We start from the raw sequence: 56,487 nt of genomic DNA on the forward strand, positions 1-56,487 counted from the left end.
AGCTGGTCTCCATCGCAGATGCCAGCTTGAATCATACCCTACGCACGAGCGGAATCCCTTTTGTCAACACGACCTAGTCCGCGCTGAGTTGAAAGTCAGGCGGGCGGCTCGCGCGGGCTCTTCGAGCGCTATGCCCAACCCCGCATCGCGTGAGAAAAGGTCACGGCTCCCCCTGGCCAGCCGCCTTGCGACGTTGATTGATTCGAAAGATGCGACGCGCTCTCTGGACTGAAGGCGCAGATTCGCCTCGTTGAACGTCCCAAGTTTGCGAAAAACTCCGAAATCCAGCCTTCAGAGCGTTTGCGAATAATATTTCTGAATCCCGATTACGGCCAGCAGCTCTTGGCCTCTAGTGGGACCGCGACCTTTGCGAAAAAATTGTGAGCGCTGCGAGGGGCTTGCACACACGACAAGGCTGCGACAGACCAAGCGAAAATGCTGATGGATCAGGCCCCTAAATAGCCCATCAGACGTGTTAGTTCCCGCTTTCCTTTGCGGGGCTATGTAGGTCGTTCAGGAGTCCAAGTTGCCGAGCCCCACTGTTATCGAAATCCCGGACAATGGCGGACCGGTCGCAGTAATAGCCGATCTGCATCTCCGGTCCTATTTCTGGCTGGGCAGCAACCCACTCCAATTCCACGGCCTCGAAGATCGGCTGCTCCAGGAACACGTCGATGCATTGATCGTCCCAGGTGACCTGTCCGACACCTTCGGCCCGTCTCTGGAGGACGCGCTCGCATACCTGACCCGCTATGTGTCCGCCGATCGTATCTACGTCGTTCCCGGCAACCACGACTACTATTCTGGGCGGCTCGACGGCGAGAACCGGCTGCGTGACCTGGTTCACGCAAGCGGGAGTTGGTTCGCGCAGAAGACCGAACTCCGCCACCGCAGCGACCGGTTTCTCTGCGCCACGTTGTGGACGGACTTTGACCTACTGGGGGATCAGGAGGCTGCCAAGAACTTCGCCCGCCGATTCATGCGCGATTTCGACATGATCTCCATCGAAGTGCTCGGTCATGTGTGGCTTGACCCGGACCAGGTGCTGCCGCGCCGCATAGTCCCGGTTACGCCTGAGGACATAATCGCCGTGCATCGGGAACACCGCGCTTGGCTGGAAGAAAAACTGGCGACCCCACATTTCGCCGGCAATGGCAGGACCTTTGTCGTCACGCACCACGGCCCGCACCCGTCCGCCGCAGGCCCAATCGATGGCCTCACGCCAGCCTTCCACTCGGACCTGACAGAAGTCCTCGAGCGGAGCGACATCGAAACCTGGTTCTTCGGACATTCGCACCGGCGGCTGTCCTGCACCCTCGCGGGGACCCGCATTCAGAATATCTCGATCGGTTATCCGGACGAAGATCATGGCGACGACGAGGATGACCTGGCGGAGGTCTGCTTCATTGCGGCGGCGCCGAACACACAGTCCTCGAATGAGATGAGGGAACTGCCGGCCGACCGACAGGCACTCGAGCAGGACTTCGAGTACGCGCTTCGGTGCAGCGAAACCGGCGTTCCTGTCCTGGTGAACAAGCTCGCACCCGAAACGCGCGCCTTTCTGCGCCACGTTTTGAGGGGATGCGCCAGCCCTATCGTGCCGGAAGGTGACGCGTACTACGCGACCGATGTCATCGTCGCGCTCGGCCAGCCACGGCCAGGTTCTGAATGATGCCGTTTGATGCAGTCATCTCGATCTCGGGGATGTTGGTCTGCCTGGTTGGGCTTGTCCATGTCGTCATCGCCTACCGGGGTACGACGCACTCGGCTGAACCTGATCCGGAGCGCGTAAAACGCTTTGTCGAAAGCGCTCCGCCGATCCCCGACCACCTGCTTTACGCTCATCAGGATCGATGCCCCGAAGCGAGGCTTTCTCGCATGGAAGAGGCCGAGCCTGGCAAGGAAGGCCAAAAAGACCACGAGGCGCCGCGTTGACCACACCACTCCCCCTCGCGCCCGATCTCCAGGATCGGGAAACGGCCTTTTCCTTCGTATCTCGCCTCGCCGCGATGAACGGCGTTGATACTACGGGCTTCTGTACCGACATGGGGCTGCCCTTCAGCAAGGTGATCGACGGCAGTCCTGAGGCCTTGGCGCGTCTGGCAGATCTCAGCGCGACTGACGTCGAGGACCTACGGCGTTGGTCGCCGCGCTACCTGGGCAACCGGGAGCATGAATTCCGCGGCAATCGCCTTCATGCGAAGGCCATCAAGGAAAGCACCGTCCGGGGCTGCCCTGCCTGTCTGCGGGAGGATGCGGAAGCCGCCCCAGACCGTTTTGAAGGCGACATGTACATCAGGGGCCACTGGCTCTTCCGGCCTGTGACACTCTGCCTGAAGCATCACCATCCTCTCGTTCCGCTATGGGCCGAGGCCAATGTCAGCCGGCGCTACGACGCTGCCGCTCGCTTGGCAGAGATCGCGCCCGGCGTATGGGCCGGAAAACTGGACAAGGAGCTTCGCGCCCCCAACCCGTTCGATGAATGGATCGAGGCGCGCCTTGCTGGCACCCCCACGGAGAGCTGGCTGGATCAGTTCGACCTCTACGCCGCAGCACATTTCTGCGAGTTGCTCGGCCGCGCCATCTGGGCGGTCAGATACCCAAAGTGGAAGAAGTTCGGCCCGGAGCGTGCCTGGATGTCCTTCGAGATGGGCTTCCGTTTCGCGACCGAAGGGGAAGCGACGGTCCGCGATACCCTGATGCAGCTGCAGGAGACCATTGGCGAGCCGACCGACGGCCCCAAGAAGAAGTACGGCGCGCTGTACGACAGGCTCGCGTTCGACCTCCTGGGCGAGGCCTACGCCCCCTTCCGGGAGCTTCTCCGCGACCACATCGCGAGCACCTGGCCACTAGGTCCAGGGGACGACCTCATGGGGGAGCCCGTGCTGGAGCGAAAGGTTCACTCGGTCCGGACCGCCGCGCGCGAGCTTGGCATGGATCCCCGGCGCCTGCGCAAGCTGCTGGTCGATGTCGATCTCGTCCGGCCCGCCGAGACCGGCCGCGATGACCAGTGGGAGCTGTTCGATGCCACGGCGGCGCAGCCGCATCTCGACCGGATCAACACCCTGGTGTCCGCAAAGGACTTCCAGGAAGCATTGAGCATGTCCCGCTCACAGTTCGAGCTTTTGAGGAACGAGGGCCATTTTCCGCCCGCGATCGACGGCGGAGATCACAAGCCGCTATGGGACGTCCGTGCCGCGCACCTGCATCTGGAAAGCCTTTTGACCGGAGCCGAGCCGATCTACGTGACCATGCACGGCTGGGATGACATCCCGACGACCGCGCAAAGCCTCAAGGTCTCGCCCGGCACGGTCCTGAAGCTTCTCGAGGGTGGCAGGGTTCAGCGGATCGGTCGGCACACCAACCGCGATGGCTACGCCAGCATCGTGGTCACGAAAGGCGAGATCGAACGCCTCCTGGATCGCCCCGAGGCCCCCGGCCTCAGTATCGATGTCTTCGCCCGCCAGTGCGGTCTGACACGCTCCGCCGCCATGCGGCTGGTGCGGGAGGGACATGTCCCGTCCACGGAAGGCCGACACCCCAAGACCAAGGCACGGCAGCGCTTCCTGGCGCCAGGCGACCTGGCAGCATTCCATGACCGCTTCGTGACCCTGCGCGGCATGGCCGTCGAGCTTGGCATGCCCTGGCAGGCGCTCCGGCCCAAGCTGGCGGCTGCGGGTATCGAGCCCTTCAGTCCAGACGGGCAGGACTACGGCGCGGTTTTCGAGCGCAATGTCGCTACCGCAGCTGACCTTGCTTCCACAAAACCAAGAACCCATCAAAACAAGGGGAAAGACGGGGAATGAAATACCTCATCACGACGTATGACCGCCATGATGTGACGGATCATGCCAACTACTGCGAGGCGCATCAAATCCCATGCATCTACGCGCTGGTTCTGGGCGAAAAATGCACTGTCTTCGTTCACTGCGAAAAACTTACTGGCCCCCGGAGCCAAGCCATCAAAGCCCATGAGGCCGAGTTTGCGGAATTTATCGCTCGTCTCGACAACACCTACGCGAAGCCCGCTTGGATTCAGCCAACCCTGCCAATGTCGTTCTGGTATCACGACCTGCCTGCTTCAGCTGCGGAGGACGTGGCGGAAGAGACATATGAATTCTTGAGAACGATCCTGGCTCCGTTCGACGACAAGTAGGTGACGAGCGGCTTCGCCACGCGAGGCATACCACTTGCGAGACAGACCAGGCCACTTGGCCAGCATTGCGATCGAGCTGAAACGGGATCCCCCGAAGCCCTCGGTCACCCCGCTTCACGGCATGACGAGCGCAAACCCCTATGCAGTCTTTGCATCGGGCTTCATCCCTGGCCGGCGGTGTCACGCCCACCACATATTGCACTCCCGACAACGAACTAAGGAGAAGACTCACATGGACTATTCACCTGACGACTGGGTGATCCTGAACGTTTCGTTTGCGACGCGGGACAGAGCTTTCACTCAGCTCAGGGTGTTGGGCGGCTGGCGCGGCGGGTATCTCAGTGGGGATGCATGGCGCATAAACTCAGGCATCCAGGCCATTCATGCGGATGACCTCGAATACCGCTTCCTTGGTCGATCAGGCTCCGTCTACCTATGCCGTCGCGGCGGATATCGTATGTCACGCATCATGGCCTCTGGCCTGGAAGAGCTGAAGCGTCAACCGACCGTTGTCGACGCAGAGGTTCTGGAAGACCGGAATTGGTTTGAACCAGGGCTCCTTGAAGCACTTCTCTCGACGGCGGCTGACGATACAGCGGCGAAGTGACTTCGCCTCGAGACCTTCGTGAGTCAGCTAGGGACCGCATGATGCGCAGGTGTAAGACCTCAGCCGGAAGCGCCGCTGCTCCCGACCCACAACTGCCGTTCATGGATCGCGCAGCTGATGACTGCTCCCACCCAAAGCAGACATCCGTGCTATGACTGCACTCTCGCGCATCACCAGTCGATGGCATATCATAGCTCACTAACATGCTCGCCAAGCGGGCAGTCTAATTGCCTGCAGCTTCGCAGAAGAGCCTATCAACATCGGCAAAGGAGATCAGATGTACGTTGAAGAGGGTCTGAATAAGCAGGTGTTCGAGTTATTTCTTACATTTTCACGACTAGAGTACGCACTTACCAGAGTAAGCGGCTTCGCGCGCGGCGCAGATGGCGGTCCAGTTTACGGAGACTGGCAAAAGCTTGCCGAGCGCCTTGGGCAGGAATTCTTCGACGTACAGAAAGCTGATCCTGCGAAGACAATACTATGGAACGCCCCACCAGGGCGATGGACAGTCACATTCGATGCTTTGGGAAACCTGGTGCCCGAATGGCGGGCGCGTCAGGCCCCGGCCGAGCTTCGGCTCTCATTTGAACCGGTCTCGTGGGTTAGAAACTGCGTAATCCACGGCGAGAGCCAAGATATGGTTCCGCGCTACGAGCAGCTTGTGACGGCGGCGGTGGCCGTTCTTGGGTCGTCCGTCGAGGCGTGCATGGAACGAGCTGACTTAGAGGAAATAGCCGCCCGCTACACGGAAGCCAGAATTCAAGAGCCATCCCATTGAACTTGAAGCTGCATAAAGTCCAAGGCGACTGTCGTGTTCGTTCTGCAACGGTGACCGCAACCCGGGTTGGCCTTTTTTAAGACAAGCCGCTACGTTCCAACTTCTCCAAAACGGTAATTCCTGACAAGGTTCCGCAAATTTCTGGGCTTGAATGAAAGCTATGCGGGATGCATCGGATACCGCGCCGCGTTTATGGCTACGCTCTAAGGACACAAAGATGACACTCATCAACCGTCGCCACCAGCGCGCCGTCGGCCAAGGCTTCTTCCATACTGCAGAATTGGAAGCTGAGGATGGTCAGAAGTTCCGGTACGTCTACGACTGCGGAGCGATGAAGAAATATGAGATTGAACGCAATGCCAGTATTGACGAGTATCTGAGTGCCGTTGGCGCGAATGCCGAACTGGACGTGCTGTTCATTTCCCATATCCACTTCGACCACATCAGTGGAATCGAACGTCTGTTGGACAGAACGAAGGGATTGAAGGTCGATACCATCGTGATGCCGCTCATCAACGTCGCAGACCGCCTGTTTGCGTATGCCAGAGCAGTCAACGAGGACCCGGCCACGATCAACAATACGTTCTTCCGCGAACTAATCGTGGATCCAGCGAATGCACTGGGACGATTGGGACCGCGGCAGCTTCTCTTTGTTAGGCGTGGTTCACCAGATGGTGGCGCTCCGGGCTCAACAGGGGAAGATGACGACGGTCCGGAGGGCGCGCCGGACATTCCTCGCGTGTGGGGAGGCGAACGCGCTGGGGGCCTGTACTGGAAACTGATCGGTCAAGGTACAGGATACGAGTATGAGCAGCGATTCACCGAGTCCGATGGGACTGAGGCGGTTACAAATGTTGCAGAGGTTGACGACACTCTGGCAATCGCGACTGCCGGTGGGGAAAGCTGCTTTGAATGGATCCTGTCGCCATTCATTGACCCCACCATTCAGTCTAAGAAAGATCTTTTCCTAGGTGAACTAGCTTCAGCTCGTGGAATGCCCGTTTCAGATTTGAAGTCTTGGCTTGCGGACACACAGAATATCGCAGACCTTCTGCTAAACGGCGTACCCGACCTCACGGCAGCATATGAAGTCGTCGCGAACGATTTTAATCTGACCTCACTATGTCTCTACTCGGGCCCGAAGGCTAGAGATGGCTCAACGGAAAGCGTGTACCAAGCTAGTCTCGGCTCGTATTGTTTTGGACCAACACCGCTCCAAGAAATCGGCTGGCTCGCCACGGGCGATGCCGCGCTAAAAGCCAAGATACGTGCTGCGGCTTTTGCAAAGCACTACGGTATATATATGGGAAAGACCGTTACCTTGACCGTTCCTCACCACGGGTCGGACCGTAATCACAATCCAGAATTAGTAAAGAACATCGACGCATCTTTTTATATCGTGGCTGCCGACGCCTTTTCCAAGTGGAAGCATCCAGGGAGCAAGATGGTGCAATGTGTGGCATCAATGGGCCGCTTCCTCTCGGTTGTAACTGGCAACTCGAAATCGGAAGTGGAGGAAACCATTTCTGTCCGCTGCTTGCCGAACTGGAAACCATGAGAAATTAGATTTTCTCCATTGAGAGTTCTTTACTCCACGCAGAGCCCGGATGCAGTAGAAATGCTTTATGCGGTAATGCCCCTTTTCTGCACCGTCCCGCATCATCAGGGCGGCGCGCCGTCCATCAGCTTCATCCGCCTGACGGCCGTCTGGGTCGTCAGCGCGACTGTCCGTTTCCTGCGCACTACAGTCATTCGTGGTCGGCGCAGCGAATGGCAGGTCACCGCCCTTCGAGGACAGATCATGATGCAGCGCCGGACGTGAGCGGGGACTACGCCCCCTTGAAGCCACCAGTCCCTTTCCAGAGCTGCGACGCTCAGTGTCTTCGTAGGTAGCGTTGAGCCCATTAGCCCAGGAAGCCATCGCGACGCGTCACTCAGGTCTGATCTCACGCTGGTGGCGGACAAGAAAGGTGACCAGTCTTCGGCCGGAAATCACCTTCTGGCGCTTGAGGCCCCGTTCGACCGGGTCCAGGTCAACGTCGTCTCCAAAGACGCCCATGGTGTCGGCGTAGACATCTTTTGCTGTGACGGGCACCTGACAATCTCTCCGACGCTGATATCGACTCAGGACCGTAGCGACAGCTTGCGTCGGCTTCACGGTCTACACCTGAGTTCCCACCGCTTCTAGGCGACCTCGTGTCCGGAGTCTCTCCATTGCGAGCGCCGCAGTGCCATGCTCAGGCGCGTATAGCGGCGGCACGACGGCCCTTCGCCGGATCCGCAGCTTCATGCCACGAGCCGCACATCCCCTCCATACGCGAAAGGCGCCGGAGCGTCTGCCCCAGCGCCTCTATCACCGTTTGTCAGAGAGCAGACCAAGGGCACGAGGCGGTACGTTTCGCCCTTGACACCCCTTGCGCAGACTTATGCTTCCGTTTGCGCATTCATCTGCTTTCTCTGACTCAACGCGGGATGTGACCGCTAGCCGCATTTGGAATACCCGCAGCTCACGCAGGTCATGCAGCCCTCGACCATGTGCATTCCGAACGTCCCGCAACTGGGGCAGGCAGGGCCGCGGGCGGTGTCACCGACGGCCATCGCCTGATACTTCGGATCGGCCTTCAGCCCCTTGCCTTCAGCTTCGATAAAACCAATGGCGACGAGGTGCCGCTCGATGACGCCGCCGATCGCCGCCAGGATCGAGGGGATGTACTTGCCCTGCATCCAGGCCCCGCCGCGCGGGTCGAAGACGGCCTTCAGTTCCTCGACCACGAAACTCACATCGCCACCGCGCCGGAACACCGCCGAAATCATCCGCGTCAGCGCCACGGTCCAGGCGAAATGCTCCATGTTCTTCGAGTTGATGAAGACCTCGAAGGGACGGCGGCGGCCCGCGATGACGATATCGTTGATGGTGATGTAGATGGCGTGTTCGCTGTCAGGCCATTTCAGCTTGTAGGTGTTGCCCTCCAGCGCATGCGGCCGGTCCAGCGGGTCGGACAGATAGACCACATCGGCGCCGGTTTCGGCCTCGGGCGTCTCGTCCGAGCTTTCCGAGACCGTCAGGACCGACCCGGTGACATCGTTCGGCCGGTAGGTGGTGCAGCCCTTGCAGCCGGTTTCGTAGGCCTGCATGTAGACGTCCTTGAAGGCGTCGAAGGCGATATCCTCGGGGCAGTTGATGGTCTTCGAAATCGAGGAATCGACCCAGGTCTGGGCCGCCGCCTGCATCCGCACATGTTCCGAAGGCGACAGCGTCTGGGCATTCACGAAATAGTCGGGCAGATCGGCCTGGCCGAACTTGTCGCGCCAAAGCTGGACGGCGTAATCCACGACCTCTTCCTCGGTCCGGCTGCCGTCGCGCTGCAGCACCTTGCGCTTGTAGCTGTAGGCAAAGACCGGCTCGATCCCCGAGGACACATTGCCCGCATAAAGGCTGATGGTGCCGGTCGGCGCGATCGAGGTCAGCAGGGCGTTGCGGATGCCGTGCTCTGCAATGGCAGCACGGACATCGGCATCCATATGCGCCAAGGCCCCGCTTTCCAGATACTTCTCGGCGTCAAAGAGCGGGAAGGCCCCCTTCTCCTTCGCCAATTGCACCGAGGCCAGATACGCGGCGCGGGCGATCCGGTGCAACCAGCGCGAGGTCTGACGCGCCGCCTCCTCGGACCCGTAACGCAGGCCCACCATCAGCAGCGCATCGGCAAGCCCGGTCACGCCCAGCCCGATCCGCCGCTTGGCCTGCGCCTCGTGGCGCTGCGCGTCGAGCGCAAAGCGCGAGATGTCGACCACGTTGTCCATCATCCGGACCGCGGTCGCGACCAGCGTCTCAAGCGCCGCCTCGTCCAGCGCGGCCCCCGCCTCGAAGGGCTCCGCCACCAGCCGCGCGAGGTTGATCGACCCCAGCAGACAGGCGCCATAGGGCGGCAGGGGCTGCTCGCCGCAGGGGTTCGTCGCCGCGATGGTCTCGCAATAGGCGAGGTTGTTCATCTGGTTGATGCGGTCGATGAAGATCACGCCCGGCTCGGCGTAATCGTAAGTCGCGCGCATGATCCGGTTCCACAGATCGCGCGCCTCGACGGTGTGATAGACCTTGCCGTCGAATTGCAGCTCCCAGGTGCCGCCCGCCTTCACCGCCTCCATGAAGGCGTCGGTCACCAGCACAGAGAGGTTGAAGTTTCTCAGCCGCGCCGGGTCCTGCTTGGCGATGATGAACTGCTCGATATCGGGGTGGTCGCAGCGCATGGTGGCCATCATCGCACCCCGGCGCGAGCCTGCCGACATGATCGTGCGGCACATCGCGTCCCAGACATCCATGAAGGACAGCGGCCCCGAGGCGTCCGCCGCCACGCCCTTCACATCCGCGCCCTTGGGCCGGATGGTCGAGAAATCATAGCCGATGCCGCCGCCCTGCTGCATGGTCAGCGCGGCCTCTTTCAGCATGTCGAAGATGCCGGCCATGCTGTCGGGGATCGTGCCCATCACGAAGCAGTTGAACAGCGTCACCGCCCGGCCGGTCCCGGCGCCCGCGGTGATCCGGCCCGCGGGCAGGAACTTGAAATCCTCCAGCGCCCCGAAGAACACCTCTTCCCATTTCGCGGGGTCGGCTTCGGCCTGGGCCAGGGCGCGGGCGATCCGGCGCCAGGTGTCTTCGACCGTCCCATCGGCTGGTGCGCCCTCGGCGTCCTTCAGGCGGTACTTCATGTCCCAGATCTGCTCGGCGATGGGGGCTGCGAAACGGCTCATGCGGGGAATCCTCGGGTGCGCGGAGAGGTAGACCAGCATAGGGGCTGAGCCCCGGCAGTGCAACCGCTCCACTGCCCGTATATGCGCCGGAACTGCTTGAACTCCGCTACGGCTAGCTTAGGTTGGGTTTTCGTTAACAGAATCTGGTGGGAACAGGATGGCCGGGGGCCATGTCAATCTGGTGAAGCTCTGCGTCGGTGCGGACCGGGTCGAGGACCTGATCGACTGGCAGACCGCACGCCGTGCCGCCCTGCCCGACGGCCTGCCCCGGCATGTCACCCGGATGTGGCCGAAACGCGCGGCCGACCTGCTCGACGGCGGCTCGCTTTACTGGGTCTTCAAGGGCGCGATCCTCGCGCGCCAGCGCGTTCTCAGGCTCGACGAGCTCACCGGCGAGGACGGGATTGCGCGCTGCGCCATCGTGCTCGACCCCGAGGTGATCCGCACCGAGGCGGTGCCACGCCGCCCGTTCCAGGGCTGGCGCTATCTCGAGGCCGGCGACGCGCCGCGCGATCTGCCCGCCACCCGCCCGGACGAGGATGACCTGCCGCCGCAACTGATGGCAGCGCTGGCCGAAATCGGCGTGCGGTAAAGCCATGCCCCCGGGCTCGTCGGATGCGACGGGACCGGGTCCGGCGCGATCAGTGCCCCAGCAGCGCATCGGTGTCGCGGGCCTCGGGCAGGCTCGACTGGCTGCCGATCCGGGTACAGGCGATGGCGGCGGCGGCGGCGGCACGGCGCAGCGCCGCCCCGGCCGTCTCGCCCCGGTCGAGCGCGGCGGCGAAGACTCCGACGAAACAGTCCCCGGCAGCAGTCGTGTCCTTCGGTGTGCAGGGCACTGCGGGGATCGCGATCTCCTGCCCCTGCCAGCACAGTTCGGCCCCCTCGCCGCCGAGGGTCCGCAGGATGCCCGCGCCCGTGACGTCGGCCAGCGACCGGGGATCGGGCGCGCAGCCAAGCCAGCCCGCCATCGCCGCCGCCTCGTCCTCGTTGACCACGATCAGATCGCAAAGCCCCAGCACCTCGGGATCGAGCCGATAGGCCGGGGCGAGGTTCAGGATCGACAGCGCCCGCGCCGGGCGACAGCGCCGGATCAGCCGGGCGATTTCGGCCGGATCGTTCTCCATCTGCAAAAGCAGGACCGAGGCGCGGTCCAGCAGAGCATCCTCGACGCTGCCCGACGAGGCTGCCAGATTGGCCCCGCCCGCGACCACGATCTCGTTCCGGCCCTCGGGATCGCGATGGATCGCGGCACAGCCGGTGGGCGCCTCCAGCCGGGCCACGCGCGTCAGATCGACCCGGCCCGCCAGCCCGGCCAGCGCGACCTCGGCCAACGCGTCCTGCCCGACCGCCCCCGCCAGCGCCACCTCGGCACCGTCCAGCGCCGCGGCCAGCGCCTGATTGGCGCCCTTGCCGCCTGCCTCGGTGGTGAAGCCCTGCGCCATCAGGGTCTGGCCCGGCTGCGGCAGCGTCTCGACCGAAAAGATCAGGTCGGCGTTCAGCGATCCGAAGGTGACGATCATGCGGCGGCCTCGCTTTCGTGGATCTGCACGAAATGCCCCTCTCCGACTTCGCGGTAAAGCCGTTTCGGGGCGACATAATCGGCCGGGCGATAGGGGCTGCGGATCTCGTCGCCCGCCACCACCCGGCGGCGGCGGCGCGACGGGTCGGCCACCGGAACGGCCGCGATCAGCTTGCGGGTATAGGGGTGCCGGGGGGTCTCGAACACGGCCGCGCGCGGGCCGATCTCGACGATCTCACCCAGATACATCACCGCGACCCGGTGGCTGATCCGTTCCACGACCGCCATGTCATGGCTGATGAACAGGTATCCCAGCCCGTAGCGTTCCTGCAGATCGAGCATCAGGTTGATGACCTGCGCCTTCACCGACACGTCCAGCGCCGAGACGGATTCATCGGCGACGATCAGTTTCGGCTCCAGCGCCAGCGCCCGGGCAATGCAGATCCGCTGACGCTGGCCGCCCGAGAATTCATGCGGAAACCGCTGCATCATCTCGCCCGACAGCCCGACCCGCTCCAGCAGGTCGGCCACCCGCGCGGGCGCCTCGCGATGCGAGACGAGCCCGTGCACGATCATCGGTTCGGCAATGGCCTCGCCGATACGGATGCGGGGATTGAGGCTTTCAAACGGGTCCTGAAAGATCATCTGCACGTCGCGGCGGATCTTCGTCAGCTCCGAATGCCCGGCCCCGCGCACGTCATGCCCGTCCATCCCGACAGTGCCACCCGACGGCTCTTCCAGCCGGATCAGCGACCGGCCGGTGGTCGACTTGCCGCAGCCGCTTTCGCCCACCAGCGACAGGGTCTCGCCCTGGCGCAGCTCGAACGAGATGTCCTCGACCGCATGGATCCGGCCCACGACCCGGCGCAGCAGCCCCTTGCGGACCGGAAAGCGCGTGACGAGGTTCTCGACCTTCAGCACCGGCGGCGCATCGGCACGCACGGTATCGGCGGTGGGCGGCGGCGGCGCGATCTCGCCCGTCGCCATGTCGACCCGTGGAAAGCGCAGCGGCCGGTCCTGGCCCGCCATCGCGCCCAGCTGCGGCACCGCGGACAGGAGCGCGCGGGAATAGGGGTGTCTGGCCTCGCGGAAGATCGCCTCGGTCGTGGCCTTCTCGACCACCTCTCCGCGATACATGACAACGGTCCGGTCCGAGATCTCGGCCACCACGCCCATGTCATGGGTGATGAAGAGGACCGACATGCCCTCTTCTTCCTGCAGCGTCTTGATCAGTTCGAGGATCTGCGCCTGGATCGTCACGTCAAGCGCGGTGGTCGGCTCGTCCGCGATCAGCAGCTTCGGCGAACAGGCCAGCGCGATGGCGATCACCACCCGCTGACGCATGCCGCCCGAGAAGTTCATCGGATACTCGCCCAGCCGCTGTTTCACCGAAGGGATGCGCACCCGGTCCAGAAGCCGCACCGCCTCGGCCTCGGCTTCGGCGCCGTCCAGCCCGCGATGCTGGCGCAGCACCTCGGTGATCTGGCTGCCGATCTTCAGCACTGGGTTCAGCGAGGTCATCGGCTCCTGGAAGATCATGCCGATCCGGTTGCCGCGGATCGCCTGCATCCGGTCGAGCGGCCCGGCCAGAAGGTCCTCGCCCTCGAACGCGATCCGGCCGGTGCAGCGCGCATTGCCGGGCGGCAGCAGGCGCATGATCGACATCGCGGTCACGCTTTTGCCAGAGCCCGACTCGCCCACCACAGCCACGGTTTCCTTCGGACCGATGTCGAAGCTTGCATTGCGCACGACGCTTCGCCACTGGCCGTCGACGCGGAAGGAGGTGGTCAGGTCCTGAACCGAAAGAACGGGGTCCGCCAAGGGTCAGCCCTCCCTGCGGGGATTGAGGATGTCGCGCAGCGAGTCGCCGATGAGGTTGATCGAGACGATCAGGATGAGAAGCGCGAGGCCGGGATAGAAGCTGATCCAGTAATCGCCCGACAGCAGGTATTCGTAGCCGTTCGAGACCAGCAGCCCCAGCGAGGGCTCGGTCACCGGCAGCCCGATGCCCAGAAAGCTCAGCGTGGCTTCCAGCATGATCGCATAGGCCACGCGCATGGTGGCCACGACGATCAGCGGCGGCAGGCAGTTCGGCAGGATATGGCGAAAGAGGATCCGCCGGTCGGGCAGCGCCATCGAGCGGGCGGCATCGACATAGGCGCGCTTGCGTTCCACCAGCGCCGAGCCGCGGACGGTGCGCGCGTAATAGGCCCATTGGGTGACGACGAGCGCGAGGATGATCTTGTCGACGCCCTGCCCGAGGATCGCGAGGAAGATCAGCGCGATCAGGATCGCCGGAAAGCTGAGCTGGATGTCGACGATCCGCATCAGGAAGGCGTCGGTCCGCCCGCCCGCATAGGCGCTGAACAGCCCCACCGAGGCGCCGATGGCCAGCGCGATGGCGGCACTCGCGATCCCCACCAGAAGGCTGGTCCTCAGCCCGAACAGGATCGCGCTGAACAGGTCGCGGCCCTGATCGTCGGTCCCCAGCAGGTAGACCATGCCGGTCATGCTTTGCGATCCAGGCGCGAGCCGCCCATCCATGATGTCGAGCTGGGCGAGATCATAGGGGTCCTGCGGCGCGATCTGCGGCGCGGCGACCGCGCCGATCACCAGAAGGGCGACGATGACGATGCCGATCAGCGCCAGCGGGTCGCGCAGAAGCGCGCCCAGTGTCTGCCGGAAGGGCGACGCCGACGGCGGCGCTGCCTCGGCGCCGCGACGGGCCCAAGATGCGGGTTCGGATGCCTCGGTCATGTCAGTTGCCCTCCAGCCGGACGCGCGGATCGACGATGGAATACAGGATGTCGACGGCGAGGTTGATGACGCTGAACATCACGACCGTGATCATCAGGTAGGCCAGGATCACCGGCCGGTCGAGCACGGCGATCGAATCGATGATCAGCTTGCCCATGCCGGGCCAGGCAAAGATCGTTTCCGTCACCACCGCGAAGGCGATCAGCGATCCAAGCTCCAGCCCGATCACCGTGATCAGCGGAATAAGCGTGTTCTTCAGCACATGGACAAGCACGATGCGTGCTTCGGGCAGGCCCTTGGCGCGGGCGAAGCGCACGAAATCGAGCTGCAGGGTCTCGAGCACGCCCGCCCGGGTGATGCGGATCACCAGCGAGATCTTGAACAGCGCGAGATTGAAGGCAGGCAGTGCGATATGGGCCAGCCCGTCGAGGGTGAACAGGCTCAGCGGCACACCGAACACGTCGACCGTGTCGCCGCGTCCTGACGAGGGCAGCCAGCCCAGCTGGACCGCGAAGACCATGATCATCACCAGCCCGATCCAGAAGGTCGGCAGCGAGAAGCCGAGGATCGAGAAGGCCATGATCGCCTTCGCAAGTCCCCCGTTCGGCCTGAGCCCGGCATAGATCCCCAGCGGCAGCCCGAGCGCCAGCGCCATGACCAGGGCCGCTGCCGCCAGTTCCAGCGTCGCGGGCATCCGTTGCAGGATCAGATGCAGCGCGGGCTGGTTGTAGACGAAGGAATTGCCCAGATCGCCCGACAGCGCGTTCCTGAGGAAAATCCCGTACTGCACCCAGACCGGCTGATCGAGCCCGAAGGACCGGATCACCTCCAGCCGCTCGGCGGGGGTCGCCGTGGGGCTCAGCAGCACGTCGACCGGGTTGCCCACCATGTGCAGACCGCCGAAGACCAGCACCGACATGACGAACAGCGTCACCAGCGTCTGCAGCAGCCGGCTGAAGAGATATCCGCTCATTCCGCCTTCCCTTTCTGCGTCCCCGCGCCCGGCCCGCGATGTCCGGCCCGGCCCGCCGCGGCGATCCTCTCGGATACCAGCGCGATATAGCCCGGCTCGTCCACCCCGGTCATGACCGCCACACGCGGCGACGGCGCGGCGAAATCTGCGAAGGTCTGACCGTTGGCCGGGCCGGTCAGCTGAACCTCGACCCGGGCCGGACGCCCGGTGAACAGCCCCGGCCGCAGCAGCCAGGCCACGGTCATCGCGTCGTGCAGCGGCCCGCCCAGACGGCCATACCGGGCCGGGTCGCTGCGGTCGTATTCGGTCAAGAGATTGGCCAGCGCCCGCCCGCCCTCGCTGCCGCTGGCGCGGAAGGCCGCGACATGGCGTTCGGTGAAAAGGGCCTTGGTGGTCACGTCCAGCGGGAACAGCACCAGCGGCACGCCCGAGTCGAAGACGATTGCGGCCGCATGCGGGTCGGCCAGCATGTTGAACTCGGCCCAGCGGCTGGCATGGCCCGGCGCCTGGAAGGTTCCCCCCATGCAGACGATCCGGCGGATGCCCCGCGCCACTTCCGGATGCAGCCGCAGCGCCAGCGCGATATTGGTCAGCGGCCCGATGGCACAGATCGTCAGCGGGGACTGGGTCCGCGCCGCCGCCCGGGCCATGCGCGCAATGAAGCGCACGGCATTCTCGGCCGCGGGCTCGACCCGGCCCATCCCGACCAGGTGGGCCGGAAAGGCGCCTATCTCGGCATACTTGCCGAAGATCTGATCGCGCAGAAGCGGCGCCCGCGCCCCGGCCATCACCGGCACATCCGGGCGCCTCGCCAGCCCGACGATCCGGCAGGCATTGGTCAGCGTCGCCGACAGCGTGACATTGCCCGCAACCGTCGTGACCCCAAGCACATCGAGCTCGGGCGAGCCCAGCGCCATCAGGATCGCCGCTGCGTCATCGACACCCGGATCGCAGTCGATGATGATCCGGGTGGGGCTCATGCGGCGCCACGCATCTCGTACTGTGTCAGAAGCCCCAGATAGAGATCGATGACGCCCTCGGCATCCACCTTGAGGACGATATCTGCATTGGCGGGCGCGCCCGACTGGCCGTACCAGTCGGCCACGGTCTGGCCGAGGCAAAGCGGGCTTTCGGTTTCGACGAAGATCCGGGCGGGACGGGTCTCGAACAGGTCGGGACGCAGCAGGAAGGCGGTGACCAGCGGGTCGTGCAGCGGCCCCCCGCGCGTGCCGTAACGCTTCGGGTCGTTGCGGTCCCAGGACGCCATCAGCCCCGCCATCGCCGCCGAAATCCGTCCGCTGGCCCCCACGAACCGGGCCACATGCTCTGGGCGCAGGATCACCTGATGGGTGGCATCCAGCCCAAGCACGGTCATCGGCAGCCCGGCGGCAAACACGACCGCGGCCGCATGCGGATCGGCCAGCATGTTGAATTCGGAGGTCAGCGACCGGTTGCCGGGCGCATGGAACGCCCCGCCCATCATCACGACCCGCTCGATGCCTCCGGCGATGTCGGGCGCGATCCGCAGCGCCAGTGCCAGGTTGGTCAGCGGCCCCAGACAGCACAGCGTGATCCTGGGCCCCTCCTCCCGCACCGCGCGGCCCAGATGATCGATCAGCGCCTCGACCGCGCCGGTCGGCTCGGGCCGCTTCTGCGGCTCGGGCAGCCGCGCCGCGCCAAGCCCGGTCTCGCCATGAAAAAGCCCGTGGATCGGCTCTCGGCACAGCGGCCTTGGGGCGCCCGGATGCACCGGAATACCGTCCCGTCCCGCCAGTTCGCAGATCTGCAGCGCATTGCGCAGCGTCCGCTCCAGCGGCTGGTTGCCGCAGACGGTCAGGATCGCGCGAATATCGAGCTCGGGCGCGACGAAGGCACCCAAAAGCGCGATGCTGTCGTCGATTCCGGGATCGCAGTCGAAGATGACTGGAAGAGAAGCCGTCATGGTCGTGTCGTCCATTGGAAAGTGCGTCCCGGCCGGGCCGGTCTACAGCGCGCCGATGGCGCCAAGCGCCTCGGCCAGATCGTCGCGGGCCGCCGCGTCGAGCGGCGCCTGCGGGGCAACCGGGTCGCCCACGTCGAACCCCTGCAACTGCAGCGCGGCCTTGATGCAGGCCGCCAGCGAATGGCGGGCGAAAAGCTCGTTGATGCGCCAGAGCGGGCGCTGCAGGTCCATCGCCCGCGCCCAGTCGCCCGCGCGGGCCGCGTCGTACAGCGCGATGCTCTGCTCGGGCACGATGCAGGCCGGACCCGCCATCCAGCCGACGCCGCCAATCAGCATCACGCAGGCCGGGATATGGGCCGAGGCGGCGAAGACCTCGATCCGGTCGCCGCAGCGGTTCAGGATCGACAGAAGCCGCCCGGTATTGGACGAGGCATCCTTGATGTAGCGGATGTTCGGCACCCGGCTCAGGCGGTCGATCACCGGCAACGTCAGATCGGAACGCTGGAAGTTCGGATTGGTGTAAAGCACCACCGGCAGGCCCCCGGCGGCTTCGGCGATGGCTGTGAAATAGGCCTCGACGCCCGCCTCGCCGACCGGGAAATAGGCCTCGAGGATCGCCAGGATGCCATCGGCCCCGGCGGCGACCATGGCCCGGGTCTGCGCCACCGCATCTGCCGTCGAGGTGGACGCCACGCCCGGCACCACCGGCACCCGGCCCTTCGCCGCGCGGATCGTGGCCGTCGCGACGGCAAGCCGCTGATCGTTCGAGAGATAGGCGAACTCGCCGGTGCTGCCGAGCGGCGCGAGCCCGTGAACGCCCGCCGCGATCAGCCGCTCGACAAGCGCGGCCAGAACGTCCTCCCGGATCCCGCCCGAGGCGTCGAGCGGGGAGACCAGATAGGGAAAGACGCCGCGAAAGGCCCGGCCCGCATCCGCGCTCATTCCGGACGGACCTCATAGGCCAGCGTATAGCCGTCGGAGCGGCCAGGATAGCTCAGCCCGTTTTCCAGCGCCCAGGTATTGGCGAGGTAGAAGACCGGGATCACCCCGAGATCGGTCATCGCGATGCGGGTCGCCTTCTGCAGCAGCTCGCGGCGGGCGTCATCGTCGAGGGTCTGGCGCGCCTGCTGCAGGGTCGCGTCGAACTCGGGGTTCGAATAGCGGCCGCGATTGCCGCGCCCGGCGCTGTCGCCATAGCTTTCCAGAAGCGGCCCCAGCACGCCCGAGGCCTCGCCGGTCTCGACCGCGGCCCCGCCCATGATGAAGCTGAATTCGAGGTTCGAGGCGCGCGAGAAATAGACGCTGGCGGGGAGCGTCTCGACCGAGGTGTCGATGCCGATCCGGCTGAAGAACTGGCCGATGGCCTGGGCCACGCGGCTGTCATTGGGATAGCGGTCGTTCGAGGCGTGGAAGGTCAGCTTGAAGCCGTCCGGATAGCCGGCCTCGGCCAGCAGCTCCTTCGCCTTTGCCGGATCGTAGGGATCGACCGCGATCGACGGATCGTAGCCGAAATAGCCCTCGGGCACGAGCTGGCCCGCGGGCACGCCCTGGCCGTCCATGATCCGGTCGACGATGGCCTCTCGGTTCAGCGACAGCGACAGCGCGCGGCGGACCCGTTCGTCGCGAAGGGGGTTCTTGCCGTCGGGCCCCGTGGCAAAGGGCGAGACCTCGCGGCCCTGATCCATGTGCAGATACATCACCCGGTTGCCCGCGACCGAGACCACCCTGAGATCGTCGGAAGTTTTCAGGCGGCGGGTATCGGCGGTCGGGATGCTCTCGATCATGTCGACATCGCCCGACAGCATCGCCGCGACCCGGGCGCTGTTGTTCTTGAAGATCTTGAAGGTCACGTCTTCCCAGGCGGCGGGACCGGCCCAGTACGCGTCGTTGCGGGCGACCTTCACCTCGCTGTCCGGCACCCAGGACACGAACTTGAACGGCCCGGTGCCGATCACGCCCTTGCCCGCGTTCATCTCTTCGGTCGTGACCTCGGCATCCTCGGCGGGCAGCATCGCGATCCGGCTGAGATCGTTCGGCAAGAGCGGGGTCGGTTCGGCCGTGGTGATGCGCACGGTCAGCGGGTCGACCGCCGCGACCGAGGTGATCGCCTTGACATAGGGCATGAAGGAACTCGGGCTGTTCCTCGAGGCCATGGGCACCCGGTTGAGGCTGGCCACCACGTCCTCGGCGGTGAAAGCGCTGCCATCGTGGAAGGTCACGCCCTCGCGCAGGCTGAATTCCCAGGTGGTGTCGTCGATCACCCGCCAGGACACCGCCAGCGCGGGCTGGATCTGCTGCTTGTCGTCCTGGTTCACCAGCCCGTCGAAGATGTTCCGCGCCATCGCGCTGTTCGGGCCGACGACATAGAATTGCGGGTCCATCGAAGTGGTCGAAGCCGCCAGACCGATGGTCAGCGCCTGCGCCGAAACGAGGCTGGGCGCGAGGGTGGCGCAGGCCGCGAGGATGGCCGCCGAGGCAACGCGTTTCATCCGGGAACTCCTCCGATTCACAAGGGCGCCCTGCATCCTCCACGCCGGGCCGACCAAAAATTAGCGATTTCGTGAATCGGCATGAAATTGTATTTAGTGTCTTCATCATGCCCTAATGTTATACAGGAGCAAGATCATGCGATTGCGGCACAGGCAGATCGAGGCCTTCCGAAGCGTGATGATGACCGGCGGCATCACCTCGGCCGCCACGGCGATGCACGTCACCCAACCCGCGGTGAGTCGGCTGATCCGCGACCTCGAGGACACCATCGGGCTTTCGCTCTTTCAGCGGCGCGGCGCCCGGCTCGACCCGACGCCCGAGGCGACGCTGCTGTATCGCGAGGTCGAACGGCTTTACCTCGGGCTCGACCAGATCGCCCAGGCCGCCGAGGACATCCGCGACCACAAGAACGTCGTGATCCGGATCGGCACCGTCACCTCGCTGGTGCGTCCCTACCTGCAGCGCGCCATCCGCGAGGTGATCGGCGACCGCCGCGACGTGCCGCTGGTGATCGATGTCGAGAACAGCCGCCACATCTGGGACATGGTCGAGAATGCGCAATACGATATCGGCTTCGTCTATCGCCGCCAGCGCATGGATCCCCGCGCCCAGCGCCTGCGCCAGATGACGGCGGTCGCGGCGGTGCCGCCCGGCCATGCGCTGGCCGGACGCGCAGTCTGCGTCCCCGACGATCTCGCGGGCGAGAGGCTGCTGATTCCGGGACGGAACTCGCCGGTCAGGCTTGCACTCGACACCGCGCTGGCCCAGGCCACCGCCGCGCCGGCAAGTCTCGTCGAAAGCTCGATGCTGAACTGCTGCCATTTCGCGGCCGACGGAATGGGCATCGCGATCGTCGACGAAATCTCGATTCGCGCGGCCGGAGTCGCCCTGGTCGGCATTCCTTTCCTGCCGGAAATCGGCGTCGGCTATTACGCGATCCGTCCGCCGGGGGCGCATCGCATTGCCATTCTCGACGCCATCGTGCGGCATGTGCAGGGCCAGCTGGCCGCGCCCGCCAATGACTGACGGCACAGATTGACGGCACAGACTGGGGGCACAGACTGGGGCGCTGGGTCGCGCGAAACCGGTTCCCTCCGCCGTCCGACATCACTAGGCTGCAAGCACATGATTTGCGTCAAGGATCGCGGGCCAGAGCGCTGCGATGCTCGGCGTCAGGCGGAGAGGTGCCGAAGCGATGTATGCCAATATTCTTGTTCCCGTGGCGGTGGACCATGCGCCCGATCTGGCCGATGTGCTGGAGATTGCGCGGCGGCTGCGTGCCACGGACGGGACGATCACGGTCTTGACCGTGGCCGAGGCGATCCCGCCCTACATGGCGCAATATCTGCCCGAAGGGCAGGAAGAAGAGACCCGCGCGGCGATCAGGACGGAACTGACCGGCGCGCTGGCGGGCGTCGGCGATGTCGAGATCCGGGTGGTGACCGGCCATGCCGGGATGACCATCGTCGACTATGCCGAACGCCATGGCGTCGATTGCATCGTGATGCATTCGCACCGGCCCGAACTGAAGGACTATTTCCTCGGCTCGACCGCCGCCCGCGTGGTGCGCCACGCGCACTGCGCCGTTCACGTCGTGCGCTGAGCGCCCCCAGACCCAGGAAGATCGGAGACGACCATGCCCCAGATCACCCCCCAGGCAGACCTGCAGACCATCATCACCACCTTCGACGTGACGCCCGGCACCTGTCAGGACCTGCTGGACGAGTTGCAGGCGGCGCTGGCCGAGTTCATCTCGAAGCAGCCGGGCTTCATCGGCGCGGCGCTGCATGTGAACGACGCCCAGACCCGGATCGCGAATTATTCGCAATGGCGGCGGCGCGAGGATTTCCAGGCGATGCTGCGCAGCGCCGAGATGCGGGTGCGCACCCGGCGCTTTGCCGACCTGTGCAAGAGCTTCGAGCCGGTGATGTACGAGGTCGCCGCCAGCTACGACTGACGCCGCAGCGCCAGCGGCGGTCAACCTTCCGCTAACGCTTTGGGGTCAAGCCTGAGGCCTGAGACGCGCATCACCGTGTGAGGCAAAAGGGGATGTTGCCATGACACCCGTCCTTCCCGCCGCTGCGGCGGCTCTGGCGCTGTGCCTGTCGCCGGGCGCGACCTGGGCTCAGGATCTTCTGGAAGAATACGTGGCCATTATCGGCCCTCAGGATCTTTACAATTCCAAGGGGGCGCGGCTGACCGCGCCCTGGCAGGTGCTGCGACAGGACCGCGCCAATTTCCACCGTTTCGGGCGACGCGACCCCGGCGACCGGGGCGACCGCTTCTTCGCCAGCGCCGAGAACCGCGGTGCCATGGAACAGATGGTGATGCGCGGCAGCATCGACCCGGCCGCCGCACGCGATCTGATGGCCGGGGGCGCCACCGTGGTGGTGCGCATCTGGGGCCAGAACGGGCGCGGCGATCGCGTCACGGTCGGCGTGTCGCGCTGAGCGCCAGCGCCTTGGCGACCGCCGCCGCCTCGCGCAGCAGCCGCATGGCGTGACGGCCGGGTGGCCCCGCCGGGCGCGCGGGGCTGTCGGCCTCGGCCTCGATCCCGGCCCGCCGCGCCAGAAACAGCGCCCGGGGCGCGTGGTAGCCATCGGTGACCAGCGTCACCCGCGCGATGCCCCGCGCCGCGAGGATCGGGCGGCAGAAAGCCAGGTTCTCGGCGGTGGTCCGCGCCCGGCTCTCGCAGATCAGCCGGTCGGGCGGCACCCCCGCCGCCCGGCAGATCGCCACGATCGCCTCGGCCTCGCCGCCCGCGCCCGAGGCCAGGATCAACGCCTCGGGGGCCGCGCGCCACAGGGCCGCCGCATGCTCGGCCCGGCGGATCAGCGCCGGACCCGGCTGGCCGGGCGCCCGCATCGCCGCCCCGAGAACGAGAAAGGCTCTGGTCATGCCCCGAGCCTGCCGCGCCCGGGCGGCGCCGTCAATTCGCGCGCCGGTCCCGGGCCGGGCCAGACGGCTTGCGGCCCCGGCGCGCCGGGCTATTTGCCAACCATGGTCCTGCTGCCCGAGGATGTCCGCGCCTATCCCCGTCCGCCCGCGCTCGAACCCGTTGGCGAGACGCTTGAGGTCGTGTTCGGCGGCGCGCTTGTCGCGCGGACCCGGCGCGGTCTGCGGGTGCTCGAAACCCATCACGCGCCGACCTATTACTTTCCGCCCGAAGACGTGGCGCCCGGGGTGCTGCGGCCAGGTGCGGGGCGCAGCTTTTGCGAATGGAAGGGCCGCGCCGCCTATTTCGACCTGACGGCAGGCGGTTCCACCGCGCCGGGTGCGGCCTGGGGCTATCCCGACCCGACGCCCGCCTTCGCGGCACTCAGGGACCATGTCGCCTTCTATGCCGGGCGGGTCGAGGCCTGCCGGGTCGGCGGAGTGGTCGCAACCCCGCAGCCGGGCGGGTTCTATGGCGGCTGGGTGACGCCGAACCTGTCGGGCATCGTCAAGGGCGGGCCCGGCACCGAGGGCTGGTAGCCCTCAGTCGGCCAGCGCGGCCAGAACTTCCAGGGCCAGCGCGTCGATCTCGTCCGAGGCGGGGCCCTTGCGGGCGGCCTCCTGCACCCCGAGGCCCCGGCCCAGCGTTTCGGCATAGGTCACGCGGTTGGCCAGCCGCACGGCCGCCAGCCCCGCATCCATGCCGCCCGCTGTCTCGGCCACCTCGGCGGCAAGCCGGGTATTGGCCTTCAGCCGGTTCAGCACCACGATCGCAGGCTTGTCCTCGCGCCGGGCCAGATCCAGCACGCCCTCGGTCGCCCACAGATCGACATGCGAGGCCGCGACCGGCACCAGCACCAGATCGGCGGCACGGAGCGCCGGGCGCAGATCGCTGTCGGCCTTGGGCGGCGTGTCGATCAGCACCACGTCATGGCCGCGCGCGAGCTTCGCGGTCTCGTAGCCGACGCCCCAGGCCGAGGCGGTCGAGAATTCCATGTCGGGCGCCTCGCGCCCTTCCAGCCGGGCCATGAACCACCGGCCAAGGCTGCCCTGCGGATCGGTGTCGATCAGCGCAACGGCCATGCCCCGGCGCCGGAACGCCACGGCGAGATTGGCCGCAAGCGTGGTCTTGCCCGACCCGCCCTTCTGCTGGGCGATGGTGATGATCGTGCCCGCCATGTGCTCCCCCCGTCTGCCATGCCGCGGCGCAGAATACCGCAGCGCGCAAGGATGCACAGCCCCAATCCGCGCGGAGCAGGTCCACCCGAAAGGGCCTTTCTGTGCCGCCCCGGCCACAACGGCGGACACGCCGCATGCCCCTGCGTCAGGCCGGGCGCGGGGTCGGCCGCCCCGTGCTAGGCTCGCGCCAGGCTCGCGCTTAACCCAGGGTTAACCATGTTTGACCGAAGCTTGCGGCGAAAGGAGCCCGCGATGTGCCCCGGCCTCCCCCCTGCGTCCCGCCCGCAGCACGGCGCCCGGATCGCCCCGGCGGCCCTTGCGGCAGCCGTCGTCCTCACTCTTGCCGACCCGCAACCGGCCTCGGCCGGGGCCTGGCTGAAGGAGAAGGGTGCGGGGCTTCTGTCCTTTTCCTACGAGGCGGATCGCGACCGGACCTATGGCAGCCAATGGGGCTATGGATCGCTTTATGGCGAATACGGGCTGACGCCCAAGCTGACGCTGGGGCTCGACGCGGGCCAGGGCGATGACGCCGACGACTGGAAAGCCATCCTGTTCCTGCGGTTCCGGTCCGGGATCGGCTGGCTGCCGGGGCGGCTCGCGACCGAATTCGGCGCCGGGGCGGCGGGCGCGCCGGGCGGGCTGACCGAACCGGTGATCCGGACGGGCCTGAGCTGGGGCACCGGCTTCACGACCGCCGATGGCAGCGGCTGGATCAATCTGGACGCCCGCACCGATACCCGCCCGCAAAGCGCGCTGGTCGATTACAAGCTCGACATCACGCTGGGCGTCATGCCCAACCCGCGCACCCAGCTGACGCTGGAACTGTGGGGCGAGGATACCGCCACCGAACCACGGACGGTGAAGCTGTCGCCCGCCATCTCGCGCCGGATCGGCAAGGGCACCTGGCTGCGGCTGGGGGGAATCGTCGGGATCCATAACGACCCGTCGATCGGCATGGTGATCGGCAGCCGGATCGAATTCTAACCGCTTCTGGCAACAGTGCGCGCCCTTCGGCGGTCGCTGTCTCCGGCATCAAGGGCAATCGCGCGAGGGCTTTGACGCCCCTCCGGCGCTCTGGCAAACTGACCTTGTCTATCTGCGTCTTGGTGGGGGCCATGGCAGATGTGACCGGACCGAAAGGAACGATCGCATGGGAACCCACTACGGTGGAACCTCCAGCTTTGTCCCGCCGCAGGCCCTGGCCGCGTCTTTTGCCGCCGCGCCGCAACCGGCGATGCGCCGCTACGAAGTGCGGGGGATGACCCCGGACGGGACCCCGCAGGACTTTGCCCGCGCCATGCCCGCCGACCCGCATGTCGACGAGGCATTCTGCGCCTTTGCACACGGCACGCTGATCGCCACCCCGCAAGGCCCGGTCGCGGTCGAGGATCTGGCGCCCGGCATGACCGTCGAGACCGCCGGGGCGGGGCCGCAACCCCTGCTTTGGGTCGGGTCGACCATGCTGGCCCCGCCGACCGACCGGCGCGGCGAGATCCCGGTTCTGACCCGGATCACCGCCGACAGCCTGGGGTTGGGGCGGCCGATGCCCGATCTGGTGCTGGGGCCCCGGGCGCGGATGCTGGTGCGCCATCCGGGCTGCCGCGCCCTGACCGGGGCCGAGGCGGCCTTCGCCCCCGCCACCGGCTTTGTCGACGGCATGGCGCTGATCGCGCTGCGCGTCGTGCGGCCGACCCGCGTCTTCCATCTTGCGCTGAGCGGCCAGCAGGTGCTGCTGGCCAACGGGGTCGAGGTGGAAAGCTATCACCCCGGCGAGAACGCCAGCCTCCTGATCGACAATGGCAACCGGATGCGGTTCCTGTCGCTCTTTCCCCATGTCAGCGGATTCTCGGGATTCGGCGCGATGCCGGTGCCGCGCCTGAACGCCTTCGAACTGGACGGGCTGAACGCCGCCTGAGCCTTGCCGCCGCAGGAACGGGCCGACCGTCGGCCCGGGACCCCTTGTTAAAGCGACCTTGCTCAGGCGCTATTGCTCAGGCGCTCTTGCTAAGCCGTGCCTCGAGCACGTCGAAGGGCACGCCCGGTTCATCCTTGGCGCAGCGGATCACCAGCGAGGTCTTGACGCTGGCCACGTTCTCGGCGGCGGTCAGTTCCTCGGTCAGGAAGCTCTGGAAGGTCGAGAGGTCGGGCGCCACGCATTTCAGGATGAAATCGACCTCGCCGTTCAGCATGTGACATTCGCGGACCAGCGGCCAGGCACGGCAGCGCGCCTCGAATCGGGACAGATCGGCCTCGGCCTGGCTTTGCAGACCGACCATGGCGAAGACCTGAACCTCGAAGCCAAGCTCACGGGTGTTGATATCGGCATGATAGCCGCGAATGAACCCGGCCTCTTCCAAGGTGCGCACACGGCGCAGGCAGGGCGGCGCCGAAATCCCGACCCGTCGGGCCAGTTCGACATTGGTCATCCGCCCGTCGGCCTGCAGCTCGGCAAGAATCTTGCGGTCGATGGCGTCAAGTCGGCTGCCGGGCATGGCTGCTCCTTCGGTTCTTTTTTCGCGGATCATATGCCTGCACGCCACTCCGCGCAATAATATTTCCCGGCCGCGCAAGATTTCTAAACTTCCCGGGCCTGACCCGCAACGCAGATCGCGATCCGCGGGCCGGCAGGGCCGACGGGACCGCATCGGCACCCGTAGCGCCAGCCGGACCGGGCGGCAATACCGAAAACCGGTCGAACAGGCTCGAATCGCTTGCCGCAACGAGATCATTCGGCAAAGCTTGCCGTAGGGGTATGCTAGGGGGTACATCCCGTTTCGGGAAAATTTTTATCTTTGCAGCCCCTTCCATTTTTGTAGGAAGGAACATCATTATGAGCACGAAAAGCGCCCTCAAGGGGGCAACCACGGCCATCTGCATTCTGTTTGGCGCCGGCGCCTCCAGCGCTGCCGTCATCGACCTCGGCTTTGTGCTGGACGGGTCGGGCAGCGTGAGCTCCTCGGACTTCAGCAGCGCGGCTTCGGCCCTGTCGGCCGCTCTGTCGCAAATCCCGACCAGCGGCGAGAACCAGTACCGCGTGGCGGTGACCTCTTACGGCTACGGGTCCTATACGGCTGTGCCGCCGACGATCGTGACCGCCTCCAACATCGGCTCGATCCAGGCCCAGGTGCTGACGGCCTACAAGGACAGCGGCGGCACCGACACCGCCGGGGCCATCACCTACATCACCAATCTCTTCACCAACGACGGCGGGCTGGGCGCCACCAGCCTGATCAACATTACCACGGACGGGTCTCCGAACTCGCAATCCGCCACCGAAGCCGCCGCGCTGGCCGCGAATGTGGCGGGCATCGACGGGATCAGCTTCGAGGCGGTCGGCAGCGGCGTCAGCAGTTCGTCCGCGCAAGGGGACATGGCGCGGATCGCGGGGCTTGGCACCAGCGGTGACGCGGATGCCGGGGTGATCGCGACCGATCTCGACAACCTGCCGAACGCGACGACGACGGGCTTCGTGATCCCGGTCGCCAATTTCACCGCCTATGGCGCGGCGATCGAGGCGAAGATCGGTCAGGTGATCGACGATACCGGCGGCAATACCGGCGTGGTTCCGCTGCCGGCGGCGATGCCGATGCTGCTGGCCGGACTCGGCGCCTTCGGCTTCCTCCGCCGCCGCGGCGCCGCGGCCTGAGACAGCCGTCGGCCCGTCCCGCAACCGGGGCGGGGCCGAACGGCCTGAACGCAACATCGGAAGGCCCGCGTCACCGCGCGGGCCTTTCCTTTCTTCGGTCCGGTCCGCAGGCGACCGTCACTCGGCCCGTTCGATCCGGACGAAAAGCTCGCGCTCGGCGACCCAGACGCCTTGGGACGACACCACCTCGGCCTGGGTCAGCCCGTCATGGTTGGCTGGCGCCGTTGCCGGAGCGACATCGCGCGAGGGCCAGATCCAGGCCCCGCAGGGCCGCCGCGCGCCGCAGGCTGCCCGGCCCGCCTCGGCAAAGGTGGCCTCGTCGCGCGGACCGTCGCAGACCACCACCGAGATGATCCGGGAACTGTCCAGAACCGCGCAATGCTCGGGCATCGTCACGGAAACGGTCTGTTGAGCGGTATCCCCGGTATCCCCGCCCGCGGCGTCCTGAGCCCGTGCCGCAGGTGCCGCGGCCAATGCCAGGGCGATCGCCATAATAACTCGATCCATCGAAAATCCTTCCCCCACTTGCGCAAAGCCCGGCCCGAAGCCACGTTTGCCATCCCCCATGGCCCCATTTATAAACGTCCGGGCATCAGAAAGGTATCTGCAAGTGACCAAGCAAAGACATGTCCGCGTGCTGATCATCGGGTCGGGCCCGGCGGGCTATACCGCCGCCGTCTATGCCTCGCGCGCAATGCTGGACCCGGTGCTGATCCAGGGCATCCAGCCCGGCGGCCAACTGACCATCACCACCGAGGTCGAGAACTGGCCCGGCGAGACCGAGATCCAGGGCCCCGATCTGATGGTCAAGATGGAAGCCCATGCCCGCGCCATGGGCGCCGAGATCGTGTCCGACTACATCTCGCGGCTCGATCTGTCGAAACGGCCCTTCACCGCCTTTGCCGACAGCGGCACCACCTACACCTGCGACGCGGTGATCCTCGCGACCGGCGCCCAGGCGAAATGGCTGGGCCTGCCCTCCGAAGAGAAATTCAAGGGCTTCGGCGTCTCGGCCTGCGCCACCTGCGACGGTTTCTTCTATCGCGGCCAGGAGGTTGCGGTGATCGGCGGCGGCAATGCGGCCGTGGAAGAAGCGCTGTTCCTGACCAATTTCGCCTCGAAAGTCACGCTGATCCACCGCCGCGACTCGCTGCGCGCCGAAAAGGTTCTGCAGAAACGGCTGTTCAACAATCCCAAGGTCGAGGTCCTGTGGGACCACAATCTCGACGAGGTTCTGGGCAGCGAGACGCCGCTGGGCGTCGAGGGCATCCGGGTCAGACATGTCGAGACCGGCGAGACCCGCGAGATCGCCTGCAAGGGCGTCTTCATCGCCATCGGCCACGCCCCTGCCTCCGAGCTGGTGAAGGATCAGCTTGAAACCCACATGGGCGGCTATGTGGTGACCAGGCCCGACTCGACCGCCACCTCGATCCCGGGCGTCTTCGCCGCGGGCGATCTGACCGACCACAAGTACCGTCAGGCGGTGACCTCGGCTGGCATGGGCTGCATGGCGGCGCTGGAGGCCGAACGCTTCCTTGCCGAAGCCGGGCTCGACGAGGGCAAGGACATGACCCTGCCGCTTGGCCATGGCGCGGAGGTTCCGCAGGAGGCGTGATCGCGTTCAAGGGTATCGTCTGGCGGATCCTGCCCGCCGAGCGGGCGGCCGCGCCCTGCGCCCCGGTCCAGAGCCCCGAGGGGCGGTTCCACCATTCGGGTCAGGCCGTGCTTTACGCCTCGCTTACGCCCGAGGGCGCGGGCGTGGCCATCGCCCGCTATCTTGGGCCCGGTGCCGCCGCGCGGATGATCCAGCCGCTTTCGGTCTCGGCCGAGCGGCTGGTCGATTTGCGCGCCCTGCCCGATCCGACCCGGGCCTCGGTCGTGTGGCAGGATATCCGCGCCCTTGGCAGCCCCTCGCCCACCTGGGCCTTTTCCGACGCCGCGCGCGCCCGCAACGCTCAGGGCATGCTGTACCCGTCGCGCAGCCGACCCGAGCTGACCCATCTGGTGCTGTTCGACCCGGCGCCCCCTCTGGTGGCGCCCGCAGGAGAGGCCCGCCCCTGGCCCGAACGGATGCCCGAACTGTCGACCGAGCCCTGAACCGCCACGCCGTCCCGGCACGACTGTTCCGCGATGGACGGCGCCGACAAGACCCTGTTTCCCGGGCACTGCCAATCTGCGGAAAAAAACGCATATACTGTCGAAAATGCGGCGTGCCTAACCTTTTTGGGAGATTCCCGGGGCAATGGCTTGCAACGCGCGCGGGTTGCGGGATAAGCCGCACCCGACCCGGGCCACGGCCCGCCCTGCCGCGCATTCCGCATGATTCTCCAGGTCCAGTTATGTCGATTTCAAATCTCGCTCCGATCCCCGAACTTTATGTCTCGTATGAAAGCGCCCAGAAGCTGAAGGTCGAAGCGGGCGACCTGCCCAGCTGGGATCTGACGCCGCGCCAGATCTGCGATCTGGAACTTCTGATGAATGGCGGGTTCAACCCGCTGAAGGGCTTTCTCGATCAGGCCGATTACGACAGCGTGGTCGAACGGATGCGGCTCGAGGACGGCACGCTCTGGCCGATGCCGATCACGCTCGACGTCTCGACCGAGTTCGCCGACAAGATCGAGATCGGGCAGGACATCGCGCTGCGCGACCAGGAAGGCGTGATCCTCGGCACCATGACCGTGACCTCGCGCTGGGAACCCGACAAGCATCGCGAAGCGGAAAAGGTCTTCGGCGCCGACGATCTGGCGCATCCGGCGGTCTATTACCTGCACCATACCGCGGGCCGGATCTATCTGGGCGGCCCGGTCACCGGCATCCAGCCCCCCGTGCATTACGATTTCCGCGCCCGCCGCGACACCCCGAACGAGCTGCGCGCCTATTTCCGCAAGCTGGGCTGGCGCCGGATCGTGGCGTTCCAGACCCGGAACCCGCTGCACCGCGCCCACCAGGAACTGACCTTCCGCGCCGCCCGCGAGGCCCAGGCGAACCTGCTGATCCATCCGGTCGTCGGCATGACGAAACCCGGCGATGTCGATCACTTCACCCGGGTCCGCTGCTACGAGGCGGTGCTGGACAAGTACCCGCAGGCCACCACCACGATGAGCCTTCTGAACCTCGCGATGCGGATGGCCGGTCCGCGCGAGGCGGTCTGGCACGGGCTGATCCGCAAGAACCACGGCTGCACCCATTTCATCGTCGGCCGCGACCATGCCGGCCCGGGCAAGAACTCGGCCGGCGAGGATTTCTACGGCCCCTATGACGCGCAGGAGCTGTTCCGCCAGCACCAGGACGAGATCGGCATCGAGATGGTCGATTTCCGCCACATGGTCTATGTGCAGGAGCGCGCCCAGTACGAACCCGCCGACGAGATCGAGGACGGCGTGACCGTTCTGAACATCTCGGGCACGGAACTGCGGCGCCGTCTGGCCGAGGGGCTGGAGATCCCGGAATGGTTCTCCTTCCCCGAGGTCGTGTCCGAGCTGCGCAAGACCCGCCCCGCGCGGTCGAAACAAGGCTTTACCGTGTTCTTCACCGGGCTTTCGGGGTCCGGCAAGTCGACCATCGCCAACGCGGTGATGGTCAAGCTGATGGAGATGGGCGGCCGTCCGGTGACGCTTCTGGATGGCGACGTGGTGCGCAAGCACCTGTCCTCGGAACTGGGCTTCTCGAAGGAACATCGCGACATCAACATCCGCCGGATCGGCTATGTCGCCTCCGAGATCACCAAGAATGGCGGCATCGCCATCTGCGCGCCGATCGCGCCCTATTCGGCGACCCGGCGCGGGGTGCGCGAGATGATCGAGGCCTATGGCGCCTTCTGCGAGGTGCATGTGGCCACCCCGCTGGAGGAATGCGAGAAGCGCGACCGCAAGGGGCTCTACAAGCTCGCCCGCGAAGGCAAGATCAAGGAATTCACCGGTATCTCGGACCCTTACGAGGCGCCCGAGACGCCCGAGCTTCGGGTCGACACCACCGGGATCGACGTCGACAATTGCGCCCAGCAGGTGATCCTCAAGCTCGAACAGATGGGCCTGATCGCCGGTCGCTGAGGCCCGGCAGAACGCAAGACAGACGCGCCGCCCCGTCACGGGCGGCGCGTTTCCGTTTCGGCCCGCCCCGCCGCGCCCCATGCCGGCATCGCGCCGGGGGACGGCCTGACCGAGGCGAAGGCTGCCCGCGGTCAATATCGCCGTGCTGGGCCAGGCCGGGCCGCTGACCTGCAAAGCCCTGCTGTTCGCGGCCCCGTTGCGCACCGCGGATCCGGACTTTGCCGGGGAGCCGTTCGTGGCAGAACCGCCCCCCGGCCCGCTTGGGCCGAGGATCCGAGGATTGCTCCCCCCCTCTTCAGGCCTGCGTCTTCGGCGCCGCCTGTCCGCAAGGCGACACGATCGAGGCGTTGCTGGCGCTGCCCGAAGGCGAGCCGACCCTCTTCGCCAAGAGCGCCCCGCTGGTCAGGAGCGTGCGCTTGTCGCTGACCAACGATGTCGCGCGGCCCTCGCCATCGCAGCAGTGCAAGGGGATCTGGCCGGTGCCCTCGCTTTACGGCCCAGGCTCCCAAGCGATCTGGCGAACGCTTCATGCGCGCTGCGGGCGCGACTTCGGCCGTTCACTCGGCATTGACCGGCCTGTCGATCACTTGCGGCGCTCTCTCTGTTTCAAAACGGGCCGGTTCTTCGCCGCCTGCACGATCTGGTCTTCCAGCCGCTCGCCCCCCCGGCGCAATCAGGTCGCCTTGCCGCCGGCGGTCCATGCCGAGGACGGCGGGCGGCCCGGGTCCCGGCGGAACGGGCTCGACGGCGATGTCACCTGGTGTTGGCAGCCGCGGCCCCCATTTCCCTGCGCGGCAAAGCGACCCGGCCATGGCGGCCCTGGCGCTGCAGGGAATCCGAGGACGGCGCGCCGGTCGCGCCGCAGGCGTGCTGGGTCCGGCCGAGCGCGACCTGAGCGAGCGGCTTCGGCATCCTGGCACGTCGTGAGGACAGCGCCGGGGTATTTGGGCCAGGAAGAAGGACGGGGGTGCGCGCGGGCAAGGCCCGCGGGAAGGGCGTTTGCCGGGCACGGGTACGCGCGGGACGGGTGTTCTTTTCAGGCGGCTCGTGTTGCCCGGTGTAAGGCGATGGCCTAATGCTTCGAAAAACCGGGAACAGGGGAGTTCCGATCCGATGAGCCAAGAACGTCCGTACGGGTTCGACACGTTGCAGATCCATGCCGGGGCCAAGCCCGACCCGGCCACCGGCGCACGCCAGGTGCCGATCTATCAGACCACCTCCTATGTCTTTCGCGATGCCGCGCATGCGGCGGCGCTGTTCGGGTTGAAGGAGGTGGGCTTCATCTATTCGCGGCTGACCAACCCCACGGTGCAGGTTCTGGCCGAACGGGTGGCAGCGCTGGAAGGCGGCGCGGGCGCGGTCTGCTGTTCTTCGGGCCATGCGGCGCAGATCATGGCGCTTTTCCCGCTGATGGGGCCGGGGCGGAACGTGGTCGCGTCGACCCGGCTTTACGGCGGAACGGTCACCCAGTTCAGCCAGACCATCAAGCGGTTCGGCTGGTCGGCGAAATTCGTCGATTTCGACGATCTCGACGCGGTCAAGGCCGCCATCGACGACGACACCCGTGCGGTCTTCTGCGAGTCGGTCGCCAATCCGGGCGGCTATGTCACCGATCTTGACGCTGTGGCCAAGGTTGCCGACGCGGCCGGGGTTCCGCTGATCGTCGACAATACCTCGGCCACGCCCTATCTCTGCCGCCCGATCGAACATGGCGCGACACTGGTCGTGCATTCGGCCACCAAGTATCTGACCGGCAACGGTACCGTGACCGGCGGCGTGGTGGTCGATTCCGGCAAGTTCGACTGGTCGGCCAGCGACAAGTTCCCGTCGCTCTCCCAGCCCGAGCCCGCCTATCACGGCCTGAAATTCCACGAAACCTTCGGCCCCGCGGCCTTCACCTTCCATTCGATCGCCATCGGTCTGCGCGATCTGGGGATGACGATGAACCCGCAGGGCGCGCATTACACGCTGATGGGCATCGAGACCCTGAGCCTGCGGATGGAGCGGCACTGCGCCAACGCGGTCAAGGTCGCGGGCTGGCTGGAAAACCATCCCAAGGTGGCCCGCGTCACCTATGCCGGGCTGCCGTCCTCGCCCTATGCCCAGCGTGCGAAACGGATCTGTCCCAAGGGCACCGGCGGGCTGTTCACCTTCGCGCTGAAGGACGGCTATGACGCCTGCGTCAGGTTCGTCGATGCGGTGCGGCTGTTCAGCCATGTGGCGAACCTGGGCGATACCCGGTCGCTGGTGATCCATTCGGCCTCGACCACCCACGCGCAGCTGACCGAAGAGCAGCAGATCGCCGCAGGCGCCAATCCCGATGTGGTGCGCGTCTCGATCGGGATCGAGGATGCCGACGACCTGATCGCCGATCTCGACCAGGCGCTGGCGCAGATCTGACGAATGGGCCGCATCCCCACGGGGGCGCGGCCTTGTTGCATGGGCCTATTCGGCGTCGGTCAGCTCGAAGACCATGGTGACAGTGGCATCCAGCTCCAGTTCGCCCGCGGCCATCGGCATCGACTCGCCCAGCGCCCGCGCCGCCATCTTCATCGGCACCGGCGCCTCGGCGCCCTCCTCGCTCAGCGAAACCAGCGGGCCGAGCCCCTGCCCCGAGGCCTCGGCGAACAGCCTGGCCTTGCGCATCGCCTCGGCCACCGCGGCGCGGCGGGCCTCATCGAGAACCGGGCCGGGCTCCTGCAACCCGAAGCTGAGGCTGTCGAGCGTGTTGGCGCCCTGGCCGATCACCGTGTCGAGCAGCGGCCCGAGCCCGTCCAGCGCCCGCACCCGCACGGTGACGCCGTTCGAGGCGCTGTAGCCGGTAATCTTGCGGTCGGACCCGCTGGAATAGTCGGTCCAGACCGGCGAAAGGCTGAGCCCCGAGGTCTGGATGTCGCGGTCTTCAAGCCCGGCCGCGCGCAGTTCGGACAGCACGTCGGTCAGATCGGCCGACACCCGGTCCATCGCCTCGGACGCGGTGCGGGCCTCATGGCTCACGCCCAGCCGGATCGTCGCCATATCGGGCGCTGCGGTGGCGGTGCCGGTGCCGGTCACGCGCAGTTCGGGCGCGGCAGCAGAGGCCACCGGGACCGCCAGCACCGCGACCAGCAGGGCAAGGGGGGCAAGACGCATGAAAACTCTCCTTGTTCTTTCGGTCGTCCTTAGGTGGCGCTTGGCCGGACTGCGGCAAGTCGCAGGCGGTCACGCTGTGCCGTCCCCCCTTCTGCCAGTCGGCGGTTTCCTGCTATAGTCCGCGGGATCGAGCTATGGACCCGGGGCATAACCGGTGTAGAGAGCCGCAATGAAACCAGATTTCGCGCTGACGCTCTCCGAGGACGGGATCGGACTTCAGCACCGGGCCAAGGGCGGCTGGCGGTCGCTTGGCGAAGTGTCCCTGCACGACCCGGGGCTGGCCGAGACGCTGCGGCTGCTGCGCGCCACGGCCGGAAACCTTGCCGACGGGCGGCCGCTGGTCAAGCTGGTGCTGCCCGACAGTCAGGTGCTGTACACGACGCTTGCTCTGGAGGGCGACAGCCGCGCCGAGAAGCGCGCGAGCCTGCTGCGCGGGCTGGACGGGCTGACCCCCTATGCGGTGACCGACCTGATCTTCGACTGGCAGGAGACGGCAGGCAGCGCGCGTCTGGCCGTGGTCGCGCGCGAAACCCTGGCCGAGGCCGAGGCCTTTGCCCGGGCGCATCAGTTCGACCCGGTCTGTTTCGTCGCCCGACCGCCCGCCTCGAAATTCGAGGGCGAGGCCTTCTTCGGGCCGACCGCCGCAGCCGCCTCGCTGCTGGCCGGGGGCGAGCGCGCCGAACCCGAACGCGCGCCCCAGAAGGCTCCGAAGGCCGAGACCGCGCCGCGCCGCAAGGCGCCCCCGCCCGTCGAAGCAGAAAAGCCCGCAAGGGCGCCCCAGTCGGCGATAGTCCCGACGGCTCTCGCCGCCGCCCCCGCGCGGACCGAAGCCGCGGCGGCCGCGATTGGGCCCGACCTCCCAGCAGCGGCCGAAACAGCCGAGCGCCCCCCAGCCCCCCAGTCGGCAAACGCGGCCCCCGCGTCGCCGCCGGACCCGGCCGCACCGGTCCATGCCGATGTCCGGCTCCCCGCGCCGGACCGGCGCCCGGCACCCGAGATCACGGCCCCGGCAGTAGCGCCTCCCGCCGCTGCAAGCCCCATTGTCACGGCCCCCGCACAGCGTCCGGCATCCCCGGCGCCCGCGTTTCGGCCCCCCCCCCAAAGGCGCGTTGCGGCGCCGGGCGCAGCGGCACCTCGGCCGGTCAGCGGGCTTGACCTGCGCGCGGCCGAGCGCCCGTCCGCCGGGCCGGAGCTGGGACAGATGCTCAAGCTGGGCGGCGCCGGGCTGGCGTTGGTGGCCACGCTGGGCCTCGGCGCTTTGTTCCTGACCCGCGGCGAGAATGCGCCGCCCTCCACGCCCGAACTGTCGCCCGCCTCCGAGACCCTGCCGACCGGACCCGACGGCGGCAGGGCGGCATCGCAGGCGCCGGATGGTACCGGTCCCGATATCGGTGCGGACGAGGATGACAGCTTCTCGCCGGACGACGGGCTCGAGCCCGTCCCGGAAGGCCTGCGCGATACCGATGCGCGCGCGGCCCCTTCCCCCGACACGGCCGGAACAGCCGATGAAGCCACCGCCGCGCCCGCCGCCCCACCCGAGGCGCCGCCGCCGACCGAGTCGCTGGTTCCGGCGCCGCTGACGGCCGCCGAGGCGCTCGAGGCCTATGCCAGCACCGGGATCTGGCAGCGCGCGCCCGATCCGTTGGGCGCCCCCTCGCAGGACCGGATCGAGGATCTTTTCGTCGCCGGGATCGACCCGGCGCCCCGCCCGCCCGAAGCCGAAGACCTGCCCGATCCGCAGATCGCGCGGGCGGTCGATCAGGCGCTGCCGATGCAATCCGACCCGCCGGGACCCGACCAGACCTTCGAGCTGGACGAGCGCGGACTTGTCGAGGCGACGCCCGAAGGCGCGCTGACCCCCGAAGGCGTCACCGTGCATGCCGGGGCGCCCGTCGTGGTGCCGCCCGCACGGCCCGACGGGCTGGTGCCGGATCCCGAACCGGTCGCGGTGCCCGCGCCCGGCGATACCGCCGCAGGCGCCGAGATCACCACCGAAGGGGTGCCGGTCTATGACGCGCGCCCCGAGGTCACGCCGCCTGGCCGTCCCGCCGACGCAGCGCCCGAGACCGGTCCCGATACGGCTCCCGACACCCCGGCCCCGGACGCCGCCGCCCCAGGGGAGGCGCTCTCGGATCAGGCGTCCGAGGCCGACCGCGACGCCGCCATCCCCCAGACCGCCGAGACGGCACCCGAGGTCGAGATCGCCGTTTCTGCCGGGTCCCCGACGCCGCGCCCGCCAGCGCGCCCGGGCACAGATGCTGCCCCGGCGGCCGCGCCGCCCGCGGAGGCGACGCCTTCCGTGATTCCGGCCGATCCGGCGGCGGCCGCGCGGCTGGCCGGACGGCTTCCCCGCGCCCGTCCAGAGACGCTTCTGGCCCGGACAGAGCCCCCCGCAGAGGCAGAGGCGCCGGGCCTTCATCCGCGTGCCCGGCCCGGCGATCTGGCGCCGGTCCCGGATGCGCCCTCGCTCGACACCGATGCCGCTGTCACCGCCGCGCTCGAGGATCTTGCCGATGGCGAAGGCGAGGCCGAGGCCTCGGCCGACCTGCCGGAGAACGCGCTGGTCGCCTCGTTGCGTCCGGCCTCGCGGCCGTCGGATTTCGAAGAGCGCGCCGTTGCCGCGGCGCCCGCCGTCCCGGCGGCGGCGGCCGCTGTCGCCCCTTCGGTACCCACCACCGCCTCGGTCGCCAAGCAGGCCACCCTGCCCGACGCGATCAACCTGCGCGATCTGAACCTGATCGGCGTCTTCGGCTCGTCGGCCGACCGCCGCGCCCTGCTGCGGCTGCCGTCCGGCCGCTTCGTCAAGGTCAAGGTCGGCGACAGCATCGACGGCGGACAGGTCGCCGCCATCGGCGAAACCCAGCTGCGCTATGTCAAGCACGGCCGCAACATCGTGCTGGACCTGCCGGGCGGCTGATCCACGCGATTTCCGCGATCCCTGGTGCAAACCCCGCTTGGGGGATGCACACCTGCCCCCTATGCTTTGACGACATCGCCCTTCTGACGCCCGGACCCCTCCAGAAATGGATAGTTTCCTGCTTCCCGCCCTGATCTGCCTCGCCGCGGCGGTGATCGCCGTGCCCCTTGCCGCGCGGCTCGGGCTGGGATCGGTTTTGGGCTATCTCGCGGCCGGCATCGCCATCGGCCCGGCGCTGGCGCTGGTCGGGGCCCAGGTCGAGGATATCCGCCATGTCGCGGAATTCGGCGTGGTGCTGATGCTGTTCCTGATCGGGCTCGAGCTGGAACCGAAGGTGCTTTGGCGGATGCGCACCCGGCTGGTCGGGCTGGGCGGCCTGCAGGTCACGCTGACGACGCTGGCGATCATGGCCGCGGCCATCCCGGCGCTGGGGCTCGGCTGGGAACAGGCGCTGGCAGTGGGGCTGGTCTTTGCGCTGTCCTCGACTGCCATCGTGCTGCAGACCCTGAGCGAAAAGGGGCTGATGCCGACCAATGGCGGGCGGGCGAGCTTTTCGGTGCTGCTGGCCCAGGACATCGCGGTGATCCCGATGCTGGTCGCGCTGCCGCTGCTGGTGGCCGCGCCCAAGGCCCGGATCGCCCCCGACGGGTCGGTCGTGCGCCCGGCCCTGGAGGCCGCCCAGCCGCCCCATGGCGCCGAGCACCTGTCGCTGGTGGCCGGGCTGCCGGGCTGGGGCGTGGCTCTGGTGACGCTGGGCGCGGTCGCGGTGGTGATCCTGGCCGGGCATTACCTGATCCGGCCGGTCTTCCGTTTCGTCAGCATGGCGCATCTGCGCGAGATGTACACGGCGCTCGCGCTGCTGCTGGTGATCGGCATCGCGGTCCTGATGGGGATGGTCGGTCTTTCGCCCGCGCTTGGCACCTTCCTTGCGGGCGTGGTGCTGGCCGATTCCGAGTTCCGCCACGATCTTGAAGGCAATATCGAGCCGTTCAAGGGTCTGCTGCTGGGGCTGTTCTTCATCACCGTCGGCGCGGGCATCGACTTTCAGGTGCTGCTGGCCGACCCGCTGGGAATATTCGGGCTGGCGCTGGGCGTGATGGTGATCAAGGGGCTGGTGCTGGCCGCATTGGGCCGGCTTTTCCGGCTGAAGGGGCGGGATCGCTGGCTCTTTACCCTCGGTCTGGCCCAGGCCGGCGAATTCGGCTTCGTGATCCTCGGGCTCGCCGTCCAGCAGGACGTGCTGTCCGAACGCCTGACCCAGACGCTTTTGCTGGTGATCGCGCTGACGATGCTGATGACCCCGCTCTTTTTCTTCGTCTACGAGATGGTGTCGCGGCGGCTTGCGGTGGCCGGGATCGGCCCCGACCATGCCCCCGACGAAATCGACGAACGCAACCCGATCCTGATCGCCGGGATCGGCCGGTTCGGGCAGGTGGTCCAGCGCATGCTGCAGATGTCGGGCTTTCGCGCGACCATGCTCGACGACGATCTGGCCACCATCAACCTGATGCGCAAGTTCGGCATCAAGGGCTTCTTCGGCAACCCGACCCGCCCCGAGACGCTGATGGCGGCCGGGCTGGGCACCGCGCAGGTCTTCGTGGTGGCGCTGGACGATCCGGCGGCGACGACGCGGGTGGTGATCTTCGCCCGGCGGGTGCGGCCCGATCTGACGATCATCGCGCGTGCCCGCGACCGGGCCCATGCCTACGAGCTGTACCGCGCCGGGGCCGACAAGATCGTGCGCGAACTCTTCGACAGTTCGCTGCGGGTCGCGCGCTATTCGCTGGAGGCGATGGGGCTCAGCACGACCGAGGCGCGCGAGCGTGAAAGCGCCTATTACGACTTCGACCGGCGGATGGTGCGGGAACTGGCCGATCTGTGGCAGCCCGGCGTGTCCGCCGAAAAGAACGAGGGCTACCTGCGCCGCGCCCGCGAGCTGAACGGCGAGCTTGACACCGCCCTGCTGTCACGAACGGCCCATCGCCGCGCCACCGACCCGGCCACCCAGCGTCCGGCCCGAGGGGAAACGCAGGCAGACAGCTCGATCGCCCCGGCCGACGCACCCGAGGATGTCGCCGACCGGGCCTGAACGCCCGGCCAGTCCGGGGACCGACGCTCAGGTGACGGACCGGTGCGTCGTGATCGAGGTCGGGCGGTCATGGCCCGGATGGGCCCGATTGCCGACCGTCCGGAACCCGATGCCGGCGAAGAGGCGGTGGTTTTCGGTCAGTTCGACCCGGGTCTGCACAATTCCCGACGGGGCGGACCCAGTGCCCGGAGGCGTGTCCCGGCCAGACCAACCCGCCGACGGGCATGGCCCTCGCCCGACGCGCAGTTCGCAGCGATAGAGGCCAGGCCGGACCCTTGCAGCGAGCTTGCCGGGGCGATGCGCCCGTCCATATCGGCAAAGCTTCGGCAGATAAGATGCCGCGGCGCCGACCAGCGCCGGATCGTCCGCCGCCAGCCGTCGTCGGGGCGCCTCGGCCCTCTGGCCCGTCGGATCAGACCCGCCGCGGCGCGTAGAGCCCCTCGTAGATCGGCGCAAGCGTCTCGTGTTCGAAGAGCGAGGACACGCTGGTGCCCTGCCAGATGTTCATGATCGCCTGGGCGAACAGCGGCGCGGTCGGCACGATACGGATATTCGGCGTCGCAAGGATGGCATCGGTCGGCTGGATGGAATCCGTCACCACCACCGATTTCAGCTGCGAATTGCGGATCCGCTCGACCGCGGGGCCGGACAGTACGCCATGGGTGATATAGGCATGCACTTCCTTGGCGCCCGCCTCGATCAGCTTGTCGGCGGCCTTGCAGAGCGTTCCGGCGGTGTCGCAGATGTCGTCGACGATGAAGCAGATCTGGCCCTCGACATCGCCGATCACGGTCATCTCGGCCACCTCGCCCGGACGCACCCGGCGCTTGTCGACGATGGCCAGCCCCGACCCGATCCGTTGCGCCAGCTCGCGGGCGCGGGTCACGCCACCCACGTCGGGCGAAACCACGGTGATCTGCGGGGCGAGACCGTTGAATTCATGCGCGATGTCCAGCGCGAAGATCGGCGAGGCATAGAGGTTGTCGACCGGGATGTCGAAAAAGCCCTGAATCTGGGCCGCATGCAGATCCATGGTCAGCACCCGCTCGATGCCGGATTCGGTCAGCAGGTTCGCGACCAGCTTGGCGCTGATCGGGGTGCGGGCCTTGGTGCGGCGGTCCTGGCGGGCATAGCCGAAATAGGGGATCACGGCGGTGATGCGCGCGGCCGAGGACCGGCGCAGCGCGTCGGCCATGATCATCAGCTCCATCAGGTTGTCATTCGCCGGGTTCGAGGTCGGCTGGATCACGAACATGTCCTCTCCGCGGACATTCTCGTAGACCTCGACGAAGATCTCCTGATCGTTGAAGCGCTCGACCCGGGCATCGACCAGATCGACATTGATGCCCCGATGCATCGACATCCGCCGGGCGATGGCAGAGGCAAGCGGACGGTTGGCATTGCCCGAAATCAGTTTCGGTTCGTGGATATTGTGCATGGGGATGTCTCCGGCGGCGGCCGATTCGCGCGTGTAACGATACGTTGACAGCGCTTAGCACCGAGGTACGGTCTTGAAAACCTTGAGAGGGAGGGGGCGTCAGGATGGCCCATATCGACTATTTCTTCACGGTGATCTCGCCCTACGCGTATCTGGCCGGCACCCGGCTGGAAGGGATCGCCGTCCGCTACGGCGCGACCATCACCTACAAACCCGTTGATCTGATGGCGCTTTTGGCCCGCACGGGCGGCACGCCCCTGCCCCAGCGGTCCGAGTCGCGCAAAGCCTACAGGTTGCAGGAGCTGCGCCGCCAGGCCGCCAAGGCCGGGCTGCCGCTGACCCTGACCCCGGCGCATTTTCCGACCAACCCGGCGCCCGCCGCCTATGCGATCATCGCCGCACAGGCCGCGGGCGGCGGCGATCTGGGCGGGCTTGTGCACAGCCTGACCCGCGCCTGCTGGGCCGAAGAGCGCGATCTGGCCGAAGATGCGGTCATCCGCGACTGTCTGGGCGCCGCCGGATTCGACCCGGCGCTGGCCGACCGGGGGCTGCTGGCAGGGGCCGAAACCTATGCCGCCAATCTGGAAGAGGCGACCGCCAGGGGCGTCTTCGGGGCGCCCTTCTACATCACCGATGGCGACGAACGGTTCTGGGGTCAGGACCGGCTTGACGATCTCGACCTGCACCTGTCCGGAAAGCTCTAGATCCGGACCCGACCAAGGACCGGGGCGCGCGGCTCAGTCGCCCCGGACGATGGCCAGAAGCGCGTCGACCTCTTCGTCGGTCGTGCACCAGGAACAGACCAGCCGCGCCGCAAGCGGCACGTCGCCGGGGCCCTCCAGCGACTGGTCCATCGGCCAGAGGTAATATTGCGCCCCGGCCGCCTGGGCGCGGCGATGCGCCTCGCGCGGGAAGGCGGCAAAGACGGCATTGGCCTCGGTCGGGTGCAGCAACTCGGCCCGGTCGAGCGCGGCAAGCCCCTGCGACAGCCGCGCCGCCGCGTCATTGGCCCGCGCCGCAAGCTTCAGCCAGAGCCCGTCCTTCAGATAGGCGGCCATCTGCGCCGACAGATAGCGGTGCTTCGAGAAGAGATGCGCGCCCCGTTTGCGGCGCAACTCGAACTCCCAGGCATGGGCCGGATCGAACAGCACCACCGCCTCGACCCCCATACAGCCGTTCTTGGTGCCGCCGAAGGACAGCACGTCGATCCCGGCCTTCCAGGTGATCTCGGCGGGCGTGGCACCGGTCGTGACCAGCGCATTGGCAAAGCGCGCCCCGTCCATGTGCACCGGCAGGTCGTAGTCGGCGGCGACGGCCGACAGCGCCGACACCTCGGCGGCGGTATAGACCGTCCCGTGTTCGGTCGCGTTGGTGATCGAGACCGCGCCGCGCTGGACGTTATGCACCCCGCCGCGGGCGGCGAAGGCGATGGCCTCGCGCAGCGCCTCGGGGGTCAGCTTGGCATCGGCGCCCTCGACCAGGGTCAGCTTGGCGCCGCCGGTATAGAATTCCGGCGCGCCGCATTCGTCTTCCTCGATATGGGCGTTGCGGTGGCAGAAGACGGTGGCCCAGGGCGGGCAGATCACCGACAGCGCCAGCGCATTGGCGGCGGTGCCGGTCGCGACCAGATAGACCTCGGCCTCGGGCGCCTCGAAGGTCTCGCGGATCGCCGTGCGAACCTCGGCCATGATCGCATCGCCGCCATAGGGCATGGCATAGCCGTGATTGGCGGCAATCAGCGCGTCCAGGATCTGCGGCGGCACGGGCGAGGTGTTGTCCGAGGCAAAATGCATGGCTGTCACAGCTCCTCTTCGATGACGTGATCTTCCCAGTCCTCAAGCGGAACATCGAATTCGGGAATGGTCCAGCCCTGAACCGACATCCCGGCTTCGTGCACGCTGCCGGGATCGCCCGAAACCAGCGGATGCCAGTCGGCCAGCCCGCGGCCCTCCCAGAGCCGCCGATAGGCACAGCTCAGGGGCATCCAGTAGGCGACCTCGCCCAGTGTCTTCGGCGACAGCACCACGCATTCGGGCACGATGCTCTTGCGGATCGGGTAATTCGCGCAGCGGCAGGTAGTGTCATCCAGCAGCCGGCAGGCGATCCGGGTAAAGACGACCTCGCCGGTATCGGCATCCTCGAGCTTGTTCAGACAGCATTTGCCGCAGCCGTCGCACAGCGCCTCCCATTCGGCGGGGGTCATGTCCTTCAGGGCCACCCGGTCCCAGAACTGCGGGCGCAGCGTGTCGGGGGCGGGCTTGCGAGGCGGGCGCGCCACCGTCTCAGTCCCGCGCGAAGGGAAGCGGCAGGTCGCCGGTCAGGATCGCCCGGGCCTGCCCGCAATCGGCATCGATCTGCGCGACCAGCGCCTCGAGCCCGTCGAACTTCGCCTCGTCGCGCAGGAATTCGACCAGGGCGACGGACAGATGGGTCCCGTAAAGATCGCCCTCGAAATCGAACAGGTAGCTTTCGCAATTCGGGACATTCTCGCCGAACATCGGACGGATGCCGATCGAGGCGGCGCCGTCATAGGTGCCCTGATGCGGCCCCGACAGCACGTCGACCCTGACCGCATAGACCCCGAACCGCGGCCGGTGCAGCCCCTGGATCGACATGTTGGCGGTCGGAAAGCCCAGATCGCGGCCGCGCGCGTCGCCATGCAGCACCTCGCCCTCGATCCGGTGCCAATGGCCCAGCATCGCGGCGGCATCGCGCGGGCGGCCCTCGGTCAGGGCGTGGCGGATCGAGGTCGAGGACACCTCGCCCACATGGTTCGACAGAAGCGGCACGGCGGTGACGCCAAAGCCCATCTCGGCCCCGAACCTGGCCAGGTCCCCGACGGATCCGGCGCGGCCCTTGCCAAAGCAGAAATCCTCTCCGACGACGACATGCGACAGCCCCAGACCGTCGACGATGACCTGCCGCGCGAAAGCCTCGGGCGAAAGCCCGGCAAGCCGCGCGTCGAACGGCAGTTCGTAAAGATGATCGACCCCCAGCTTGGCCAGCCGGTTGGCGCGGGCCTCGGCATTCATCAGCCGGAAGGGCGCCGCATCGGGCGCGAAGAATTCGCGCGGATGCGGCTCGAAGGTCAGGATGCCCAGCGGCGCGCCGCGGCGCGCGGCCTCGGTCCGCGCCCCCTCGATCACCACCCGGTGGCCAAGATGAACGCCGTCGAAATTGCCGATAGCGGCCGCGGCGCCGCGGTCGCCCGTCGCGTTACCGGTCCAGGAGGCAAAGGTCTGCATGGCCCCCGATTGCACCGGGGGCCGGGCCGCGTCAATCGAATTTCTTGCTGGGTGCCAGCACCACGGCCTCGCCCTTCAAAACCGGCTTTCCGTCCACGATGCAGCGGCAATCCATGGTCACGCGGCGCCGCGAATGGTCGATGCCGGTGACCTCGACCTCGGCCAGCACCATGTCGCCGGGGCGCACGGGGGCGAGAAATTTCAGGCTCTGGCCCAGATAGATCGTACCATGGCCCGGAAGCTGTTCGCCGATCACCGCCGAGATCAGGCTGGCGGTCAGCATGCCATGGGCGATCCGGCCTTCGAAGATCGTCTCCATCGCGTAATCGTCATCCAGATGCACTGGGTTGCAGTCGGTCGAGACCTCGGCAAACAGTTCGATGTCGCGGTCGGTCACCTGCTTGCGCAGATGGCGGCACATGCCGATCTCGATATCCTCGATGCAAATCGTTCCGCGTGGCATGTTGTCGAGCATTCCCGGCCCCCGGTGGATCATGTTGCGCTGCAGCATAACGAAGATGCGCCCATGCTGCAATGCGGGAGGGTAATTTTTCGTTACGTTTCGCTTCTCAATAGCAACTTTCTTGCGCCGCCGATTTCACCTCCGTCCACCCGAACCGGGCTGCCCACACCGCCGATGCTGGGCCGGAACGCGCGGCAAGGCAAGGGAAATGGAAAGGGCCGCAAACACTTGCGCCCCGGACAGAGCCGGGGCGCAGAGGCAGGACAGGATCGACCTTGGGTCAGCGCAGGAAGCCGATGGCGTAGGTCGGGCTGGCCATGTGCTGTTTCAGAAAGGCCTCAAGCCGCTCGGGATCCGGCTGGTGCCGGGTCGCGGTCTCGGCCGCGGCGAGCCCGCCCGAGATGAAGAGCGAATCGAGATCTTCGCCGATGGCCCCCGCAATGTCGGTGCGGATGCCGTCGCCGATGCAGAGGATGTCGGCATCGGCCACATCGGCGAATTCCGCCAGCCGCTGGCGGGCCAGATCGTAGATCGGCGGCTGGGGCTTGCCGAAATAAAGGCTCTCGCCGCCCATTCTGGTGTAAAGCTCGGCGATGGCGCCCGCGCACCATTCGCGGGTCTCGCCCCGGTCGACCACCACATCGGGGTTGGCGCAGAGCAGCTTGAGCCCCTTCTGCTTGGCGTAAAGCAGTTGCGGGCGCAGCTCGTCAGGGTCGGCATGCGAATCGAACGGGCCGGTGCAGACGATGCCCTCGGCCTCTTCCAGCGGGACCCGCTCGATCTCGACGGGATCGCGGACGATGCCGATCGGGTCGAAGAAGGTCAGGTCGAAGTCGATGCCGATGTAATAGATCCGCTTGCCGACGATACCGCGAAACATCGCGGCGCGGGCGCTGTCGCCCGAGGTGGCGATGGTGTCCCAGCTGTCGCGGGCGACGCCGATCTCCTCCAGCTGCCCCTCGACCGCCTTGCGGTGGCGCGGCGCATTGGTGATCAGCACCACCTTGCCGCCCTTGCTGCGATAGCGCTGCAGCGCCGCGACAGCCTCGGGGAAGGGCTCGCGCCCGTTATGCACGCAGCCCCAGAGGTCGACGAACAGGGCCTTGTAGCGGGACGAGACCTCGTCGAGGCTCTCGATGATCGGGGTCATGGGCGGGCGTCCTTGCACAAAGGGGCGCCGGATGCGGCGCCCCCGGGAGGTCGTGTCGGGGTTCAGAGTTGCAGGTTCGGGATGATCTGCTTCTTGCGGCTGACGATGCCCGGCAGCACCACGGTGTCGCCCGAGACCTTGGCGGCAAAGCTCTTCTCGGCCACCGCCTTGACCAGATCGTTCGGCACCAGAAGCGTCGCTTCCTGCTTGAGGATGTCGACGACGAACAGCAGCACCTGATCGGCGCCGTCCTCTTCGGCCACGCCGGTCATCTCCTGCATAAGGCTGTCCTTGCGGTCGAGCACGGTCTTGGGCGAGGTGGTTTCCAGCACCGAGACGCGGAATTTCTTGCCGGCGATCTCGTATTCCTTCGAATCCATCCGCAGCAGTTCGGCATCCGAGAAGGCCGAGACATCGGATTTGGCCGCGAACATCTCGGCGGCATAGTCGGGAATCGAAACGCCAAGTTCAGCGGCCAGTTTCTCGGCCACGGCCTGGTCGACCGGCGTGGTGGTGGGCGAGCGGAATTCCAGCGTGTCGCTGAGGATGCAGGACAGCATCGCGCCCTTGATGTTGTCGGGCATCTTCGCCGCGTCCTCGCCCATCAGGTCGTACATGATGGTGGCGGTGCAGGCGACCGGGCGCACGGTGATCTCGATCGGCGAGCGGGTCTTCAACCCGCCCTGCAGCAGGTGGTGGTCGATGATCGCGATCACATTCGCCTCGTTGATCCTCGAGGGCAGCTCGGCGACGTTGTTGGTATCGACCACGACGACATTCTCGCCCGGGGCAACATCGGCGATGATCTCGGGCTGCTCGAAGCCCCAGCGGGTCAGGACGAACTTGGCTTCGGTATTGGGGTCGCCCAGAAGCTTGGCCTCGGCCGCCTTGCCCTTGATCTCGGAAAGGTACCAGGCCCAGATCAGCGGCGAGCCGGTGGAATCGGTGTCGGGGGCCTTGTGGCCGAGAACCTTGATCGTCATGTGATACGCCCAATTTGCAGGTGTCTGAAGTCGGCGCCCTTATAGAAGGGGCGGTGCCGCTTGTCACCCGGTGCCTGCACGCTCTTTCTGCACCGCGGCATTCCCGGAGCGCCGTCGCGACGCCCGCCTCCGAGGTCGGCCACCGAAGCCGGCCGCCGGACCGTATCCACGCCCTGGCCGCCACGCGGGCAAAGATTTTCCGGGATCGTGGCGCTTGACAGCCTGTCGCGGCTTTCCTATCTCCGGCTTCGTTAGCACTCATCGGGTGCGAGTGACAAAACCTCGGCACCCAGAACCAAGGAGCGTTCGAACATGGCATTCAAACCTTTGCACGACCGGGTTCTCGTTCGCCGCGTCGAAAGCGATGAGAAGACCAAGGGCGGCCTGATCATCCCCGACAGCGCCAAGGAAAAACCGGCCGAGGGCGAAGTGATCGCCTGTGGCGAAGGCGCCCGCAAGGATTCGGGCGAACTGATCGAGATGGGCGTCAAGGCTGGCGACCGCATCCTCTTCGGCAAATGGTCGGGCACCGAAGTCACGATCGACGGCGAAGAACTGCTGATCATGAAGGAAAGCGATATCCTCGGCATCATCGCCTGAGCGGATCGCCCCTAGAAACCAACAGATAGTCAGGAGCAAGCGACATGGCTGCCAAGGACGTCAAGTTCAACACCGACGCTCGCAACCGCATGCTGAAAGGCGTGAACATCCTCGCCGATGCGGTCAAGGTCACCCTGGGCCCGAAAGGCCGCAACGTGGTGATCGACAAATCCTTCGGGGCGCCCCGGATCACCAAGGACGGCGTCACCGTCGCCAAGGAAATCGAACTGGAAGACAAGTTCGAGAACATGGGCGCGCAAATGGTGAAAGAAGTCGCCTCGCGTACCAATGACGAGGCCGGCGACGGCACCACCACCGCCACCGTTCTGGCCCAGGCGATCGTGCGCGAAGGCATGAAATCGGTTGCCGCCGGCATGAACCCGATGGACCTGAAGCGTGGCATCGACATGGCCACCGCCAAGGTCGTCGAAGCGATCAAGGCCGCCTCGCGTCCGGTCAACGATTCCGACGAAGTTGCCCAGGTCGGCACCATCTCGGCCAACGGCGAAGCCAATATCGGCCGCTTCATCGCCGACGCGATGCAGAAGGTCGGCAATGACGGCGTGATCACCGTCGAAGAAAACAAGGGCATGGACACCGAAGTCGAAGTCGTCGAAGGCATGCAGTTCGACCGCGGCTACCTCTCGCCCTACTTCGTGACCAACGCCGACAAGATGACCGCGGAACTCGAAGACTGCTTCATCCTGCTGCACGAGAAGAAACTTTCGTCGCTGCAGCCGATGGTGCCCCTGCTCGAGGCCGTGATCCAGTCGCAAAAACCCCTGCTGATCGTGGCCGAAGACGTCGAAGGCGAAGCGCTGGCGACCCTCGTGGTCAACAAGCTGCGCGGCGGCCTGAAAATCGCGGCCGTGAAAGCTCCGGGCTTCGGTGATCGCCGCAAGGCCATGCTGCAGGACATCGCGATCCTGACCGGCGGCCAGGTGATCTCGGAAGACCTGGGCATGAAGCTTGAAAACGTGACGCTCGACATGCTGGGTCAGGCCAAGAAGATCCTGATCAAGAAGGACGACACCACGATCATCGACGGCCATGGCGACAAGGCCGAGATCGAAGCCCGCGTGGCCCAGATCCGTCAGCAGATCGAGGAAACCTCGTCCGACTACGACCGCGAGAAGCTGCAGGAGCGTGTCGCGAAGCTGGCCGGTGGCGTTGCCGTCATCCGCGTCGGCGGCATGACCGAAATCGAAGTCAAAGAGCGCAAGGACCGCGTCGATGACGCCCTGAACGCGACCCGTGCGGCCGTGCAGGAAGGCATCGTGGTCGGCGGCGGCGTTGCCCTGGTGCAGGCTGCCAAGGTGCTCGACGATCTCGAAGGCTCCAACGAAGACCAGCACGCCGGTATCGCCATCGTGCGCAAGGCCCTCGAAGCGCCGCTGCGTCAGATCGCCGAAAACGCCGGTGTCGACGGCGCCGTGGTCGCGGGCAAGATCCGCGAAAGCGACGACAACCACTTCGGCTTCAACGCCCAGACCGAAGAATATGGCGACATGTTCAAGTTCGGCGTGATCGACCCGGCCAAGGTGACCCGGACCGCTCTGGAAGATGCGGCCTCGATCGCCGGCCTGCTGATCACCACCGAGGCGATGGTTGCCGACAAGCCCGAACCGAAGGGCGCGTCCGCCGGCGGCGGCATGCCCGACATGGGCGGCATGGGCGGCATGATGTAAGCCGACCGGCCCTGTCAGGTCACCGGAAAGGGGCTGCCATGCGCGGCCCCTTTTCTCCGTTTCTGCCACGGCCCCCGACGGGCCTGTTTCGCCTGCGTCAAGATGCGCGGCCGGTCTGGCACTGTCCGCCGGGCCGGAATTTGCTAGGTTCGCCCCCATGACCATTCGCCCCGCCACCGCCTCCGATTACGGCCCAATCGCCCGGCTGCTCGAGGCCGCTTTCGCCCGTCCCGACGAGGCGCGGCTGGTCGAGGCGTTGCGCCTGGGCAAGGCCATGGCCCGGGAATGGGTGCTGGCCAATGACAAGGAAGAGATCCGCGCCTATCTGGCCCTGGTTCACATGGTCGAGCCCAGGGGCTGGTACGCGCTCGCCCCGGTCGCGGTGGCGCCGGGATCGCAGGGCCTGGGCCTTGGCGGGCGGCTGATCCATGCTGCGCTCGACGTGGTCGAGGGGCCGGTGGTGGTGGTGGGCGACCCGGCCTATTACACGCGCTTCGGCTTTTCCGTGGGCCGGGCCGCAAACCTTGTCTCGCCCTATCCGCTGGAGGTGACCGCGCTTTACGAGCGCGCCCCGGCCGACAGCCCGCCGCTGGCGCGGCTGGTCTATGCCGCCCCCTTCGGTGCCTGACGCGCCCGTCCCCATCCGCACCCGTTCCGCCTGCGTCAGATCGCCCGTCGCCCGCCGCCCTGTCGGCCGCACAGCCTGCCCCGGCGACCACGCAGTCCCGGGCATCGTCCTGACCTCAAGAGGAATTTCCGCCGCCGCCCGAGGCGCCGGTTCCGTTCACATTCATTAACGCCCGAAAGCCCCGGATTTCAAAAACGTTTCCCTCCCATTGCAGGTTGACTCGCAATGCGCGGGCGCGCTTAATTAAGTTTAATCAAGATTGTATTGTTTTTACGAGTCGTCCGTCCGCGTCCAGCCTGTCCTCGGTCCGATCCCCGGGGGAGCGCGTCTTTTAATGGGCACATTCCTTTATTTTCAAGAATTTCACTGACATGGGGGCCTTCCGATGTTTACCACTGGCGACGACACCGCAACCATCGTTCCCTCCGGCAGCGACCAGAGCTTCGATGCGCTGGGCGGCATCGACACCGTGACCATCGACGCCTCGGCGCTCAGCTTCGGCCTGAGCGGCTCCTTCACGGCAGGAGGCTGGTCCGCGACCTACAATTCCGTCCATCTCGACATCGACAATGTCGAGAGGATGATGGTGATCGGCGGGTCCGGCGACGACTTTCTTTCCGGCGGAGATGACAACGACACCCTGCTGGGCGGGGCGGGCAACGACTATCTTTGGGGCGGCGATGGCGCCGACCTGATCGACGGCGGGGCTGGCGATGACGAAGTCTGGGCCGGAACCGGTGACGTGGTCACCGGCGGCGCGGGAACCGATACGCTGATCCTCAATCTCGGCGTGTCCGGCGCCCAGAGCATCGACCTGACCACCGGCGCCGGAACCGGCGTGACCTGGAGCGGCTTCGAGCGCGTCGATCTTTACCTCTCTGGGGTGGATCGCGACGTTCATGCAGGGTTCGCGCTTGGCGAAATGGACGGCCAGGGCATGGTCCATGTCGATTATTCCGGAACCGACATGACCGGCCGCGGCGCCGCGTCGATCAACTTCAGCGACGGCGAGATTTCCGTCGCGCTGGATGACGGCAGCGTCGCGGATACCACGATTTACGGCTTTCGCAAGGTCGAAGTCATCGGCTCTTCGGGCAACGATTCCATATTCCTCGGAGATGTCGATGGAGGCACGGTCGATGGCGGTGCCGGAAACGACAGGATCTGGGGCGGGTACGAGCACTCGGTCCTTTACGGCGGAGATGGAGACGACGAAATCACCGGCTATTCCGACTACGACATCATGCATGGCGGCGCCGGGAATGACAGTATCTACGGCTATCTCTACTCGGACTCGGAACTCTGGGGCGACGACGGCGACGACTATCTAGACTCGGGCGATAGCGACGGCGAGCTTCACGGCGGAGCGGGGAACGATACGCTGATCGGGGGCGAAGGCAGCCCGCTGCTCGATGGCGGCGACGGCGATGACTATATCCTGACCATGCTGGGGCAGGATGACATCGATGGTGGCGCCGGATACGACTACCTGAGAATCAACGCCCCCTATTACGGCATCGACTACGATCTCGACATCAGCCAGAACGGCGGGATCAGAGGCATCGAATTCGCCAAAATTACGCTGGCCGACGGCGACGATACCATCCGCATCGGCATCGCATCGGCCCAGATCGCCAGAACCGGAGGCACCGATCACCTGATCCTCGACTACTCCGAGGCCGACGAAACGGGCCGCACTGCGACCGCGGTCTCGTTCGACCTTGCGGCCGATCTCAGCACGGCCACGCTGAGCGACGGGTCCTCGATCTCCTGCGACCTCAAACAGGATCTCTTCACCGTCATCGGCACCGGCGGCAGCGATCTGATCGACGCCAGCATCGCCGCCCTAGGCTGCACCCTTTCGGGGAACGCCGGAGCCGATACGATCTTCGGCGGCGACGGCAATGACGATATCTCTGGCGGCGGCGCGAATGACACGCTGTCGGGCAGCGCGGGGAACGACTTGATCGACGGCGGCTCGGGCAACGACCTGATCTACGGTGGCAGCGGCAACGACACGCTGACCGGCGGCGCCTGGGACGATGTGCTGAACGGCGAGGCGGGCGACGACACCTTCCTCTATGCAGCCGGGTCGAACGGCTATGACATGATCGACGGCGGCAGCGGGACGGCAGACCGCATCCTTGCCCTGGCGGACAACGTCACCATCGGGCTTTCCGGGCTGACCGGCGTCGAGATCGTCGATGCCGGCGGCCATACCGGCGTGCGGCTGCTGGGCTCGGCCGCCGGCAACCTCATCGACCTTTCGGCCAGCACCCTGATCGGCATCGGCACCATCGACGGCGGATCGGGCAGCGACACCATCCTGGGAACGGCGGGGGCCGATACCATTATCGGCGGCAAGGGGGCCGACAGTCTGGAGGGCGGCGCGGGCGACGACATCTTCCAGGTGGCGGCTGGTGCCGGGACCGACATCTTCCGCGGCGGCAGCGGCCAGGACACGATCCTGGCGATCGCGAATTCGGTGGCGATGACGGTCACCGGCGAGACGCTGACCGACATCGAGACGATCTCGTCGGGCGGCCATACCGGCTTTACGCTGGTGGGGCTGAACGGCGCCGATGTCATGGATTTTTCCTCCGTCGCGCTAAGCGGCGTGGCCCGGATCGACGGCAAGGGCGGCAACGACACCATCACCGGTTCGGCCGGGGCCGATCTGATCGAGGGCGGCGCGGGTGCCGACATCTTGACCGGGATGGCCGGGGCGGACGTGTTCGACTTCAATAACGCAAGCCACAGCCGGGGCTCGTCCGTCGACGTGATCGCCGATTTCCAGAGCGGCGAGGACCTGATCGACCTCTCGGGCGTCGATGCCGATAGCGGTCTGGCAGGCGACCAGAGCTTCGCCTTGATCGGGGCGGCAGCCTTCAGCGGAACGGCGGGCGAGTTGCGGGTCGATACCGTCTCGCTGCCCGGAACGACGGTGATCCTCGGGGATATCAGCGGCAACGGGCAGGTCGATCTGGAAATCCGTCTCGACGGGCTGCATCTGCTGACCGAGGCCGACTTCCTGCTATAGCCGGGGCCGCGCGGGAGGGGGCAAATACCCTCCCGGCCGCGAGACCGCGACGGCCGCCTGTCCGGCGGACAGAGAATCTGCGCCCCGCCGCGCGGTCCGGACGGGCCGGGATCGGCCCCTACCGCAGGTTGTCTTAGAGCGGTTGCACATCTTGCCTGCTCTGTGGCGTGACAATGGGCAAAAGGTGAACAGCCGCCACACCGATCCCGAAAATTGCTGCAATTGCACAATCGCTCTGCCCACCGGCGGGCATTAAGGAATGTGACCGCGCTAACCTAGCGTCGTCAATGACTTACCCCCGACAAGTAACAAATACGGCCACTTTTTACCACATTTTGACCGAGTCCCGCGGCCCCCGCCCGAGGTCCGTTAAGGATTTGGTAAGCTGCATTGCGGCAACACGGCCTTGGTCGAAACACGCGCACAAACGTCAAGGAGGGACCTATGGCCACAATTCCAGGTGGTGCGTTCAATGACTTTGTCTACGGAACGTCCGCCGCGGATCTGATCGCCGCGGGCGCAGGAGACGATACGGCCCTTTCCGGGGACGGGAACGACACCGTGTTCGGTGAGGAAGGCAACGATTTCCTGAACGGGGGCGCCGGCGACGACGTTCTCGACGGGGGGTCGGGCAACGACCTGCTGATGGGGGGCTCGGGCAATGACCAGCTCTCGGGCGGCAGCGGCGAAGACATGCTGATGGGCGGTTCGGGCGACGACGTCGTCTCGGGCGGGTCGGGGTCGGACATCCTTCACGGGAATGACGGCACCGACATGCTGTTCGGCGATTCCGGCGACGACCAGCTTTACGGCGGCACCGGCGACGACATGCTCTATGGCGGCGAAGGGGCCGACGCGCTGCACGGCGATGCCGGCAACGACAAGCTCTACGGCGGCGAGGGCGACGACCTGCTCGAAGGCGGGACCGGCAATGACTCGCTCTACGGCGACGAAGGTTCGGACTACCTCTACGGCGAGGCTGGCGACGACAAGCTTTACGGCGGCGAGGGCGATGACGTTCTCGACGGCGGGGCGGGCGACGACCAGCTCTTCGGCGGCACCGGCGGCGACCAGCTTTATGGCGGCGCTGGCGACGACCTGCTCGACGGCGGCGCCGGTGGCGATCTGCTGCAGGGCGGCGACGGGGACGATACGATCCTCGGCGGCGACGGAGACGACGTCCTGAACGGCGAAGCCGGGAACGACGTGCTCAGCGGCGGCCTGGGCGACGACGTGCTGATCGGCGGGGCGGGCGACGACCTGTTCGTCTTCTCGGGCGGCGGCGACGTGGTGATGGACTTCACCGAGGGCGACCTTGTGCAGTTCTCGGCCTCGCTGCCGGGCGGCGTTACCCTGACCGACGCGTCGAGCGTGGCCGATTACGCCATGGATATCGGCGGCGCCAACACCCTGATCGACTTCGGCCAGGGCGACAGCGTGATGCTCTACGGCGTCTCCTACGACGACGTGGCGGCAGATCCGTCGAAGTTCTTCACCGTCGTCTGAACCGACTGACGCGGACCGGCCCCCGGGGCCGGTCCGTACCCCTGCCTGACCCTGTGCCCCCCACGTCCGGACCCAGCGCCCCTGCCATGAGTGCCATCGCCCCCTTTCCCAAGTTTGCCGAACCCGCCCCCCGCCCCGGCCTGCCTGCCCGCCGTCACCGGCTGCAGGTGGTTCCGCTGTCGGATGCCGTCGCGGCCGCGTTCTTCGACAGTCCCGCTGACGCGCCCGACGACGCCCGGCACGGCCAGGGCCCGATCTCGGCGCGCAGCGGCGACGACGTGCTGTGCCTGCCGCAGATCGCCAGCCAGCTGGCCCGCGCCGGTGGCGGGCAGCGCCATGTCACGCTGCTGGGCCTGCCCGCGCGGCGGCTTTGCCGCGACGGGCTGCGGGTGTTGCGCGACGGCGAGACGCTGGCCGAGATCGACCCGATGGCGCTGCAATCGCCGCTGGTCGATCCGCTGGCGCTGATGGCCGGGCTCTCGCCCGATGGCGGGCGGCGGCTGTTGCGGCTTTTGCTGACCACGGGGCTGTCGCTGTTCGGCAAGGGCTCGGTCGACGGCTTCCGCGATGTGATCGCCCAGCTTCTGGAAAGCCTGACGCCCGCCAGCCTGCCCTTGCGCGCCTGGTGCCCGGTGGGACAAAGCGCGGCGGTCGCAAGCTATCTGCTGCCGCGCGGCCTGACCGCGGACGGCTTCACCGATCTGGTGGTGGTCAGCCGCCAGCGGGTGCGCCGCCTGTCGGGCTTCGAGATCGATGTCGAGACCTCGGGCACCGGCGCGGCCGCCGGGCGGCTGCTGCATGTCTTCCTGCCCCAGGGCCTCCCCGTCGACAGCACGCTGGTTGCGCTGTCGGACGCGCCGCTTCGGCTGGCCGGACCCGCCCGGCGCCAGCCCGGCCGCCCGCTCGGCCCCTGGCTCGCCCGGCGCACGCCGCGGCTGCGCCAGCGGATGCGCGACCGGCTGGCGCGGCTGTCCGAACGCGATGACAGCGCCGCCGCGCTGCTGGCCGAGATCGCCTGCCCCGAGGCCGATCGCCCCACCGCCCGCGCCGAACGACTGATGGCGACGCCGCATGGGCTGTTCTACATCCTCGCGCTGTCCGACCCGCGGCGGCTGTTGACCGGGATCGCGCTTGCCAGCGGCGACGCCACCGCCGAACTGCCGCTGGGCCGCCCGCTGCATCACCCCCGGCTGGGGCGGTTGCAGGTCGGCTTCCTGCCCGGGATCGCCGGGTTCGAGCCGGGCGAAGAGGCCGCGCTGTCCCTGCTCTATCGCTCGGGCCACCGCGCCCGTGCAGGCTCCGCGCGGATCGACGCCCTGCCCGCCACACTGCCCCCGGTGCTGGAGGCATTGCCCGCCGCCGATCTGGCGCCGGTGCTGGCGTCTGTCCTTGGCGACGCGCTGCCCGCCCGGCCCCGGATCGCAGCCGAGCTGCTGCCGGTCGGGGCGCCCGAGCGGCCGCAACGCAGCGCCCTGATCGTCGCGCTCGACGGCTCGCTCGACTATCCCCATGCGCTGGCCGCGACCCTGGGCGACGCCAGCGAGACCGGCCTGATCCTGCACCACCGCGACCCCGACGCGGTGCCGGCGCTGCGCCGGATCGCGGCCGATCTGCATGCGATTCACGGGATCGGGGTCGAGATCGCCGATCTGCCGCGCCGCGATCTGCTGCCGGCCGAGCGGGTCCGCGCAATCCTGGCCGCCGTGACGGCGCCGGTGTCGATCCTGCTGGCGCAGGACATCCTGCCCGAGGGCGCCGACTGGCTGGCCAACTGGGTTGCCGATCTCGACCGGCCCGGCCCGGCACTTGGCGGCGCGATCCTGATGAAC

General features: G+C 66.8%; 51 protein-coding genes (1 of these 51 only partly in view). 30 read left to right on the forward strand and 21 right to left on the reverse strand.

From position 1 onward, the window contains the following. Positions 1-526 precede the first annotated feature (526 nt). From DSD19_RS00255 to DSD19_RS00280, 8 genes are all read left to right on the forward strand, one after another. Complete coding sequence (locus tag DSD19_RS00255) at positions 527-1,672, forward strand: metallophosphoesterase (RefSeq protein WP_113668120.1); 1,146 nt, start codon at positions 527-529, stop codon at positions 1,670-1,672. Further along, on the forward strand, positions 1,669-1,935 hold the full coding sequence (locus tag DSD19_RS21325; RefSeq protein WP_133260331.1) for a hypothetical protein: 267 nt from the start codon (positions 1,669-1,671) through the stop codon (positions 1,933-1,935). The genes DSD19_RS00255 and DSD19_RS21325 overlap by 4 nt, the downstream gene beginning before the upstream one ends. Continuing rightward, the gene (locus DSD19_RS00260) at positions 1,932-3,806 is read left to right on the forward strand and encodes a TniQ family protein (protein WP_113668121.1); all 1,875 of its coding nucleotides are present in this window, start codon (positions 1,932-1,934) and stop codon (positions 3,804-3,806) included. The genes DSD19_RS21325 and DSD19_RS00260 overlap by 4 nt, the downstream gene beginning before the upstream one ends. Continuing rightward, positions 3,803-4,156: a hypothetical protein gene (locus DSD19_RS00265; RefSeq protein ID WP_113668122.1), complete on the forward strand. Its 354-nt coding sequence runs from the start codon at positions 3,803-3,805 to the stop codon at positions 4,154-4,156. Before DSD19_RS00260 ends, DSD19_RS00265 begins: the two co-directional genes overlap by 4 nt. A gap of 232 nt (positions 4,157-4,388) precedes the next feature. Further along, entirely contained in the window at positions 4,389-4,763 is a 375-nt protein-coding gene (locus DSD19_RS00270; RefSeq protein WP_113668123.1) for a hypothetical protein, read from the forward strand. 277 nt (positions 4,764-5,040) lie between these two features. Further along, a complete protein-coding gene (locus DSD19_RS21330) occupies positions 5,041-5,541 on the forward strand; it encodes a hypothetical protein (protein ID WP_133260332.1) in 501 nt (166 codons plus the stop codon). 217 nt (positions 5,542-5,758) lie between these two features. After that, positions 5,759-7,099 (forward strand): MBL fold metallo-hydrolase, encoded by a 1,341-nt coding sequence (locus DSD19_RS21335; RefSeq protein ID WP_133260333.1) that lies wholly within the window; start codon positions 5,759-5,761, stop codon positions 7,097-7,099. Positions 7,100-7,159: 60 nt separating this feature from the next. After that, a complete protein-coding gene (locus DSD19_RS00280) occupies positions 7,160-7,363 on the forward strand; it encodes a hypothetical protein (RefSeq protein ID WP_113668125.1) in 204 nt (67 codons plus the stop codon). A 659-nt stretch (positions 7,364-8,022) separates the two neighbouring features. Here DSD19_RS00280 and DSD19_RS00285 read toward each other — a convergent pair. Then, entirely contained in the window at positions 8,023-10,287 is a 2,265-nt protein-coding gene (locus tag DSD19_RS00285; RefSeq protein WP_113668126.1) for an adenosylcobalamin-dependent ribonucleoside-diphosphate reductase, read from the reverse strand. A 157-nt stretch (positions 10,288-10,444) separates the two neighbouring features. Between DSD19_RS00285 and DSD19_RS00290 the strand changes: the two genes are divergently transcribed. Continuing rightward, on the forward strand, positions 10,445-10,879 hold the full coding sequence (locus tag DSD19_RS00290; protein WP_113668127.1) for a DUF1489 family protein: 435 nt from the start codon (positions 10,445-10,447) through the stop codon (positions 10,877-10,879). Positions 10,880-10,928: 49 nt separating this feature from the next. Here the strand turns inward: DSD19_RS00290 and DSD19_RS00295 are convergent, their stop codons facing one another. From DSD19_RS00295 to DSD19_RS00330, 8 genes are read right to left on the reverse strand one after another with little or no spacing between them, the layout of a single operon-like run. Next, complete coding sequence (locus DSD19_RS00295; RefSeq protein WP_113668128.1) at positions 10,929-11,810, reverse strand: ribokinase; 882 nt, start codon at positions 11,808-11,810, stop codon at positions 10,929-10,931. Beyond that, positions 11,807-13,630, reverse strand: a complete 1,824-nt coding sequence (locus DSD19_RS00300) for an ABC transporter ATP-binding protein (protein WP_113668129.1) — start codon at positions 13,628-13,630, stop codon at positions 11,807-11,809. Before DSD19_RS00300 ends, DSD19_RS00295 begins: the two co-directional genes overlap by 4 nt. 3 nt (positions 13,631-13,633) lie before the next feature. After that, positions 13,634-14,566 carry an ABC transporter permease gene (locus DSD19_RS00305; RefSeq protein WP_113668130.1) on the reverse strand — a complete coding sequence of 311 codons (933 nt, stop codon included), beginning with the start codon at positions 14,564-14,566 and terminating at the stop codon, positions 13,634-13,636. A 1-nt stretch (position 14,567) separates the two neighbouring features. Then, positions 14,568-15,539, reverse strand: a complete 972-nt coding sequence (locus tag DSD19_RS00310) for an ABC transporter permease (RefSeq protein ID WP_113668131.1) — start codon at positions 15,537-15,539, stop codon at positions 14,568-14,570. Further along, positions 15,536-16,519 carry a nucleoside hydrolase gene (locus DSD19_RS00315; protein ID WP_075786990.1) on the reverse strand — a complete coding sequence of 328 codons (984 nt, stop codon included), beginning with the start codon at positions 16,517-16,519 and terminating at the stop codon, positions 15,536-15,538. The genes DSD19_RS00310 and DSD19_RS00315 overlap by 4 nt, the downstream gene beginning before the upstream one ends. Then, the gene (locus DSD19_RS00320; protein ID WP_113668159.1) at positions 16,516-17,481 is read right to left on the reverse strand and encodes a nucleoside hydrolase; all 966 of its coding nucleotides are present in this window, start codon (positions 17,479-17,481) and stop codon (positions 16,516-16,518) included. Before DSD19_RS00320 ends, DSD19_RS00315 begins: the two co-directional genes overlap by 4 nt. Positions 17,482-17,523: 42 nt before the next feature. Further along, entirely contained in the window at positions 17,524-18,423 is a 900-nt protein-coding gene (locus DSD19_RS00325) for a dihydrodipicolinate synthase family protein (protein WP_113668132.1), read from the reverse strand. Continuing rightward, on the reverse strand, positions 18,420-19,970 hold the full coding sequence (locus DSD19_RS00330; protein ID WP_113668133.1) for an ABC transporter substrate-binding protein: 1,551 nt from the start codon (positions 19,968-19,970) through the stop codon (positions 18,420-18,422). The genes DSD19_RS00325 and DSD19_RS00330 overlap by 4 nt, the downstream gene beginning before the upstream one ends. Before the next feature lie 136 nt (positions 19,971-20,106). Here DSD19_RS00330 and DSD19_RS00335 point away from each other — a divergent pair, with 136 nt between their 5' ends. From DSD19_RS00335 to DSD19_RS00350, 4 genes are all read left to right on the forward strand, one after another. After that, positions 20,107-20,997: a LysR family transcriptional regulator gene (locus tag DSD19_RS00335; RefSeq protein WP_113668134.1), complete on the forward strand. Its 891-nt coding sequence runs from the start codon at positions 20,107-20,109 to the stop codon at positions 20,995-20,997. A 169-nt stretch (positions 20,998-21,166) separates the two neighbouring features. After that, a complete protein-coding gene (locus DSD19_RS00340) occupies positions 21,167-21,574 on the forward strand; it encodes a universal stress protein (protein WP_075786994.1) in 408 nt (135 codons plus the stop codon). A gap of 33 nt (positions 21,575-21,607) precedes the next feature. Then, the gene (locus tag DSD19_RS00345; protein WP_075786995.1) at positions 21,608-21,928 is read left to right on the forward strand and encodes an antibiotic biosynthesis monooxygenase; all 321 of its coding nucleotides are present in this window, start codon (positions 21,608-21,610) and stop codon (positions 21,926-21,928) included. Between the two features lie 100 nt (positions 21,929-22,028). Further along, positions 22,029-22,421 (forward strand): hypothetical protein, encoded by a 393-nt coding sequence (locus DSD19_RS00350; protein WP_075786996.1) that lies wholly within the window; start codon positions 22,029-22,031, stop codon positions 22,419-22,421. Here DSD19_RS00350 and DSD19_RS00355 read toward each other — a convergent pair. Beyond that, positions 22,399-22,869 carry a YdcF family protein gene (locus DSD19_RS00355; RefSeq protein ID WP_075786997.1) on the reverse strand — a complete coding sequence of 157 codons (471 nt, stop codon included), beginning with the start codon at positions 22,867-22,869 and terminating at the stop codon, positions 22,399-22,401. The two genes, DSD19_RS00350 and DSD19_RS00355, sit on opposite strands and share 23 nt — an antisense overlap. A 102-nt stretch (positions 22,870-22,971) precedes the next feature. On the opposite strand from DSD19_RS00355, the gene DSD19_RS00360 reads away from it, so the two are divergent. Further along, on the forward strand, positions 22,972-23,445 hold the full coding sequence (locus DSD19_RS00360) for a DUF427 domain-containing protein (protein WP_113668135.1): 474 nt from the start codon (positions 22,972-22,974) through the stop codon (positions 23,443-23,445). Positions 23,446-23,448: 3 nt separating this feature from the next. Here the strand turns inward: DSD19_RS00360 and parA are convergent, their stop codons facing one another. After that, the gene (parA, locus tag DSD19_RS00365) at positions 23,449-24,084 is read right to left on the reverse strand and encodes a ParA family partition ATPase (protein WP_113668136.1); all 636 of its coding nucleotides are present in this window, start codon (positions 24,082-24,084) and stop codon (positions 23,449-23,451) included. Positions 24,085-24,336: 252 nt separating this feature from the next. On the opposite strand from parA, the gene DSD19_RS00370 reads away from it, so the two are divergent. Continuing rightward, positions 24,337-25,068: a hypothetical protein gene (locus tag DSD19_RS00370; protein WP_113668137.1), complete on the forward strand. Its 732-nt coding sequence runs from the start codon at positions 24,337-24,339 to the stop codon at positions 25,066-25,068. 166 nt (positions 25,069-25,234) lie between these two features. Continuing rightward, positions 25,235-25,999 carry a Hint domain-containing protein gene (locus tag DSD19_RS00375; RefSeq protein WP_113668138.1) on the forward strand — a complete coding sequence of 255 codons (765 nt, stop codon included), beginning with the start codon at positions 25,235-25,237 and terminating at the stop codon, positions 25,997-25,999. Between the two features lie 76 nt (positions 26,000-26,075). Here DSD19_RS00375 and DSD19_RS00380 read toward each other — a convergent pair whose 3' ends face one another. Then, positions 26,076-26,576 (reverse strand): Lrp/AsnC family transcriptional regulator, encoded by a 501-nt coding sequence (locus DSD19_RS00380; protein WP_108028493.1) that lies wholly within the window; start codon positions 26,574-26,576, stop codon positions 26,076-26,078. A gap of 338 nt (positions 26,577-26,914) precedes the next feature. Here DSD19_RS00380 and DSD19_RS00385 point away from each other — a divergent pair, with 338 nt between their 5' ends. Continuing rightward, positions 26,915-27,730: a VPLPA-CTERM sorting domain-containing protein gene (locus DSD19_RS00385; protein WP_075787002.1), complete on the forward strand. Its 816-nt coding sequence runs from the start codon at positions 26,915-26,917 to the stop codon at positions 27,728-27,730. Positions 27,731-27,847: 117 nt separating this feature from the next. On the opposite strand, the gene DSD19_RS00390 is transcribed toward DSD19_RS00385, so the two are convergent. After that, positions 27,848-28,237 carry a hypothetical protein gene (locus DSD19_RS00390; RefSeq protein WP_133260334.1) on the reverse strand — a complete coding sequence of 130 codons (390 nt, stop codon included), beginning with the start codon at positions 28,235-28,237 and terminating at the stop codon, positions 27,848-27,850. A gap of 103 nt (positions 28,238-28,340) precedes the next feature. On the opposite strand from DSD19_RS00390, the gene trxB reads away from it, so the two are divergent. The 4 genes from trxB to DSD19_RS00410 all read left to right on the forward strand — a co-directional run bounded on the left by trxB (position 28,341) and on the right by DSD19_RS00410 (position 34,179). After that, on the forward strand, positions 28,341-29,345 hold the full coding sequence (gene trxB / locus DSD19_RS00395) for a thioredoxin-disulfide reductase (protein WP_075787004.1): 1,005 nt from the start codon (positions 28,341-28,343) through the stop codon (positions 29,343-29,345). Continuing rightward, positions 29,342-29,827 carry an RES family NAD+ phosphorylase gene (locus DSD19_RS00400; protein WP_113668141.1) on the forward strand — a complete coding sequence of 162 codons (486 nt, stop codon included), beginning with the start codon at positions 29,342-29,344 and terminating at the stop codon, positions 29,825-29,827. Before trxB ends, DSD19_RS00400 begins: the two co-directional genes overlap by 4 nt. Before the next feature lie 242 nt (positions 29,828-30,069). Then, positions 30,070-31,779 carry a bifunctional sulfate adenylyltransferase/adenylylsulfate kinase gene (locus tag DSD19_RS00405; protein ID WP_113668142.1) on the forward strand — a complete coding sequence of 570 codons (1,710 nt, stop codon included), beginning with the start codon at positions 30,070-30,072 and terminating at the stop codon, positions 31,777-31,779. Between the two features lie 1,113 nt (positions 31,780-32,892). Next, positions 32,893-34,179: an O-acetylhomoserine aminocarboxypropyltransferase/cysteine synthase family protein gene (locus tag DSD19_RS00410; protein ID WP_075787007.1), complete on the forward strand. Its 1,287-nt coding sequence runs from the start codon at positions 32,893-32,895 to the stop codon at positions 34,177-34,179. Between the two features lie 45 nt (positions 34,180-34,224). Here the strand turns inward: DSD19_RS00410 and DSD19_RS00415 are convergent, their stop codons facing one another. Then, positions 34,225-34,911 (reverse strand): SIMPL domain-containing protein, encoded by a 687-nt coding sequence (locus DSD19_RS00415; RefSeq protein WP_075787008.1) that lies wholly within the window; start codon positions 34,909-34,911, stop codon positions 34,225-34,227. Positions 34,912-35,080: 169 nt separating this feature from the next. On the opposite strand from DSD19_RS00415, the gene DSD19_RS00420 reads away from it, so the two are divergent. Together DSD19_RS00420 and DSD19_RS00425 are read left to right on the forward strand one after the other, a co-directional pair. Beyond that, positions 35,081-37,828 carry a hypothetical protein gene (locus DSD19_RS00420; RefSeq protein ID WP_113668143.1) on the forward strand — a complete coding sequence of 916 codons (2,748 nt, stop codon included), beginning with the start codon at positions 35,081-35,083 and terminating at the stop codon, positions 37,826-37,828. A 106-nt stretch (positions 37,829-37,934) separates the two neighbouring features. After that, complete coding sequence (locus DSD19_RS00425; protein ID WP_113668144.1) at positions 37,935-39,917, forward strand: cation:proton antiporter; 1,983 nt, start codon at positions 37,935-37,937, stop codon at positions 39,915-39,917. Positions 39,918-40,329: 412 nt separating this feature from the next. Here the strand turns inward: DSD19_RS00425 and DSD19_RS00430 are convergent, their stop codons facing one another. Next, positions 40,330-41,355: a ribose-phosphate pyrophosphokinase gene (locus DSD19_RS00430; protein ID WP_075787011.1), complete on the reverse strand. Its 1,026-nt coding sequence runs from the start codon at positions 41,353-41,355 to the stop codon at positions 40,330-40,332. A gap of 104 nt (positions 41,356-41,459) precedes the next feature. Here DSD19_RS00430 and DSD19_RS00435 point away from each other — a divergent pair, with 104 nt between their 5' ends. Further along, entirely contained in the window at positions 41,460-42,059 is a 600-nt protein-coding gene (locus DSD19_RS00435; protein WP_113668145.1) for a 2-hydroxychromene-2-carboxylate isomerase, read from the forward strand. A gap of 33 nt (positions 42,060-42,092) precedes the next feature. On the opposite strand, the gene DSD19_RS00440 is transcribed toward DSD19_RS00435, so the two are convergent. The 6 genes from DSD19_RS00440 to DSD19_RS00465 all read right to left on the reverse strand — a co-directional run bounded on the left by DSD19_RS00440 (position 42,093) and on the right by DSD19_RS00465 (position 47,196). After that, positions 42,093-43,148 carry a low specificity L-threonine aldolase gene (locus tag DSD19_RS00440; RefSeq protein ID WP_113668146.1) on the reverse strand — a complete coding sequence of 352 codons (1,056 nt, stop codon included), beginning with the start codon at positions 43,146-43,148 and terminating at the stop codon, positions 42,093-42,095. A gap of 5 nt (positions 43,149-43,153) precedes the next feature. Continuing rightward, entirely contained in the window at positions 43,154-43,633 is a 480-nt protein-coding gene (locus tag DSD19_RS00445) for a YcgN family cysteine cluster protein (protein WP_256359710.1), read from the reverse strand. 4 nt (positions 43,634-43,637) lie between these two features. Then, complete coding sequence (locus tag DSD19_RS00450) at positions 43,638-44,600, reverse strand: bifunctional riboflavin kinase/FAD synthetase (RefSeq protein WP_113668161.1); 963 nt, start codon at positions 44,598-44,600, stop codon at positions 43,638-43,640. 31 nt (positions 44,601-44,631) lie between these two features. Next, the gene (locus DSD19_RS00455) at positions 44,632-45,075 is read right to left on the reverse strand and encodes a MaoC family dehydratase (protein ID WP_075787675.1); all 444 of its coding nucleotides are present in this window, start codon (positions 45,073-45,075) and stop codon (positions 44,632-44,634) included. A gap of 268 nt (positions 45,076-45,343) precedes the next feature. Beyond that, positions 45,344-46,213: a TIGR01459 family HAD-type hydrolase gene (locus DSD19_RS00460; RefSeq protein ID WP_075787015.1), complete on the reverse strand. Its 870-nt coding sequence runs from the start codon at positions 46,211-46,213 to the stop codon at positions 45,344-45,346. Positions 46,214-46,275: 62 nt separating this feature from the next. Continuing rightward, positions 46,276-47,196 carry a manganese-dependent inorganic pyrophosphatase gene (locus DSD19_RS00465; RefSeq protein WP_113668147.1) on the reverse strand — a complete coding sequence of 307 codons (921 nt, stop codon included), beginning with the start codon at positions 47,194-47,196 and terminating at the stop codon, positions 46,276-46,278. Positions 47,197-47,508: 312 nt separating this feature from the next. Here DSD19_RS00465 and DSD19_RS00470 point away from each other — a divergent pair, with 312 nt between their 5' ends. From DSD19_RS00470 to DSD19_RS00495, 6 genes are all read left to right on the forward strand, one after another. Next, positions 47,509-47,796: a co-chaperone GroES gene (locus DSD19_RS00470; protein WP_075787017.1), complete on the forward strand. Its 288-nt coding sequence runs from the start codon at positions 47,509-47,511 to the stop codon at positions 47,794-47,796. Between the two features lie 44 nt (positions 47,797-47,840). Then, a complete protein-coding gene (groL, locus tag DSD19_RS00475) occupies positions 47,841-49,484 on the forward strand; it encodes a chaperonin GroEL (RefSeq protein WP_075787018.1) in 1,644 nt (547 codons plus the stop codon). A 157-nt stretch (positions 49,485-49,641) separates the two neighbouring features. Then, positions 49,642-50,112 carry a GNAT family N-acetyltransferase gene (locus DSD19_RS00480; RefSeq protein WP_113668148.1) on the forward strand — a complete coding sequence of 157 codons (471 nt, stop codon included), beginning with the start codon at positions 49,642-49,644 and terminating at the stop codon, positions 50,110-50,112. Positions 50,113-50,497: 385 nt separating this feature from the next. Next, complete coding sequence (locus DSD19_RS00485; protein WP_113668149.1) at positions 50,498-53,152, forward strand: calcium-binding protein; 2,655 nt, start codon at positions 50,498-50,500, stop codon at positions 53,150-53,152. Between the two features lie 444 nt (positions 53,153-53,596). Then, the gene (locus DSD19_RS00490) at positions 53,597-54,658 is read left to right on the forward strand and encodes a calcium-binding protein (RefSeq protein WP_075787021.1); all 1,062 of its coding nucleotides are present in this window, start codon (positions 53,597-53,599) and stop codon (positions 54,656-54,658) included. An 86-nt stretch (positions 54,659-54,744) separates the two neighbouring features. After that, positions 54,745-56,487, forward strand: the 5' portion of a protein-coding gene (locus DSD19_RS00495; protein ID WP_113668150.1) for a hypothetical protein. The gene runs 297 nt beyond the window's last position; only the first 1,743 of its 2,040 coding nucleotides appear in the window; it begins with the start codon at positions 54,745-54,747; its stop codon lies beyond the right edge, outside the window.

The sequence above is a fragment of the Rhodovulum sp. BSW8 genome (assembly GCF_003314725.1).
GTDB classification, from domain to species: Bacteria; Pseudomonadota; Alphaproteobacteria; order Rhodobacterales; family Rhodobacteraceae; genus Rhodovulum; species Rhodovulum visakhapatnamense.

What these genes read in the sequence shown, in the direction of transcription:
- DSD19_RS21325 (WP_133260331.1), top strand. Translation starts at nt 1,669, where the DNA reads ATGATGCCGTTTGATGCAGTCATCTCGATCTCGGGGATGTTGGTCTGC.
- DSD19_RS00265 (WP_113668122.1), top strand. Translation starts at nt 3,803, where the DNA reads ATGAAATACCTCATCACGACGTATGACCGCCATGATGTGACGGATCAT.
- DSD19_RS00270 (WP_113668123.1), top strand. Translation starts at nt 4,389, where the DNA reads ATGGACTATTCACCTGACGACTGGGTGATCCTGAACGTTTCGTTTGCG.
- DSD19_RS21330 (WP_133260332.1), top strand. Translation starts at nt 5,041, where the DNA reads ATGTACGTTGAAGAGGGTCTGAATAAGCAGGTGTTCGAGTTATTTCTT.
- DSD19_RS21335 (WP_133260333.1), top strand. Translation starts at nt 5,759, where the DNA reads ATGACACTCATCAACCGTCGCCACCAGCGCGCCGTCGGCCAAGGCTTC.
- DSD19_RS00280 (WP_113668125.1), top strand. Translation starts at nt 7,160, where the DNA reads ATGCTTTATGCGGTAATGCCCCTTTTCTGCACCGTCCCGCATCATCAG.
- DSD19_RS00285 (WP_113668126.1), bottom strand. Translation starts at nt 10,287, where the DNA reads ATGAGCCGTTTCGCAGCCCCCATCGCCGAGCAGATCTGGGACATGAAG.
- DSD19_RS00290 (WP_113668127.1), top strand. Translation starts at nt 10,445, where the DNA reads ATGGCCGGGGGCCATGTCAATCTGGTGAAGCTCTGCGTCGGTGCGGAC.
- DSD19_RS00295 (WP_113668128.1), bottom strand. Translation starts at nt 11,810, where the DNA reads ATGATCGTCACCTTCGGATCGCTGAACGCCGACCTGATCTTTTCGGTC.
- DSD19_RS00305 (WP_113668130.1), bottom strand. Translation starts at nt 14,566, where the DNA reads ATGACCGAGGCATCCGAACCCGCATCTTGGGCCCGTCGCGGCGCCGAG.
- DSD19_RS00310 (WP_113668131.1), bottom strand. Translation starts at nt 15,539, where the DNA reads ATGAGCGGATATCTCTTCAGCCGGCTGCTGCAGACGCTGGTGACGCTG.
- DSD19_RS00315 (WP_075786990.1), bottom strand. Translation starts at nt 16,519, where the DNA reads ATGAGCCCCACCCGGATCATCATCGACTGCGATCCGGGTGTCGATGAC.
- DSD19_RS00320 (WP_113668159.1), bottom strand. Translation starts at nt 17,481, where the DNA reads ATGACGGCTTCTCTTCCAGTCATCTTCGACTGCGATCCCGGAATCGAC.
- DSD19_RS00325 (WP_113668132.1), bottom strand. Translation starts at nt 18,423, where the DNA reads ATGAGCGCGGATGCGGGCCGGGCCTTTCGCGGCGTCTTTCCCTATCTG.
- DSD19_RS00330 (WP_113668133.1), bottom strand. Translation starts at nt 19,970, where the DNA reads ATGAAACGCGTTGCCTCGGCGGCCATCCTCGCGGCCTGCGCCACCCTC.
- DSD19_RS00335 (WP_113668134.1), top strand. Translation starts at nt 20,107, where the DNA reads ATGCGATTGCGGCACAGGCAGATCGAGGCCTTCCGAAGCGTGATGATG.
- DSD19_RS00340 (WP_075786994.1), top strand. Translation starts at nt 21,167, where the DNA reads ATGTATGCCAATATTCTTGTTCCCGTGGCGGTGGACCATGCGCCCGAT.
- DSD19_RS00345 (WP_075786995.1), top strand. Translation starts at nt 21,608, where the DNA reads ATGCCCCAGATCACCCCCCAGGCAGACCTGCAGACCATCATCACCACC.
- DSD19_RS00350 (WP_075786996.1), top strand. Translation starts at nt 22,029, where the DNA reads ATGACACCCGTCCTTCCCGCCGCTGCGGCGGCTCTGGCGCTGTGCCTG.
- DSD19_RS00355 (WP_075786997.1), bottom strand. Translation starts at nt 22,869, where the DNA reads ATGACCAGAGCCTTTCTCGTTCTCGGGGCGGCGATGCGGGCGCCCGGC.
- DSD19_RS00360 (WP_113668135.1), top strand. Translation starts at nt 22,972, where the DNA reads ATGGTCCTGCTGCCCGAGGATGTCCGCGCCTATCCCCGTCCGCCCGCG.
- parA (WP_113668136.1), bottom strand. Translation starts at nt 24,084, where the DNA reads ATGGCGGGCACGATCATCACCATCGCCCAGCAGAAGGGCGGGTCGGGC.
- DSD19_RS00370 (WP_113668137.1), top strand. Translation starts at nt 24,337, where the DNA reads ATGTGCCCCGGCCTCCCCCCTGCGTCCCGCCCGCAGCACGGCGCCCGG.
- DSD19_RS00375 (WP_113668138.1), top strand. Translation starts at nt 25,235, where the DNA reads ATGGGAACCCACTACGGTGGAACCTCCAGCTTTGTCCCGCCGCAGGCC.
- DSD19_RS00380 (WP_108028493.1), bottom strand. Translation starts at nt 26,576, where the DNA reads ATGCCCGGCAGCCGACTTGACGCCATCGACCGCAAGATTCTTGCCGAG.
- DSD19_RS00385 (WP_075787002.1), top strand. Translation starts at nt 26,915, where the DNA reads ATGAGCACGAAAAGCGCCCTCAAGGGGGCAACCACGGCCATCTGCATT.
- DSD19_RS00390 (WP_133260334.1), bottom strand. Translation starts at nt 28,237, where the DNA reads ATGGATCGAGTTATTATGGCGATCGCCCTGGCATTGGCCGCGGCACCT.
- DSD19_RS00405 (WP_113668142.1), top strand. Translation starts at nt 30,070, where the DNA reads ATGTCGATTTCAAATCTCGCTCCGATCCCCGAACTTTATGTCTCGTAT.
- DSD19_RS00410 (WP_075787007.1), top strand. Translation starts at nt 32,893, where the DNA reads ATGAGCCAAGAACGTCCGTACGGGTTCGACACGTTGCAGATCCATGCC.
- DSD19_RS00415 (WP_075787008.1), bottom strand. Translation starts at nt 34,911, where the DNA reads ATGCGTCTTGCCCCCCTTGCCCTGCTGGTCGCGGTGCTGGCGGTCCCG.
- DSD19_RS00420 (WP_113668143.1), top strand. Translation starts at nt 35,081, where the DNA reads ATGAAACCAGATTTCGCGCTGACGCTCTCCGAGGACGGGATCGGACTT.
- DSD19_RS00425 (WP_113668144.1), top strand. Translation starts at nt 37,935, where the DNA reads ATGGATAGTTTCCTGCTTCCCGCCCTGATCTGCCTCGCCGCGGCGGTG.
- DSD19_RS00430 (WP_075787011.1), bottom strand. Translation starts at nt 41,355, where the DNA reads ATGCACAATATCCACGAACCGAAACTGATTTCGGGCAATGCCAACCGT.
- DSD19_RS00435 (WP_113668145.1), top strand. Translation starts at nt 41,460, where the DNA reads ATGGCCCATATCGACTATTTCTTCACGGTGATCTCGCCCTACGCGTAT.
- DSD19_RS00440 (WP_113668146.1), bottom strand. Translation starts at nt 43,148, where the DNA reads ATGCATTTTGCCTCGGACAACACCTCGCCCGTGCCGCCGCAGATCCTG.
- DSD19_RS00450 (WP_113668161.1), bottom strand. Translation starts at nt 44,600, where the DNA reads ATGCAGACCTTTGCCTCCTGGACCGGTAACGCGACGGGCGACCGCGGC.
- DSD19_RS00455 (WP_075787675.1), bottom strand. Translation starts at nt 45,075, where the DNA reads ATGCTCGACAACATGCCACGCGGAACGATTTGCATCGAGGATATCGAG.
- DSD19_RS00460 (WP_075787015.1), bottom strand. Translation starts at nt 46,213, where the DNA reads ATGACCCCGATCATCGAGAGCCTCGACGAGGTCTCGTCCCGCTACAAG.
- DSD19_RS00465 (WP_113668147.1), bottom strand. Translation starts at nt 47,196, where the DNA reads ATGACGATCAAGGTTCTCGGCCACAAGGCCCCCGACACCGATTCCACC.
- DSD19_RS00470 (WP_075787017.1), top strand. Translation starts at nt 47,509, where the DNA reads ATGGCATTCAAACCTTTGCACGACCGGGTTCTCGTTCGCCGCGTCGAA.
- groL (WP_075787018.1), top strand. Translation starts at nt 47,841, where the DNA reads ATGGCTGCCAAGGACGTCAAGTTCAACACCGACGCTCGCAACCGCATG.
- DSD19_RS00480 (WP_113668148.1), top strand. Translation starts at nt 49,642, where the DNA reads ATGACCATTCGCCCCGCCACCGCCTCCGATTACGGCCCAATCGCCCGG.
- DSD19_RS00485 (WP_113668149.1), top strand. Translation starts at nt 50,498, where the DNA reads ATGTTTACCACTGGCGACGACACCGCAACCATCGTTCCCTCCGGCAGC.
- DSD19_RS00490 (WP_075787021.1), top strand. Translation starts at nt 53,597, where the DNA reads ATGGCCACAATTCCAGGTGGTGCGTTCAATGACTTTGTCTACGGAACG.